Here is a 57,671-nt window from a genome sequence, read left to right as displayed (position 1 = left end):
GGCCCGGTGGAGTGCGTCGGCCACCTCGGCGTCGGTCGCGTCGGGACGGGAAATCCGGACGTTCTCGGTGATGGTGGTGTTGAAAAGGTAGACGTCCTGGAAAACCATGGAGGTCATCTCCATCAGCTTCGTGGTTGGGATGTCCCGTACGTCGACGCCACCGATGGTGATCGAGCCCCCGTCGACGTCCCAGAACCGTGCGGCCAAGCGGGTGACGGTCGACTTGCCGCAGCCCGACGGCCCGATCAATGCGGTGATCTCGTTCTCCCGGACGGTCAGCGACAAACCGGAGAACACCGGCTGGTCCGCGACATAACCGAAATGGACGTCGTTGAACCGGATCGTGGTGCCCTGCGGGACCTTCGGTTCGTCAGGTTCGGGCAGCGGCGCAGAATCGACGATCGCACCGATGGCATCCAGGCTGACGATCGACTTCTGGATTTCGGCCGCGTACAGCACCGACTGGGAGATCGGGGTCGTGAAACGGGCCGCCATCAGGCCGATGGCCAGGTAACCCGGCACGTCGAGCCGCCCACCCAGCGCCAGCACCAACCCGGTGCCCAGGACCGCGGCGAAGAACACCTGCCCCAGGATCCCGAACGCCGCCGAGGGCCGTGACTGCGCCGCCATCAATCCCTTCACCGTGGCGTGCTCGTCGTGCAGCGCTTTTTTGAGGGGTTCCCAGCTCGTTCCGTTGAGTCCCTGGGCGCGCAGCACCGGCTGCAACCGGACCTGCTCGATGATGCGGTGTGCGGTCTCGGCGCTCACCTTCGGGGTGAGCTCCTGCTCGCGGCGGATCAGTGGCATCGCCCAGCGCCACAGCCCCCACACGACCGGGGTCACGACGACCATCACCAGACCCAGGAGCCAGTCGTGGATCAGCGTGACCACGACGGCGGTGGCGGGGGTGACCAAGGAGGAGATGAGCTGCGGGAAGACGATGGAGGCCAGGTGCGAAAGGGCGTCGGTTTCGCGGGTGACCGCGGCGGAGACCCGGCCCGTGGCCCCGGAGTCGAACCAGCCCAGCGGCAGCCCGGAGACCCGCTGTCCGATCTTCGCGATCACGTTGCCGCACACGTCGTAGGCGGAGATCCTGTTGGCGGCGATCATCGTCACGGACATCGTGGCGAAGGAGACCACCCCCAGGGCGATCAGCAACCAGAACGCCCCGGTGGCGCTGGACGGATCGTCCGAGAGAAATCCGCGCAGGAACCAGATCAGTGCGCCGAAGGCCAGGCCCTGCAGCACCGCGGCGACGGTGTAGCCGAGGATCAGGGTGTAGACGGTCTGCGGGCGGTCGAGGTATTTCCGGAAACGCTCAAGCATCCCGGCCTCCTGTCATCGTGTTCTGCTGGGCGGCCCAGAGCCGGGCGTAGTGCCCGTCCCGGGAGATCAGTTCGTCGTGCGAACCACACTCCGTGATCCGGCCCTCGTCGATGACCGCGATCTGGTCGGCGGTCCGGATGGTCGACAACCGGTGGGCGATCATCACCACGGTGCGACCCTCGGCGAGCCCCGAAATGGCCCGCTGGATCTCCAGCTCGGAGTGGGCGTCGGCCTGGGCTGTGGCCTCGTCGAGGATCAGGATCCGTGGGGCGGACAGGAAAGCGCGAGCGATGCCCAGCCGCTGCTCCTCGCCGCCGGACAGGAACCCATCGCCCGTCCCCAGCATCGTGTCGTAGCCGTTGGGCAGGGCCGTGATCCGGTCGTGGACATGAGCCTTCCGGGCGGTCTCGACGACCTGCTCGCGAGTGGCCTCCGGTTTGCCGAGCGCGATGTTGTTCGCGACGGTGTCGGAGGCAATCATGGCGTCCTGGAAGACCAACGCCATGGAACCCATCAGTTGCTCATCCGTCTGCTCACGGACATCGGCGCCGCCGATCCGGATCGCGCCGGAGTCGACATCCCAGAACCGGGCGATCAGCTTCGCCAGGGTGGACTTACCACCCCCGGACGGACCGACCAGGGCGGTCACGGTGCCCGGCCGGCAGGTCAGCGTCACGCCCTTCACGACGGGATTGTCGGGTTCGTATCCGAAGGTGATGTCGTCGACCTCGATGAGCGACGGATCGGCGGTCAGCGCGGCCCGGGTGGTGGGGGTCGCGAGCTCCGGGGTGCCCAGGATCTCCAGGGTGGAGTTGGCGGCCTGTTTGGCCGCGTAGATGTGCTGGAAGATCTGGACCAGGCTGGTCAGGCCCTCCGGGATCCCCACCCACACCAGGGCGAAGGCCACCACGGTGATCGGGGTGACCCAACCCAGGTGGAAGAACCAGAAACCCAACCCGATGGTCAGGGCCAGCATCGCGGCCGGCTGCATGACGGCCGCCATGATCGCCATGCTGACCCCGGATCTGCGCATCCAGTTCATGGTCACGTCGGCGTGGTTGCGGGCCGCGGCGTCGAACCGGCCGAAGACATCCGCGGTCATGCCGAAGTTCTTCACCTCCTTGATGCCGTCGACCATCTCGACCGTCACCGCGGACAGTTCCCGCTGGGCGGCGGAGTACTCGTCGAAGGACTGCTTCATGCCCTTCGTGGCGGGCAGCGTCGACATGCCCAGCAACAGCAGCCAGGCCAGTATCAGCAGCCCCGCGAAACGGGCGTCGAGCCACAGCAGGTAACCGAACCCGGCGACGACGGTCCCGGCCGAGTTCATCATGTCGCCGGCCAGATGGGCCACCAGGGTGTGGATCTGTTCCGTGTCGCCGATGACGGCGCGGTTGATCTGCCCCGAGGAACGGTCGTTGACCCAACCCAGCGGGACGCGAGGGAGCTTGTTCACCAGCTTCAACCGCAGCTCGTTGCGGAGGTTCGCCTCGGCGATGTGGGTGGCCCCGAGGGCCCCGGTGTAGGCGATCCCGTGGATGACCATGGACACCACGGCGGCCGTGAACCAGGCCCAGTGGTGCGCGGCGGATGCGCCATTGAGAAATCCGCGCCCGATCTCGACGAGCGCGATGTAGGGGACGATTTTCAGCGCCGCCCCGATGAAAGCGACCACGCCGCCCAGGAACATCGCCGTGTGCGCGGATCTGATCAGTTCCCAGACGCTCGTCGGATTCTGTCGCGGAACGGTGGCGACCATGTTTCCTTCCTTGATGGGATTGGGAGTTCCGGTTTCCGGGGGAGAGGGAGCCCGTCCAGTTTTGGCCGGGCGTGACCCGTCAGACTATTCCGGCGCGGGAGAACTGCCTGCGGGTCAGCGCGCGACCCCAGAAGCACCCGGCGACGCAGGCCACGATGGCGATCAGGCAGTACATGACCATGGTCGCGGGATTGAGCATGTCCATCCCCACCTTCGCCACATCCAGGGTGGGGTTGTTGGCGTAGAGCTCCAGGTAGGCCTCCTTCATCCAGACGAAGGGGATGTACTCGCCCAGGGCGAAGAAGGTCACGAAGGCCGTGTAGGCCGCGGTCATGGACGCGAAGGACTTGTGGCCCATCAGCCGGTAGATCACCTCGGCGACCACGCCGCCCGCGATCGTCATGTAGCACATGACGCCGCCGGGGGCCATGGAGATCATCATCAGCCCGATGATGAGGCCCGTGATCAGGAAGATGCCGGTGCGCTGCACCTTGCCGAGCAGGACCATGAAGATCAGGCCGCCGAAGATTCCGAAGATCACCGGGAGCAGCACCATGATCAGCGGGATGGCTCCCATGGTCATGCCGCAGATGAAGAACAGCACGATGTACAAGGCGATGAAGATGCCGATGGTGACGGCGTCGCGGACCGGGGAGTTCCTGCGGTTCGGCGTGGGGGCAGCGGGCTGTGTGGATTCTGTTGACTCGCTCATCATTCCTCTTTTCTCGCGAGCTTTTCCAGGACGACCTGGTGGCCGTCGATGTGGACGGTGTGGTCGAAGGTGGACTCGATGAACTCGGCGTCATGGGTGATGACCAGCACCAGGGCGCCGTCCCCGGCCACGTCCCGCAGCAGACCGGAGATCCGCTGCATGTTCCCGGCGTCCAAGCCCGAGGTGGGTTCGTCGAGACAGATCACCCGCGCCTGTTTCATGCAGGCCAGGGCGATTCCGAGGCGCTGCTTCTGCCCGCCCGACAGGGTCAGCGGGTGACGTTCACGCAACTCCTCCAAACCGGTGCGGGCCAGCAGCTCGACGGCCCGGGCCTCGGTCGCAGGTCCCGGAGGGGAACCGATCAGCATCTCGTCCCAGACCGATTCACCCACCAGCTGGTATTCGACGTCCTGCATCACCAGGGCGCAGTCGCGGATGCGTTGGCGTCTGGTCCAGGTCCTTTCGCCCCAGCCGATCCTTCCCCGGGATTTCAGCAGCCCCAGCAGGACCTTCATCAAGGTGGTCTTGCCGACGCCGTTGGCCCCGGTGATGCCGATCACTCCGGAGGCGGGCAGCGTCAGTTCGTCGATGCGCCACAGCGGCGCGCACCGGGGATGGGCGAACTGGATGTCCCGGATCCTCGGCCCGGCCTGGTCGAAGGGATCCGGCGGCGCCGGCCGGAACTCGGTTCGGCGCAGCCGGCGAAGCCCGTGGTCGGCGAACCAGGCGTCGGGCAGCTGCCCCAGCCGGTCGCTGGTGATGTCGGCGGTGACCCGGCCGGTCTCCAGCACGATGCAACGGTCGATGACCCCGTCCAGGTAGGAGAGACGGTGGTCGGCGATGATCGTCGTCACTCCCTTTTCCTTGAGGTCGAGAATCACCCCGCGCAGCATGTCGAGGCCGTCGAGGTCGAGGTTCGCCGATGGTTCGTCGAACAGCAGCACCCGGGGGTTCAGCGCCATCGCGGATCCGATCGCCAGCTTCTGTTTCTCCCCGCCCGAGAGCCCCGCGATGCGGCGGCCCAGCAGATCGGTGATCCCGACATCCGAGGCGATCTCGCCGACCCGGCGGACGATCTCCTCGGAGGGCATGGCGAAGTTCTCGCAGCAGAAGGCCAGCTCGCTCGCCACGTCGAATGTGAAGAACTCGGAACGGGGATCCTGGAAGACGGTGCCGATTCTGGAGGCGAGGTCGCGGGATGGCAGCTGGGCCACCGGGACGCCGTCGAGGGTGATGCTCCCGGTGACGTGGGCGTCGAAGAAGTGGGGCACCAAGCCGTTCAGGCAGCGCAGCAGGGTCGTCTTGCCGCAACCCGAGTCCCCCGTGACGAGGACGCTCTGACCAGCGGGAATGACCAGGTCGATGCCGCTGAGCGCCGCGGGAAGCAGGGTTTCGTCGTCACCGAAGTAGGAGACGGTGGCCTCAGCGAACTCGATCACCATCTCACCCACACCCTCACGGCTGCGACCAGCGCGGGAGTGAGTGCCATCAGGACCCAGTCGACGGCCTCCAGACGCGGGACGGTCATGGCGGAACGACGGTGCCCGGGATCGAGGCCCTTGCACTCCGCGACCGCCGACAACTCGTCAGCGATCCGTCCCGAACGCATCAGAACCGGGACGACACCGTGTTCCAGTTCTTTCAGCGGGTGACGCAGCCAACGACGCCACCGGGCCTCCGAACCCCGCAGCCTGGACGCGGAACGGATGGTCCTGAGCTCACCCAGCAATGTGGGGACGTAGCGATAGATGACCATGACGACCACCAGAAAGGTGCCCGGCAGCCGCAGTCTTCCCAAGGCCGCCATCGCCTCACCCATCGGCACCCGGGTGAAGACCACCAAGCCCATGGCGAGCGCCGGGAAGCCGTAGACCGAGAGGGTCAGCAGGATCCCGAGCCACGGCACCAACGGCAGGTGCGCCCCAAGCAGGCACAGGTGGTGCAGGACCCGCAACGCGACGTAGCTCCCGGCCAGTTGCAGTGACAGCCGGGACGACCCGAGCAGGAACCCCAGGGCGACGGGGTACGCGGTCAGCAGGGCGGTACCGGCCGGGACCTGGACCAGGCCGGTACCGAAGGCCATCGCGGCCAGCATGACCAACCCCGCTCGGAAGTCGGGTTTGGTGGGGAAGGGCGGCATGGCACGGTTATTCCCCGTAGAAGCAGGGCAGGGGTTTGTAACCCCACCCGACGAGAGGGAATCGACCATCGACACAATTGCTTAGGCTAACCTAAATTGCATGCCGTTGGAAGCTGTTTCCAGCGGTGCATCAACACGAGATGAGGCGAGTGTGCCCAAGGCGCAGAAGGTTGATTGGCGGGTCGTGTTGGCTGCGGCCGCGGCCATGCTCGTTGAGGGGTATGACTTGGGTGTCTACGGGAACCTGCTGCCCTTCCTGCTGCGTGATGGATCCTTGGGGATGGACACCGCACTGGCCGGGGTGGCGGGTTCCGCTGTGTTCATCGGAATGCTGCTGGGTGGTCTGGCGGCCGGGTGGTTGAACTCAAGGTACGGGCAACGCAGGGTGCTGGTGTGCGGCATCTCGGTGTTCTCGGCCGCCATGTTGTGCACCGCTTCGGTACATGACTCGGTGCTCTTCACGGGGACGAGGCTGCTGGCGGGAGCTGGCCTGGGTGTGGTGATGCCGGTCTGCATGGCCATGGCGCGGTCCGCCTGCTCGTCGTCGATGTCCTCGCTGTGCATCTCCGTGGTGATGGGAGGCATCCCGGCCGGCGGTATCGCTGCGAGTCTGCTGTCTTGGCTGACCGCATCCCACGTCGGGTGGCGGCCTTTGTTCGTCGTGGGGGCTGTGATTGGGCCGGTGCTGATCCCGTTGCTCTTTTCCGTGCTCAAAAGGATCGTTGATCCGGAATGCGAGGCCATGGGCCATGAAGTGGCGCATGATGCCTCCCCGGAGCCCCACGGTGGCGTGCCGCTGCGGGAGCTGCTGGCCCCGGCGATCGCTGGCATGGCCGCCACTTTCTGTTTCCTGCTTTCCTTTTACGGATTGATGACGTGGCTCACGAAGCTGATGACCGAGATCCGCGTCCCGCTCGATGGTGCGCTTCAGCTGACTCTTGTGTTGAACACGGGGGCGGTTCTCGGTTCGTTGCTGACGGGTCTGCTGGCGACCCGGTTCGGAACTTTGACGCTGACGGTGATCTCCGGTGTGACCGGGGCGGTCTGTCTGGTGTTGCTGCCATCCGGATTGGTTGACGGGGCCGTGATGATGTTCGTCGTGGCGGTGCTGGGCATGGTCTCTCCCTCTGCCCAGAACTTGGTCAACTCCCTCGTCAGCGAAGCCGTGGCCGCCCATTGGCGGACGGGCGTGCTGGGGTTCACCCTGGGGGTCGGGCGGCTCGGTGCGGTTCTCGCCCCGGTGATCGGCTCCTATCTGCTGGTGAGCATCCCGGCCGGGGAGGGAATCGCCAGCCCGGCCGGTGCCGTCTTCGTGGCGTTCGCCGTCGCCAGCTTGGGCGGTGTGGTCGCCGCGTGCTGGCTCGGGGGTCTGGTTCGCCGCCGCGCCCGGCTGGTGGCCGGGGCATTGGCGAACCGTGGGGCCGGGAGACAGAGTGAGGCCGCGAAAAGCTAAGGTTAGGTTTACCTAAAATCTGGGGTTGGGCGAGTGGTGCCCGAGCACGTCGAATGGGAGCCTTGGGTGGACAAAACGGATCCTGTGGATCTTCTGCACGAGCTGCTGGCGGAGCTGCTGGGAGCTGAACGCGACGAGATCGCTGACATCGGCCCCGAGGAGTCGCTGTCCGACTACGGCATGGATTCGCTGCGGCTGATCGCCGTGGTGCAGCGATTGGGCAGGGCCGGGATCAAGGTCGACTACGCGACGATGGCCCACGACCAGCGACTGGGCAGCTGGGAAGCCCTCGTCGCCCGAGGACCCGAAGCGTGCGCGGTGGGCACGATCAGCACCGGTGAGGTCGAAGCGGATGCGGGTTTCACCACCGGATACCGGGAACGCGACTGGGAACCCTTGACCACACCCCGGCCGGGTTTCGTGCCCATGCCCGAGGACCGGGCGGCCCGCTACCGTGCCGACGGCCTGTGGCGCGGGCGCACCTTCGACGGCATGCTGGCGCTTTCCGTCGACGCCCACCCGGCAAAGATCGCCATCACCGACGGTCACGCATCGATCAGTTATGCCCAGCTGTGGCGCCAGATTGATGCAGCCGCCAAGAACTTCGCCGCCCGTGGGGTGCGCCCCGGCGAACATGTCATCTGCTACCTGCCCAACATCATCGAGTTCTACCCCATCTACTTGGGCCTGGTCAGGCTCGGTGCGGTTCCGTTGCTGGCCCTGCCCGGGCATCGAGAAGTGGAGCTGGCGGCCTTCGCCCGCTCCATCGAACCCCGCGCAATCGTCACGGTCGAACGCTGGCTCGGGACCGATCACGGCGGTATCGCCCGTGGCGTGGCGGCCGGCCTGTCCGGGGACATGGAGGTCGCGGTCTGGACCGACCCGGAGGTCCTGGTGACCGATGATCCGGCCATTGAGGTGGACCGTTCCTCGTGGGGAACACATCCCGAGGACGCGGCTTTCCTGCTCGTCTCCGGCGGATCGACCGGTGTTCCGAAGCTGATTGCGCGGTTCATGGATGGTTACGGTCTGACCCTGGAGCTGTCCAATCGGGTCTGCGCGATCGACGAGGAAACCGTCTACCTGGCGGCTCTCCCGGTAGCCCACAACTACGCGAACTCATCCCCCGGGGCGCTCGGAGTGCTGATGGCCGGCGGCACCGTCGTGCTCGCGGCCTCGCCGTCGCCGGACATCTGCCTGCCTTTGATCGATCGTCATCGGGTCGATGTGGTGGCCCTGGTGCCTCCGATTGCCATGCTGTGGGTCGATCACCTTGGCGGCGCCGAAGCGCCTGGGTCGCTGCGCACCGTGCTGATCGGTGGCGCCAAGCTGACGGTCTCGGCGGCCGAACGAGTGGAGAACGCCTTCCCGGGCTGCCTGCAGCAGGTGTTCGGGATGGCCGAGGGCCTGGTCTGCTACACCGACCTCGACGACACCCGGGAGATCCGGCTCACCACCCAGGGTCACCCGATGAGCGAGGCCGACGAGCTGTTGGTGCTCGACCCGGCAGGCGAGCCCGTCGCGCGTGGGGAGATCGGTGAACTGCGCACCCGCGGCCCTTACACCATCTCCGGGTACTACAGGAATCCGCAGGCCACCGCCAAAGCGGTCGACGCCAACGGCTACTACTGCACCGGTGACCTGGTGCGGATCACCGGCGATGGGGACGTGATCGTCGAGGGGCGTGCGGTCCAGACGATAAACCGTGCCGGGGAGAAGATCCTCGGTGAGGAGGTGGAGGATGTCCTGCTGCGGCTGGACGGCATCATCAATGCCGCCGTCACCGGCCAACCCGACGACCTGATGGGACAACGGATCGTCGCCTTCCTGACCATCCGCGACGGTTCGGAACTCAACATTGACGCGATCCGTCGCCACCTGCGTGACTCCGGGCTGGCCTCGTTCAAACACCCGGACAGAATCGAGATCGTCACCGAGCTCCCGGTGACCGCTGTCGGCAAGAACGACCGCGGCAAGCTGTTGAAGGGAGATGAATGATGACGCGCGACCCGATGCCCCCACCCGCCGCAAAAGCCGACGAGTACCGCGCCGACGGGACCTGGGGCGAGCGAACCATCACCGGGCTGGTTGCTGACCACGCCCTGCTGCATCCAGGGCGTCCCGCCGCGACCGACCAGCACAGGAGCCTCGACTACGGTGGGCTGTGGCGCAGGGCCCAGGAGGCCGCCGCCGGGTTCACCATCGACGGTGTCGCGGCGGGGGAGCGGGTGCTGCTGCATCTGCCGAACTCGGTTGCCTGGTTGGAATGTCTCCTCGGGCTGATTGAGGCCGGGGCGGTGCCGGTGATGTCCACCGAGTCGCTGAGAGCCTCCGAACTGACCGAACAGGCCCGGGCGGTGGGTGCCAGCCATCTGCTGACCCCCGCCGAGGTGACCTTCTCCGCCATGCGGGAAGCTGCGGTGGAAACCGTGAAGAACCTCGACGGGGTCCTGCAAATGCACGAGATCCCCATCGCCACAGGACCACGATCCGAACCCGGCATTGATGTGCAAGCCACCTCGTCGTGCAGGGCCGAGGACCCGGCACTGATCCAGATCGGTGGGCCACGCTGCCCCGACGTGTTGCCGATAGTGCGGCGTCACGAGGACTATCTGTGCTCGGTGGAACTGTCCAACACCGCCTGCGCACTCACCGCTGATGCGGTCATGTTGATCGGCATTCCCGCCTCCCACAACTACACCATGGCTTCTCCCGGGATCATGGGCGCGTTGCTGGCCGGCGCCCACGTCGTTTTCGCTCCCGACCCGACGCCGAGTACCTGCTGGCCCCTGCTGGCAGCCCACGGTTGCACACACACCCCACTGGTTCCCTCCCTGCTGGTTCCGTGGCTCGAAGCAGCAGGAGATGACCCGGCGGCCGTGGCGGGCCTGAGGGTTATCTGGGTTGGTGGGGCGCCGCTCGACCTCACGCTGGCGGCCCGGGTCGAGGCCGGGCTCGGGGTGCGGGTTCAGGAGGTCTACGGCATGGCCGAGGGGCTGGTGGCCTACTCCCCGCTGGACATGGACCGAGCCAGTGTCGCCGAGCACCGGCTGGTGCCCATGAGTGAGCGGGACGAGATCCGGATCGTTGACCCGTCCAGCGGCGTCGATGCCGCCCCGGACGGCGAGGGACGGTCCCGTGGGGAGCTGCTGTGCCGTGGCCCTTACACGGTCGCGGGATTTCTCGGTGCTCCGGAGGGGGCCCGTGGAATCTTCGATGCCGATGGCTGGTATCACAGCGGCGACATCGTGGAGCATCAGATGCCGGATGCCGGGTTCGACAAACCGCGTCTGACGGTGCTCGGAAGCTGCAAACCCCAGATCAATCGCGGCGCCGAGAAGATCTTCCCGGGGCGGGTGGAGAGCGTTCTGTTGACGCATCCCCAGGTTGTGGAGGCCAAGTTGATCGGCGTTGACGACGAGGTTCTCGGGCATGCGACCCGGGCGGTGGTCACCGTCGTCCCGGACGAGACCGGCAGATACCCGAAGACGCTCAAACTGCGTCGGTTCCTGCATGGGGCGAAACTTGCGGCCTACTACCTGCCCGACAGTTTCGAGATTCACAAGCGTCCCGCTGACGGAGAGGGGGCGTTGGGGGCGACTCGGCGCATTGACAAGGAAGTATAGGCTACCCTAACCTATTGGGCGGAAGTCGAGTGCACAATCCAAGGTGGCCGCCTGGAGGTCAGAAATGGTTCCGCGCCAGCTACCGCCGGTGGTTCCGGGAGCCGGAACACAGGTGGAGTCATCAGCACGAGCGATTTCCCGAATTACTTCCTCAAAGAGCGGGGTTTGACAATGGAGTGCAATAATCCTACGACCCAAAAGGGCATGATGACGAAAGACGTGATCATGGCCGCCGCCCTTGGAGTTTTGTGCGTCGCTGTCAGAATGGTTTTCATGATCGCTGGCGGCATCGCCCCCTTGGTTTGGCTCGGGTCCCATTTCATCGACGCGATTCTGCTCGGTCCCGTCTTCATGCTGCTCGTCGCCAAGGTGCCGAAGGGTGGCGCAGTCTTTTTGGTGTGTCTACTAACCGGTCTGGCTTTCTTCAACTCCGGATGGCCCGTGGTGGTCACGTGCATAGCTGGTGGGCTGATGTGCGAGGCGATCCTGGCCTTCGGCAACCGGACCTCCCCATCTCTGCTCACCTTGGTGATCACCTATGTGGTGTTCTGCCTGAGCTTCATCGGAGACTTCTTCCCGCTCTGGTTCCTGGGCGATCAGTTCTTGGGGCAGATGCTCTCCAGTGGGATGAGCGGGGAGTACGTGGAGACCATCAGGTCCTTCATCAATGGCCCCGCGATCACTGTCATCGTGATTTCCATAATTGTCGGAGCGCTCGTAGGAGCCTTCTTTGGTCACCGCCTCATGAGGAAACATTTCTCTGCGGCCCAAGTGGCGCCGGCAGAGTGAAGACTGCACGAACGGGACTTGATCCGCGCACAAAAATCGTGGTGCTGGTCACGGTCATCATCGTGGTATTCTCATTCCCCGGGAACCTCGTCATGGGAATCACGGTCGCGGGATGCATCTTGCTCTTCCTGATCGACGGCTTGGTGCTCCAGCTGGTTGGATTCGCGGCGGTGTATCTGTTTCTTACGGCAATCCAGTTTCTTCTGCTGCCTCGAGTCGGTGCGACGGCGGCCATGATGCTGGCCGGTTTCGTCTACTTCAAGGTGCTGATGCCAATTGCCCTACCCGCTGATCACCTGATGCGAACCACATCTGTACAGGAGGTGTTGGCGGCGGCCAAAAAAATGCGGGTGCCCGAAAAAATGCGCATCGGATTTGCGATCATCATGCGTTACCTCCCGGTGGTCGGCCAGAACTTTCGTCAGGTCAGGGACGCAATGAAGTTGCGCGATCTGCGTGGCCTTGGGGCACGCGTCGAAGCGGTCTACGTTCCCATGCTGATGAACACGGTACAAGCAGCAGAAGATCTGTCGACTGCAGCCTGCACCCGCGGCATCGAAAACCCTGGTGACAAGACATCCTTCGTGAAGGTTGGCCTGCGAACCCGCGATTTCCTGGTAATCACCAGCTGTCTGGCGCTCATCACGGCGGGTGTCCTGAAATGATCGAGTTCAAACGGGTGACGTGCCGCTACGAGGGATTCACCCGCACTGCCCTGACCGACATCGACCTACAAATCTCGTCCGGGGAGTTCGTGCTGTTCTGTGGTCCCAGCGGATCCGGCAAAACCACGGCCATCCGGCTGGTGAACGGCATAATCCCGCATCTGCAACCCGCCGAGGTTGAAGGAGAGATACTACTGGACGGCCAATCGGTTTCTGAGCAGCCGATGTGGCGTCTCGCCCAACGAGTGGGCAGCGTCTTCCAGAATCCCAAGGCCGGCTTCTTCAACTCTGACGTCGTCAGCGAGATTGTCTTCGGCATGGAGAACAGTGGGATCCCACTCGATGTGATGACTCGCAGACTCGCTGCTGTCACACAGGACTGTGGAGTTGAGAACCTGTTGGGTCGCAGCATCTTCGAGCTGTCCGGCGGTGAGGCCCAGCGAATCTCCATCGCGGCTGCCCTGGCGTTGGAGCCCGGGGTACTGGTACTCGACGAGCCGTCGTCCAACCTGGATGAAATGGGGATAGGCGCTCTGCGTGCCCTGCTTGTCCGTGCCAAATCCCTGGGTCAAACCATTATCATCGCGGAACACAGACTCTGGTATCTGGCCGACCTGGTAGACCGGGCATACTGCTTCGCCGACGGCAGGGTCGTCGAGAAATTTGACGGCCCCGGCTTGGCCTCCTTGGCCGATGACAGAAGGCAGGAACTCGGGCTGCGCAAACTGACTCGCCCCACTCCTCCCAACAGCGATTCCCGATCCGGGGGAAACGAACAGGCGTTGCTCAGCATCGACGACCTGTCCTTCCGGTACGGTCGGCGCCAAGTTTTCGATAACGTCGCTTTCCATGTGGCGGCGCAGGAAACAGGCGCCATCGTCGGTCCAAATGGATCCGGGAAGACCAGTATGGTGCGCTGCCTCACAGGTCTGGCCCGCCCCTCCAGCGGAACAATCAGCTGGCGAGGCGAATCGGTTTCAGGTCGCTGGCTGCGCAAGCACGCCTGCCTGGTCATGCAGAACGTCAATCACCAGCTGTTCGCCGAAACGGTCCGCGCCGAGGTGTCACTGGGTTCTCCGGCCACGACGGATACCATCCACGCGGTGCTGGCGGATCTTGATCTCGAGCACTTGGCCAATCGACATCCACGGACCCTTTCGGGTGGACAACGCCAGCGATTGGCCATCGCTTGTGCCTGTCTGTCCTGGCGCCCCATCGCCGTCCTCGATGAGCCCACGAGCGGACTGGACCACCACCACATGACCCAGGTCGCCAAGCTGCTGGCAGAGCAAGCAAATCAAGAACGATGCGTGGTGGTGGTGACCCACGATCCGGAGTTCATCGATGCCTTGGGAGCCCAGCAACTGATCTGGAAACCACAGTCTGATGAAAGACAGGTGGACCAGAAGGCAAAGGAGCTGTGATGAGGTACCAATCAACAGCATTTCCTGAAACACGGTTCGGGATCATCGGGGCGACCGGTGCAATCGGAGGTCGCACCGCAGAAATCCTCAGGTCGCGTGGTCATGAAGCGCTACTTGCCGGGCGCAATCCCGACACACTCATGGCGGAATCCGGTTGCTTTCGACGGGTCAACGTGCACGATCATGAAGCCATGGACAACTTCGTCGCAGAAACAGACGTGGTGATCAATTGTGCAGGGCCTTCCTGTGAAACCTCGTTTTGCGTACTGAAAACCGCAACCAAGTTCAATCGTCCGCTCATAGATGTGGGCGAAAGCCTTCTGACCATGAACCTCAGGCCTCCGATTCCGGTGATTGCTGGGGCAGGGTGCATACCTGGACTTTCCGGCGTGGCGGCAATGGCGGCCGCTGCTGCAGCAACGGCCGGTGGGCATCTGATCTCGGTATATTCGGTGCGCGATATTTTCACTCCCAGTGGTGCCAAAGATTTTCTGCGTGGCATCGACAGAAAGCCCGCGGCAGAAATTATTGCCCTCATGCGAAATCCAAAGAGCTTGGTGAATCGCCTGAACAGCTCAGGGGCGTCGGGGTTTCGAGCACTGGATTTTCCCTGTCGGATCGCTCCATATCAGAACGAGGAAACCAAGCGCCTCAGCGGCTTCCGGGGGTTTGATGATGCAGAGTGGTACAGTGCATTGGCCGGTGGAGTTGATGCCTCGATCCAGTTGATGAAGATAATCAACCACTACCACGTCGAGCCTGATGGCGCCACAGATGATTTGATCGCTTTCAGCCGTGACTCCGTTTCACGATACGGTCGCGGTGTTGATCTCCTGATCGACTTCATCTCAAGAGATGGTCGTCATGCGACAGTGAGCCTTCGCGGAACAGGACAGAGCGGTTTGTCCGCAACCATGGCGGCGGCGATGGCCGAAATAATCGCAACCACACGAGTGGCGCCCGGCATCTGGACACCTGCTCAGGTAACCGACCCCCGCCAGCTGCTGGCACGAATAAAGGAGCTCGCCCCCGCGACGCAGCTGGTCTGCGGCATGGACGAAGATATTCACCAATTCTCTTGCGAGGAGGTCGCATGACCGTCGACAAATCCCCTCGACGACTAATTTTGGATCTGGCGGAGCGCGGGATATCTCTGCGTGCTTCCGGGGACAAGCTGGCCTTCACAGCTCCTCGGGGAGTCCTCACGGAGGACCAGCGCAACGCGTTGAGGCAGGCCAAACCGGAAATCTTGGCCGAGCTGACAGCTCGAGAGAATGCAAGTATCGTTTCGGACCCGGCAAATCGCCATCTTCCTTTTCCCTTGACGGATATTCAGGCCGCTTACCTGGTTGGGAGAAATGAGGCATACGACTGGGGTGGTGTCGCCTGCCAGATATACATGGAGTTGAGCTATGGGGATCTCGACCCGAAAAGGGTGGAAGAGACGTGGCGCAGACTGATCGGTCGACATGAGATGCTGCGCTGCGTCATTGACGCCGCCGGGTCGCAGCGAATCCTGAATGATGTCGGCAAGCTGTCGATTCCATGCGGGGAGGGCCTCCGGCATCTGGAAGAACAGCGCGCCGTTCTCAGCAATCGCTTGGGAGATCCCGGGGTCTGGCCGTTGTTTGCCGTTGCGACCACCCGGTTGCCTGATAGAGCCGTGATGCATTTCTCGATGGAGTTCATCATTGCGGACTGGACCAGCATCTGGATGCTGCTCAGAGAATTCGAGGCGGAGTACTTCACTCCAGAAATCCCGCTGCCTGAAATCAGGCTGAGCTTCCGTGATTACATCGACGCCCATCAACGTATCCGTTCAACTGTAGATCGCGATCTCGACCAGCTGTACTGGAAGGGGAAACTCGATCGCTTGCCGCCGGCTCCACACTTGCCGATTCTTGCCTCTGCTCAGAGAAAGAGGCGTGGATGTTTTCGGCGATATAATTCATGTTTGCCGATGAATGAATGGAATGCCTTCCGGCGTCGTTCGCGCAAGTGGAACCTCACCCCTACTGCTGTAATATTAACTGCTTATGCAAAGGTTCTGGAGCGTTGGAATGATCGTCCGGATCTGACCCTCAACCTGACTGCTCTCAATCGTCCGGGTCTGCATCCCGAAATCGGCAACATCATGGGGGATTTCACCCAGAACGTACTGGTCGAAACCGATTTCACCAGATCACGCAGCTTCCGCGAAGAGGCCCAAGCCACCTTGAAAACCCTCTTCGACAACCTCGATCACCAGTCCTTCACCGGTGTCGAGGTGTTGCGGGACCTGGCGAATCGATTTGGCCGTGAAGCGGCATTCATGCCCTATGTCTTCACGAGTGCAATTGGATTGCAGAACAATGACCAATCCCTCAGGCTGCGCGGCCGGATAGGCGAAGGAATCAGCCAGACGCCGCAGGTTTTCATCGACTGCCAGGTCATGGACACCAATGATGAGCTGCTCATCAACTGGGATGTTCGTGAAGGAGTCTTCCAACCCGGAATCATCGAGGACTGTTTCACGGCTTTCATGGAGTTTCTTCACGAGCTTGCCGCAGGGGATGAGAGCTGGGAAAGAAAAGGGCGTCTTCCGCTCCCAGCATGGCAGCTCCGGGTGCGTGAACAGGTGAACGATACCACCTGCCCGCTGCCCCACCATCTTCTGCACGAAACGGTCATCGCCCAGGCGCGCAACTTCCCGGACAGGATGGCCATTGCCGATGGACGTGATATCACGACCTATGGAGAGCTGATGACGCAGGCGGCCGGAATAGCCGCGAGCCTCCGTGAACTAGGTATCCTGCCAGGACAACGCGTAGGGGTTGGGATGACCAAGAATGCGCTTCAGATGGCCGCTTGCCTGGCCGTCCTGTCGGTTGGGGGCTGCTATGTCCCGATGGACGCGGATGGCCCGGACAAACGAAACCGTGGAATAGTTGCCGCCACCCAGATGGCATGTGTGCTGACCACCAGTGCCGACGAAGCGCCATGGATGGCAGAAACTACCGTGGTGCACGTCGAAGGACTGCGTGGAAACCCGGATGAACTAAGTGTCGAGGGAGACGAGAAGAACATTGCCTACATAATCTTCACCTCGGGCTCCACGGGGGAGCCAAAAGGCGTGGCGATCAGCCACCGTGCGGCTGTCAACACCATCGAAGACATCAACCAACGTTTCAGCGTCACAAGTGAAGATCGGGTTTTGGGACTTTCGCGGCTGAACTTCGATCTGTCCGTCTACGACCTCTTCGGTGTCCTGTCGGCCGGTGGAGCAGTGATCCATCCAGAACCAAGAAATCTGACCAATCCGATTCACTGGGCCGAGCTGATCCAAGAGTGGGATGTCACCCTGTGGAACAGTGTCCCGGCATTGATGCAACTGCTGGTGGATTCTCTGGAGGAAAGCAACAACAAATCTCTCAATTCACTCCGGGCCGTACTGCTGTCGGGAGACTGGATTCCCCTCGCTTTGCCTGAACGCATTCAGCAGGTGATGCCCGAAGCGAACATCGTGAGTCTGGGGGGAGCAACCGAGGCGTCGATCTGGTCCATTCATTATCCTTGGGAAGGGAACGAACCCCACTGGGTGAGCATCCCCTATGGAAAGCCTTTGCTGAACCAAGGGTTCCATGTGCTGGACGATCGCCTATACGATTGCCCTGTCGGCGTTCCGGGGCAGCTGGCCATCACCGGGATCGGGCTGGCTGATGAGTACATAGGAGATCCGGCTCTCACGGCCAAGCAGTTCCCTGTTCTTCCGCAAAACGAAGAACGAGCATATCTAACAGGAGACCTGGGGCGCTACTTGCCCGACGGGAACATCGAATTCCTCGGCAGACGTGATTCGCAGGTAAAGATCAGGGGCTACCGGATCGAACTCGGTGAGATCGAAGCCGCATTCACCGCTGATCCAGAGGTGGTGGCCGCGGCGGCTTTTGTGGTTGAGCGCGCTGGAGAGAAGCAGATACAAGCAGTCCTCCAGACCTCGGTTCCTCCCGGCGACATTCTTGCCTTTGAGAGTTCTTGGATCGCGAGGCTCAGGGACACGCTACCCAGCTACATGATTCCTCGTCGGGTCGGATGGTGCCCAAGATTTCCGCTCACCAGTAACGGGAAGGTTGACCGAACCGCTCTGCCCGAAATGATCAGTCACTCTCCTGAGGATCTTTCCGGGGATCCCGAGAAGCCGCTCACCTCCACGCAGATGCTCGTCTCAGATACCTGCCGTGAGCTCTTGGAAATTGACAAGTTGGGTCTCGATGAGAGTCTCTATGACGTGGGGGCCGATTCGATGACCATGAACCGGATCGCAATCAGGCTGAGTGAGTCGCCCGGTTGTGCGAGTACTTTTGAAGACATACTAGTTGCGCTGTTGAATGATGCGACGGTGGCGGCCGTATCCAGGGTGATCGAAACCAAGAACGATGATTCGGAGGTCAGCCATGCCGACTGAGTGGGTGAACCATGCTCGCGTCACTGACGGGGCGCAGGTGAATCTTCTGTGTTTCACCTACGCCGGGGGAAGCCCAAGTCTGTTTGCTCCCTGGAAGAAGTACATCCCCGACAGTATCAATGTGTATCCGATCCTGTATCCGATGCGAGAGAAGCGCCGCCAGGAAATGCTACCCGAGGACGCCTCGGTCTTGGCGGCTCGCATTTTGAGCGAGGCCCCAGAAATCTTCGATCGTCCAGTAGTTTTCTTCGGTCACTGCACCGGCTCGATGATTGCCTATCAGACGGCACTGGGCATGCGCGGTCGTTTCAATGATCCCTTGCTCTTCATCGCATCCAGTGCCGAGTCTCCGCGCCGTACGCGAATAGCTGAAGCCATCGTCAACGGTGAGGGAGTCGCCCTGTCCGACGACGAGATCCTGAGTCGTTTGGTCGAGTGGGGAGTTATTGGCGCCGACTTTGCCGCCAATTCTAAATTCGTCGAGTACTACCTGCCAATCTACAAGGCTGATTTGACGATGCTCGCCCGATCGAAATCGGAGGAACCCGTCCCGCTTGCGTGCCCGGTCTCGGTCCTGCGAGGAGCGGATGATGCGACTGTGACCATTGAAGGGTTGAGCGACTGGCGTGAGTACACCAGTGTCGCCATTGCTCAGCACGAGTTCCCCGGTGGTCATTTCTACTACACGGATGATGTCCGACCCTTGGCAAGCTATATCACGCGATCGATAATTGATGCGGTGGGAAAGAAAGGATGATGATGCTTCAGGAGATGGCGGAGAAATATGGTTATCTGGAGTCTCCTCGTGGAGGATTCTCCTTCCCTCTCACTCCTCAGCAGAACTACTATATCGACAGAAGTTTGGCGGGAAACGGGATTCCTCAGATTACTTCTGGTACCCACATCAGAGGGCCGCTCGATGTAAATCGATTGGAACGCGCAATCGCTCGATTGATCAATCAATCGGACTGTCTTCGTATTCGGTTCAAGCGCGTTGATGGCGAGATTGTTCAACAGGTGGTGAGTTGCGTTGACTTCCAGCTGGAGGTCAGGGCTGCTTCCGGAAGCACCGGCGAGGAGCGCCTGATCGATGCGCAGCGACAGGCGATCATCGGCTTCAAACGTGAGATCGATCCCTTCAGCGAGGACCAGTTCGCTTTTTGTCTCTATCAGATCGATCGCAACGAGTTCTTGTTCACGTTCAGCATGGGACATGCCCTTTTGGATGGCATCTCCATGTTCCTTCTCCTGGATCGACTCTTCCGGTACTACAATGCCGACGACAGCGGCCCCTATATCGAAGAGCCAAGCTTCGTGAGATATGCGCAATGGCTGGCCGACTTTCGAAATTCCCCTGCGGGAAACCAGCAGATGGATTTTTGGGATCGCCGTCATGCGGAGATCCGCGACCTTCCTTTTGCGGCTCCGGGTCCAATCGCTGACGAACAGAGCGTCGGGCCGTGCGAAATCACCTTCCAGCGGGAAGTGCTGGAGACCTTCGCCCGGAAGGCGCGAACCTCGACGGCGAACCTGCTCGTAACGGCACTTCATCTTGCCATGGACAAGGTATTCGGGGTGACTGATTCCAGCTTCACCCTGGCGAGCGCGAACCGCAGCCACTCCGAGTTCTCCCAAGTGGCCGGACTTCTCGTTCGAGGAGTTCCCCATCAACTCAAAGTTTCCGAGGGGCAGACTTGCGGTGAACTGCTTTCTTTGTGCATGCGTCACACTTCCGAGCTCGTGGCCAATCAGGATCTGTGCTCAATGAATTTGACCAAGTCTGCGTTCACCTCGCACAACTTCACCCAGCAGATGACCCTGATCCCCGGGCTCGAAATGGCCCCTTGGATCCCGGAATTTCATCAGGAATACGGCCTGCTGCTCTTTGAACACTGGAACCTTCTTGACGAGGTGCGTGTCACCTTTCGCGGTGACCTGAAAATATTCAACACCGGACAGGTCAGGCAAATTGCTGAGGAGACGAGGGCGGCAATCCATTTCCTGATGGAGCACCTCGAAGAGCCGGTTTCGGGATATCTGGTGGTGAAATCCGAGGAGATGCGGCTGAACATTCCGGAGAAAGTACTTTCCGTCTGGCTTCAGGAATTGCAGCTGGAGCGGATCGAGAGCGGGGATTCCTTCTTTGACCTCGGGGGTAATTCGTTGATTGCCAGTAGGGTGGCGGATCAGCTCTCCCGTGATCTGGGAATTGAGGTGGCCATTGCGGACCTCTTTGAGTTTGACACCCTGGGGGTGTTCACCAAGATGATCATTGACAAGGTGCCAACCGATTCCTGATGGCTATTTTCTCCCATACCCCTCGGTGGTGTCATGAAACCGTAGCGACGGTGCTGGCGGGGACCCGGGTCAACCCCGTTTTCGTCTCCGGCAGCCCGTCGTCGTCTACCTCGATGATTTCCTCGGGGCGCGGGTCCGCTATGACACGACAAAGGCCCAAGCACACCTGCGGCGCCTCGGGATGGCCTTCCCCAACGTCCGCGACGGCCTGGTGGTGCGTTACCTGAACCACGGCATCAAGGCCGGCTTCCTGCTCGCGCCTACGCTATCGGCCAGAAGCGCTGACAACTTCGAGAGGGCGTAGCCGGTATGAGCATCGCAACGTTGCTGAATGAACACTCGATCGAGCTTCCCGGCTACTCGGAGGTCTCGATCGAATCGGGGAGGGCCCCCATCACGCTGTCCATCTGGGAGGCCGAGCAGGACGCGGCGCCGGCGGTAGTGTTCGTCCCGGGCACCATGACCCACCCCCTGTTCTACAGCCCCTTCCTGGATGCGGTCAGCCGGCACGGCTACCACGTGGTCGGCGTTCATCCGCTGTCCCACGGGCGCAGCCCCCGGGTCATCCGCCGGTTCACCCTCGGCGACATGATCGGAAACGTCCGGGACGCGGTGGGTTATGCCTGCGCCCGTTTTCCCGGTGCGGTCGGCCTGATGGGGTCGAGCCAGGGTGGTGTCCTCACCCTGCTGGCCGCCGGCGGCGAGCACCGAATCCGGGCCGCTTTCCCGCACAACGTCCTGTTCACACCTCTGCGTGAATCCCTGTCGGTCACACGCTTCCCCAATGCGCTCGGCGTGGCTTACCCGGTGATCCGGCGGATCATCGCCGCGGCCGGCCGGGTGCTGCCCGGGTTGCAGGTTCCGATGAGTTTCTACCTCGACGTCGACAAGATCTTCTCCGAGCAGGAATGGCGTAACGAGTTCTACCGGGATCCCCTGGGGCTCACCTCCTACCCGGTGAGTTTCCTGTCAAGCCTGTTCGCGACCGACATGTCGGTCCTCGTCGATGGCAGCATCACCTGCCCGGTGGTGGCTTTCGTGTCGACGGGTGATCCCCTGTTCACCCTCGACTACAGCCGTTTGGTCTACGAGCGGCTGGTGGCGCCCGGGAAGCGGCTGGTCGAGTTGCCCGCCGACCACCACCTGATCCTCAACGAGCGGATTGAGAACGTCACCCCGACGGTGCTGGCCGCCCTGGACGACCACCTCAGGTAGCCCGGATGCTTCCCGCATTCGGGCGCAGGGAATCCCGGCGGGTTTCCGCTGGGTGGCGTGGTTGCTGTGTGCTGGCTCGGGGCCTGGTTAGCCGGCGTGCCCGGTTGATTGCCGGGGCGATGGCGATCCGTGGACGAAAATCGGGACGAGGCCACGAAAAGCTAAGGTAAGGATTGCCTAAACCTTGGGGTTGGGTGAGTGGTGTCCGAACACGTTGAAATGGGAGTCTTGGGTGGTTGAAACGAATCCTGCGGATCTTCTGCACGAGTTGTTGGCGGAGCTGCTGGGAGCTGAACGTGTCGAGATCGCTGACACCGGCCCTGAGGAATCGCTCTCCAACTGCGGTATCGATTCGTTGCGACTGATCGCCGTGGCGCAGCGGTTGGGCAGTTGGGAACCCCTCGGTTTCCGAGGATCCGGGGTGCGTGCGTTGGACACGGTCGGCGCCGGTGAGGTCGAAGCGGGCGTGGGCTCCACCACCGGCTGTCGGGAATGTGACTGGGAGCCCTTGGTCACACGCCGCCCGGGCTTCAGGGCGAAACCGGCGCATACCCGAAGACTTTCAAACCGCGTCGTTTCCTGCACCCGGCAAAGCTTGCGGCCCAGTACCTGCCCGACAGCTTCGAGGTCCACCAAAAAACCCAGTGACGGAAAAGAGAGCTGATGGATAGAACACCACAACCGGTACTCCTTGTGGATGACGTCCACAAGGATTTCGGTCGCGGAAGCAAACGCAAAAAAGTACTGAAGGGTCTCAGCTTCGAGGTTCCCGAGCACCGGGTCGTTTCGCTGCTGGGCGCCAACGGTGCGGGCAAGACCACCTTGGTGAACATCGCATCCACCCTGATGCTGCCGACCTCGGGAACCATCGAGGTGTGCGGCACCAATGTCGTCACTCATCCGGAACAGGCACGTCGCTCGATCTCGCTGACCGGTCAGTTCGCTGCCGTTGACGGAGAGCTGACGGGTCGCGAGAACCTGGTCTTCTTCGCTCGCCTGTACGGGCTGCGGCCCAAAGCGGCCAAGGCCCGGGCCGACGAGCTGCTGGAACAGTTCCGACTCTCAACCGCCGCCACCCAACGGGCCTCCAAGTATTCAGGAGGCATGCGGCGCCGCCTCGACATCGCCGCCTCGCTGATCGTGGAACCCCGGTTGTTGTTCCTCGACGAGCCGACCACCGGACTGGATCCGCTGTCGCGGCGGGAACTCTGGGAGACCGTCGAGGACCTGCGAGACCGCGGGGTCTCCGTTCTGCTGACCACGCAATACCTCGATGAAGCCGAGCGGCTCTCCGACGACATCGTGCTGATCCGTGACGGCAGCAAGGTGATGCAGGGAGCACCCGCTGCGCTGCGGCAGCAGTTCGGAGCCCCGGTGTGCCAGATCGGTTTCGAGGCCGTTGCCGACGCCGATCGGGCTGTTGCCGACGTGTTGTCCGCGCGGCTCGGGAGGAGAACCGACGGTTTCACCCGCGAAGGGCTGACGGTCTCCTTCACCGCGCACCGCGGAGTCGATGATCTTGCCGACTCCTTGGAGGCCCTTCGCGGGGCCGGCATCCCCACCAGCACGGCGGCGCTGAATCCGCCGTCGCTGGACGACGTTTTCCTCAGTATGGCCTTCGAATCCTCCCCGGAAGAGCCTGATGAGGTCTGAAATGTCAGGTGCCGAGAAAACCGCGCTGGCGGTGCCGCCGTCCCCCAGCTTCTGGCGGGGATTCACCGGCGCGACGTGGCGAAACACCCTGCGGTTGAGCCGAAATTCGGCATCGATCGTCTCGGCCTTCGTGATTCCCGGTCTGTTCATGCTGGCCTTCTGGGCGGTCTTCGGGCATGCCGCCAGCAGTTCCGGTTTCGACTATGCACTGTTCCTGATGGCGGCCTGTATGTTCCAAGCGGTTCTGTTCACGGCAGGTGGTTCCGCACTCGCGCTGGCAGTTGACGTCGAATCCGGGCTGCTGGCGCGGATGCGGGCCATGCCCATCAATGCTGCTGTTGCCATCGGAGGGCGTTTGGCCACCGACCTGCTGCGTTCCTTGGTATCGGTGATCACCGTCGCGGTTCTCGGCCTGGTCTGTGGGGCGGAACCTGATTCCTGGGTAGGAGCGGCGGCGGCTCTCGGAGTTGCCTTGGCCATGGGTGAGGTGCTGGCGCTGCTGTTCTGCGGCATCGCACTGCGGTCGGCGCAGCCGGTGCAGGTGGCCAACCTGATCCAGACGATCGAGATGCCGTTGTTGATGCTCTCGACGGCCTTCATACCGGTGGAGACCCTTCCTGACTGGCTGGAGCCGATCGTCAAACACATGCCCTTCTCGCCGCTGATCGACACCACGCGAGCGTTCCTGACCGGTTCCGATCCGGGGGATTCCGGGTGGGAGGCGCTGGCCTGGATCGGGGGAGGCCTGGTTCTGGGCGCGTTCTGGGTGTCCAAGGCTTTCAGGAGGAGGCAGGCATGAGCGTCCAGACACGGGCACGTGGGATCAACTGGTTCGCCGCCGTATGCATTCACGCCGACCGGTTGCTCAAACACCGGCTGCGTTCCCCAGCCGCCATCGCGTCGGCAGTGGGGATGCCGGTCGTCATGATCGTGATGACCCTGGTCATCTTCGACGGCATGGTCGAGCAGTTCACCGGGAGCGGCATGAATGTCGGTGCGTTGGCGGTCATGGTGGCTTTTTCATCGTCCTTCACGGCCGCCCTGATGGGCGCCGGCGACACCGTCCGCGAACGCCACCAGGGGTTGCCAGATCGTTTGGCGACGATGCCGGGACATGTCTCGTCGGGTTACATCGGGCGGGTGGTATCGGAGGTCGTGCGGGCCGAGGTGTCAGTGGTCACGGCCATGGTGGTCGGGCTGATTGCCGGAGCTGATTTCGGCAGTGCCGTGAATTTCTGGTCGATCCTGGGGATCATGACGGTCGTCGCGATCACTGCAGGCGCCGTTGGAGTCATGCTCGGTTATGTAGCAGAGACCCCTCAGGGGGCGGTGTCCTTCGCGCCGCTCGTGATGGCCGCCATGTTCTTCAACACCGCGATGATGCCCCGTGACATGTATGCGGAGGTGTTGCGTCCCGTGGTGGATGGTTCCCCCATCACCGCCATCACCCAACTGGTATCCGACATCCGTGGGGACGGCATCGAGGCCGAGCATCTGGTGCTGTTCCTGGTCTGGTTCGGTGGCCTGCTCCTGCTGTCGATCGTCGTGCTGTCCGCCAAGGCCAGGTCGCGACGCTGATCACCGTGTGCGTTCATTGGCAAGAAACCGCCGGTTGACCGCCGAGACGGTCAACCGGCTCACGGTTTGGCTGAACCCGGAGGTTCTGTCGCTGGGAAATGATGCGATGGGGGAACGCCGGTCTTTTTCCGCCGGCCCTCACAGGACTCCGTCGGCACCCTTCAGACGCTCCACCCTGCCCTCGGCCAGACGCTCCTCCGCCCAACGGCGCAGGGAGACCTTGTCGGTCTTCTTCAGGGCCGAGACCTGCGGCAACGTGTCCACGAACTCGATGTAGGAAGGCCGGGACCACTTGGAAACATTGGCCTGGATGAAGTCCGAGACGGCCTCCTTGTCGACCGTGGCGTCCTCGTCCAGTTTCAGCCACGCGAAGACCACCTCGCCGGCGTAGGAGTCCTCCACCGGGTGGACGACGGCGTCGAGCACACCCTCGTAGCGTTGCAGCGCCTCCTCGATGGGGCGGGTCGGTACGTTGTAGCCGCGATAGAGCACCATGTCACGTTTGCGACCGGTGATCCAGATCCGGTCCCCGATCCGGCGTGCCATGTCGGTGGTGGCCATCCAGCCGTCCGGTTGCACGGTTGAGACCCAGGAACGTTCTGGGGTCCAGCGGGCCGAGTTGATGTAGTCGCCCTTGACGAAGATCTCGCCCGAGACCCCCTCGGGGACCACGTTGCCGTCGTCGTCGCGGATCTCGATGTCCTCGGGGAAGAAGAGACGACCGGCGCTGCTCAGGATTTCGGGATCACCCGAGCAGTGGTCCGCCTGGTCCAGGGCCGACAGCATTCCCGCCTCGGTCTGGCCGTAGGCCTGCAACAGTTTGTCACCACCGATGGCCTCGATGGCCTCGTTGAGATCGGTGGGGCTGATCGTCTGGCCCGCGTAGACGATCGATTTCAGCGCGGACAGGTCGGTCATCTCGAAGGACGGGTCGCGGACTATGGCGGTCATCTGGCTGGAGGGCAGGAACAGTGCGGTGATCCTGTAGCGTTCCATTTCCGACAGGATGCCCGCAGGGGTCGCGCGTCCACGATAGATACAGGGCACCAGACCCGAGGTCGCGAACATCTGTGCCATGCCACAACCCTCCAGTGACGACAGCGGCATGGTGCACAGGAATCGACCCTCCAGGCCGACGCCTCCGATGCGGTTGATGTAGTTGTAGGTCATCAACTCGGTCGAGCGGTGGGTCAGTAGCATTCCCTTCGGGGTGCCGGTGGAACCCGATGTGTAACGCAAGGTGTTCCAGTCCCCGGCCTTGTTGCGATCGGCGTGGACCAGGAGTTCTTCGGGGTCGATCTCTGCGGTCAGGTCGGTGAAGGACTCTTCCTCGACGATCGGGCAGGAGTACTCATCGGTCATCACTTCCTCGGCCATGTGCCGGGTTGCGCGATCAACGAAGAGCAGTTTTGCCCCCGACTCGTTCAGCATGTGACGCCGTGATGGGGCCGATGCGAAGGGAGCCAGCGCCGATGAGACGCGGCCGCTGAAGAACATTCCCACCAGGACGGGAATCTTGGCCAGGGTGTCGGAACCGGTGAAGGCCACCACGTCACCGCGCTGGGTTCCGTTGGCCTCCATCACGTCGATGGCTGCTTTGGCAATTGCCGCGCACTGACGGCCGGTAAGGAAATCGGTGTTGTCGATGATGGCCGGGGAATCGGCCTTCTCGGTCCATGACTTGACGATGTCGCGCATGTAGTTGAGCGTTTCGAAATCCTTGTACTTGAACATGTAGGGGTCCTTGTTGTTTGTTGGGTGGCGAGGTGCTTACTTGCCGGATGGCGAGGTGGTCGGCAGATTTTCCATTACCGCACGCAGCACTGTCGCCTGCTGGGCGGAAAGATAGAAATGGTGCCCTGGGTGGGTTATCAGATGCGTTCCTCTGGTGGTGAAACGATCCCACGCCGAGACATCCGCTAGCGTGAAATCGGGGTCCTCGGTCGCCAGATGGAGTGTGATCGGCAAGGGGAGCGGGGTGGGTTCACAGCGATGGGTTTCGGCCAGGCGCATCTCACTTCTCACCTGGTCGAGCAGAACGGCGGCGAGGTCTTCGTCCTCCAAAGGATTTTCCTCACCCGGGGACATTTTCCCAATTGAGGAGACGAGAGCCCGGTCGTCGAGAATGTGACGGGGCGCCGCGACCGGCTGGTCCGGGGCTCTGGTCGCCGAGACGTGCAGCGCCTGCGGGGGATTGTCCTCGGCAACCAGGAACTGGGTGACCCGGTGGGCCAGCAATCCTCCCATTGAATGACCGAAAAGAACGGTCCGCTCCGCCTGATCTCCGATCACGGTGACGAGGGCCTCGGCCAGTTCATCCAAGGACGATGCCCGGGCGGCGGTGAAGAGCTCCTCATGTCCCGGGTACTGAACGGCACACAACTCCACTCCCAGGTTGTCGGCAACGGGACCCCAGTTGCGAAAATAGGAGGCAGAACCGCCGGCATGGGGCAGGATGACGATGCGCACCGGGGCATGCCGTGGGCAGGTGTAGGTGTGCAGCCCCGGGCGTATCATGCGTTTTCCCTGGAAAGACGCAGGATGGTGTCCGCCAGTTTGGAAACCAAGGGCGGAGTGACACAGGAGAAGTGGTCGCCGGGTACCGCATGCTCGTGCAGTTCACCGATGGTTGCCTGACGCCAGTAGCTGACTCGCTGCTCGGCGACTCCCGGGATGTAGGAGTTGTCCTGGTCGGAGACCACCAGGTGAATATCGGTCAGCAGAGTTGGCGGGGGTGATTCTGAAGCCGCGTAGTTGTGGGAGAACAGGTCGTGCTGGGCATGGAGCAGCTCTTCGTCGACATCCTCCCCGGTGTTGCGCCGCTGGTTGCGGGCGTAGCTGGCGAGTCTCTCGGCATCGCTCATCGCGTAGAAGCCAAGCAGTCGCTCCGCGGTGGCACCGAGGGTCGGATCGGATGGGCCGATGATCGCCAGGGTTGCCGGTATGTCCAGTTGTCCGGACGCGGAGGCCGCCGTCATAACCGCCCCCAGTGACATCAGATCGGACAGCTCCAGGCCCAGGTTGGTGATCGGCATGCCAACCACCGACAGGAAGAAGATCTCTCGTAGCAGCTCGTCGGAACCAACCATCGTCAACGGGGTTGCATTGATGATCACCGGGGCGAGTGTTTCGACGCCGAGGTCGCCCAGAGCACCTGAGATGTGCCCCGCCAGGAAACCACCGATTGAATGTCCGATCACCTGTACCCGTGACGGAGACAGGTCGGCCACCAGAGGGGCCACCGTTTGGGCGAGTTCAGTGAAGGCCGTCTCTTTTGGCAGCGACAGATACCAGGCCGGGTCGGTGAGTTCCACTCCCACCACCTGGCCAGCGATTCGCAATTTCGTGGCCAGGGCCTCCAGGTATCCGGAACTGCCCAGTGCTCCCGGGGCCAGCACGCGCAGCAGCGTACCCTCACCCTCCGCCTGGGGGAGCAGCCTCACCCCGTGCTCGACGTCGGCCGGCAGTGTGACCGCGGGGCTGGCGGGGGAGTCGATGCCAGTTCCCGAGTCCTGCAGGAAGGAGTCCAGGCCGATGGGACGCGGGTCGTCCATCAGGGCGCGCAGGATCACGTCGAAACTGAACCCGGCCGCTTGTGGCAGCTGCTTCTGGACCGCGGTGACCAGCTGCGCCATCACCATCGAGTCAGCTCCGTGGGCGAACAGATTGTCGCCCGCGGCCAGCTCGGGACGGTGAAGCACCACCCGGCAGATCTCCAGGCAAAGTGAGTCCTCGTCCGCGACGACTGCGACTTCCGGTGCGGTTCCGTTGGCGAGTTCCACCAGCCCGGCCCGGTCCACCTTGCCGTTCGGCGTCAGGGGCAACTCGGACCGGACGGCGACGGTGGCGGGTATCCACCCCGGGGGTAGTTGCTCGGCCAGGACCTGCCGTACCTGCTTCACCAACTCCTCGGCGTCCAAGGTGTCGAAGACCGCCACGTGTCCGGTGATTCCCCCGCCCAGTGGCATGACGACGCATGCTCCGGCGTTGGCCAATGCCTTGTCGTCGCCGCCGAGGACGATGACCCAGGCGTTGCTGGCCAGATGGTTCAGTTCAGCGGCCACGACCTCGGGTGGGATGCCGGCTCCGACGATCACCATGTTCGACGAGTCGTGTGTGGCGATCTCCGCTCCCGGGGCCCAGCCATGGCTGATCAGCCGCATGTCGCCGACCACCTGATGGGCGGTGTCGTCGGAGAACAGGTGGTATTGAAAGTCGAAACCGTGAATCACCGGGATTACGGTTGGGGCCACCGGCTCGCCGGAGGCGAACTCGACAATGTTCAGGGTGTGGCGTTCGTGCCGTGACAGCCAGGCTGCCAGCCGATGGGTGAGAGCCGCTACCAGACGTGCGTCGTGGGTCGTGGTCCCTGGGGCTCCTTGTTTGGCTGCCGTCCGTTCCGCGACGGCCAGCGCTGAGTCGAGGTACGTCGCCAGCCCGGAACGTTCTCCGTTGTCGGTGGGGGTGACGAACAAGGCGATCTGCCGGTCCCGGGGGGTTTGGGGGTCGGGGGAGTGAGCGACCGCGACTGCCTGGGCCACACCTTCACAGCCCAGAGCCGTCGATTCGATCTCACCCAGCTCGATGCGATGACCACGCACCTTCACCTGGGTGTCGAGGCGACCCAGGAATTCGATCTCCCCCTCCGGCAACCAGCGCCCGCGGTCGCCGGTGAGGTACCAGCGGGTCCCGGCCCGTTCGACGAAACGGGCGGTGGTCGACTCCGGGTCGTTCTCGTAGCAGCGGGCCAGCGAACCACCTGCTATGACGATGTCTCCCGCCACGAGGTCGGGGCGGGAGTGCCCATCGGCGTCAACCACGTCCATTGCCTGACCGGACAACGCCACGCCGTAGGGAACCGAGGAACGGTTCTCGTCCCCCGGGGCCACGACATGGAAGTTCGACCAGATACCGGCTTCGGTGGCACCCCCCAGGGCGACGACCGTCATCGACGGGTTGTGTTCCCACAGCCGGGACCCGAGGTTGACCGGGACCCAGTCGCCGGAGACCAGGACCAGCCGCAAACCGGCCAAGGCCCCCGGGGCAGCGGCGTCGCAGACCATCGAGGCCTGGGCGGGGGCCGAGTTCCAGAGGGTGACGCCGTGGGCCGACACCAGATCGGCCCACACACTCGGGTCGGTGTAGTCCGAGGGAGCCGGGATGACCAACGAGCCGCCGAAGGCGAGAACCCCGAAGATGTCGAACACCGAGAGATCGAAACCCAGCGATGAGACCATCAGCCCACGATCCTCGTCACCGACGTTCCAGCGGTTCCGGACATCCACGATGGTGTTCAAGGCGGCACGGTGGGTCATCACGACCCCCTTCGGGTCGCCGGTGGAACCCGAGGTGAAGATCACGTAGGCATCCGCATCCGGATCATTCGCGACACGGACCTGCGCCGGATCACCGGCCTGCGGGATGGTTTCCAGGACGTCGGCATCCAGCACCACCCGGGCCCCGCAGCTGGCGATCACACGTTCCCGGCGGGCCCGTGGATGGGAGACGTCCACGGGAACGTAACAGCCACCGGCGGCCACGACGCCGAGGACAGCGGCCACTTGCCCGGCCCCGCGTGGCAGACAGATGACCACCCGGTCGCCTGTGGAAATTCCCTGTCCTGACAGCCAGGCGGCGATGTCGAGAGCGCGGTGCGCGAGTTCGGAGAAGCTGTGTTCACCATCGCCGTCAATGATCGCCACTCGCTGCGGGAAAGTGTTGGCGGTTGTGAAGAACGCGGTGTGCAGGCAGTCGTTCGGCCATTCGGTCGTCGCGGGGACGCGCCGCCGGGCTGCCAGCTGTTTCTCGGAGATGTCGATGGCGTCTGTAGCACCGTCCAACCAGTTGGTGAAACACCCGAACATGGTGGCGAGCACATCGGCGTCGATGGTGCCGTCGCGGACATCCCAGTTGACACACAGCCGTGAGTTCAGTACCGAGACCTGACAGTCGATGAACACCTGCGGGGTCTGGGTGATGCCGCCGGTGATCCGCCATGCCTGTGCGGTCTTCTCGGTGATTCGCGACGGGTCGATGGCCGCAGTGAAAACGTAGGGAAAGAACCTCTGCACCCCGCCGGTGCGGCGGTTCAGGTCACGCATCACGGAAACACCGGAATGGGTGCGGTGATCCAGCACATCGGCCAGCCCGGATGAGATCTGGCGGGTCAGGTCGTCGGTGTCCGAAATCTTGACCGGCACCAGACCCGTCGAGGTGAAATCGCCGATCAGGGAGCCGATGCGCGGGTGCGCGTCCTGCCGGTCGAGGAGGGTCGCCACCAGGGCGAACTCGCGGTTCTGCGACCAGGTGCCCAACACTTTCGCGTAACCGCTCATCGCGAGGGCCGCGGGCGAGACCCCGGCCGCCCGGGCGCGGTCGAGGAAGGCGATGGTGGCCTCCGGGCTGAGCGCGTGGGCGTACCGTGTGAACGTCGCCGGGGCATCGGCGCGTGAAGGGACCAGCGGCAGCTCCGGCGGCTCCGGGGCGGCCCCCAACCGTTCGCTCCAGAACCTGCGGTCGGCCTGGACACGGTGATCGGACTCATCCAACGAGGTGGCCATGATGTAGTCGCGGAAAGTAGGGCCGGGCTCGCCGAGATCGGTCTCGGGATGGGCGTGCAGTGCCGCGAGCTGGTCGATCAACAGGGTGATGCCGGTCCAGTCCGCCATCAGGAAGTCGACCGAGACGTGCAGGCGGTCATCGGATGCCGTGGCCCCGCGGCTGATGCCCAATCGCAGCAGCGGAGGGTTCTCCGCATCCAGCACCTCGTGGGAGAACTCCGCGATCAGCGCGGGAAGTCCCGTCGCATCCACCTCGGCGACCGGGGGGCGGGTGATCTCGGAAACCGGATGGACCTGTTGGAAACCCGCGGTGTGGAAGCTGGTGCGCAGAGCGCCGTGACGGGCGATCAACAGGTCCAGGGCCCGCTCCAACCGGACGCGATCAATCGGCCCCATGTCCACCTCCAGGTAGGCGTGGCAGGCGATTCCACCGGTCTGGTAAGTGCTGGAGCGTCCCAGCAGGTAGGCGGCCTGGATGTCGGTGAGGGCGAAGGGCTCGTACTGGTTCGCGGGGTCCTCGGTCAGGGTGTTGCCCTCCTGCAAGGTGGCGATCACGGCATCCCGGTTGGCCCGGATGGCCTCCCGGAGCTCGCCGGTCAACGTTCCGGTGGGCGCACGGAACTTCAGAGCACCTTGTTCGACCCACAGCATGATCCCGGCATTGCGGGCGGTGGCTATCAGCTGGGTCGCGGTCTCCGACATGTCTGGAACTCCTTTGATGGCATTGGTTTCGCCGAGGCGGGGCACCACCCCTGAGCATTAGGCGAGCCTAACCTAAAACTTGTATGCTTCCGGAGCTGGGCCAGAATCCCGTGTCCGGGGTGCATCGTGGACCATCACGAGGATGAGCTGGTAGGGCGACGACGAGGAATAACCGTGAATGGTGGTGCTGTGAAGTCGGAAGCTGGAGGAAACACGATTCGTGAGGCGGTACGGGCGATGCTGGCCGAACGGCTCGATGCCGATCCCGACGAGATCGAGTGGGACGACGAACTGACGATGCTCGGTGTGGATTCGATCTCCCTCATGGCGGTGCTCGAGTGGCACCTGGCACGCACCGGGGTTCGCATTCCTTTCACCGACGCCGTCTCCACCCGAACCATCGGTTCGTTGGGTGACCTGCTGGAGAGCAGCGCCGAGGACCGGCAGGGCTCGCAAGCGACGAGACCGGTGGAACTACCTGACGTGGATCCAGGCCGGCCCTTCGGGCTTTCCGTGATGTCCCAGGCATACTGGGCCGGGCAGCATCTCGACGAGGGGGCGACACCGATCGTCGCCCACTTCTACCACGAGTTCGACGGGGGCCCGGTGGACGTCGAACGCATGGAGCGGGCCTGCCGGCTGCTCTACGAACGCAACCCGATGCTGCGTGCGGTGGTGACCGCCGAGGGTACCCAGTACGTGCGAGACTTTGGGCGGTGGCGCCTTCCGGTCGAGGATCTGCGTGAACTTGACTCAGCGGCCGTCGAGGAAAGGTTGCTGGAGATCCGGGAGGAACGCGCCCAGTCGAACATGCGCCCTGAACGGGGCGAGGTTTTCGAGGTCGGGCTGGCCCTGCTGCCGGGTGCCCGCAGCCGCACCTTCGTCAAGCTCTACATGGGTGTCGCCGACGCGATGAGCTTCAAGATGGCCCTCGAACAGCTGGCGGCGAACTACCGGGATCCGGAGGCCCCATGGCATGAACCCGGCATCAGCTACGCCCAGTACGTCACGGTCACCGCCGAACCGGATGCCTCGCACGAGGCCGACCGCGCCTGGTGGGCGTCCCGCCTCGACTCGGTCAACCCGGCACCCGAGCTTCCCCCGGGCCGGCAGGACGGACGCGTCCATTCGCGTCGCCTGGCCCACCAGTTCACTCCCGAGCAGTGGCGCGACCTGCAGGAGGTGGCCGCCTCGCTGGGGGCCACCCCGACGGTGCTGGTGCTGACCGTCTTCGGTGAAACCCTGGGATCCTGGTCCACCACCAAGGATTTCGTGGTGAACATGCCGGTTTTCCGTCGCGCCGACCTGCACCCCGATGTTCCCCGCCTGGTCGGTGACTTCACCGGATCGCTGCTGGTGAACCTGTCCACAGGTGGTGCAGCGGGCCTGTCCGAGAAGGTGCGGGACAACTCCGTTCGGGTCGCGGAGGCACTGGCCCATTCCCGCTACTCCGGCGTCGAGGTGCTTCGCGACCTGAACCGTGGCACACCGGAGCGTCGCACCGCTCCGGTCGTGTTCACCTCCGCCCTGGGGATCGGTGAGCTGTTCTCCGCGGACTTCATCGAGATCTTCGGCCCACCTTCGTGGGTTGTCTCCCAGGGGCCGACGGTCCTCGTCGACTGCCAGATCTCGGTTCTCGGCGGACGGCTCTGCGTCAACTGGGATGTCCGCGAGGGTGTCGTTGACGACACCGTGGTCGATGCGATGTTCACTTCCTTCGTCGAGTCCTTGGGTGCTGTTGCGGGAGATGGAGCGAGTGCCGGTCCCGTCAGGGTCCCAGAGACCCAGCTGAAGGTGCGCGCCGCGCGCAGGGAGACCTGGCTGGCCACCGCCAGGGAACGGGGCTCTCTTCCCGCGCAGGAACGTGGTGCCGAGCTGGGCTGCCTGCATGCTGGTTTCTTCGCGACGGCTTCCACCGACCCTGATCGTGTCGCGGTGATCGATGCCACCGGTGAGCACACATTCGGCGAGATCGCATCCGCGGCCGCGGGGCTGGCCGGCTGGCTCCGCGCGAAGGGCATCGAACCGGGGGAGCGCGTCGTGGTGTGCTGCCACCGCGGGGTCGAGCAGGTCATCGCCTGCCTCGGGGTGCTCGCGGCAGGTGGTTGTTACGTCCCGGTCGACGTCAACCACCCCGAGGCCCGCCGCGGTGTCGTCGTGAACGTCTGTGACGCCCGCTGGGTGATCTGCGGGCGCGGCTCTGCCGGTGATGGCGGCTGGTGTGGTCCGGAACGCCTGGTGGATCTCGCCGACGTTCCTGTGGAGCAGGACTGGAAGCCCGAGAGCATCGCAGACGATCCCGATCACGACGCCTACGTCATCTTCACCTCCGGGTCCACCGGGGAGCCGAAGGGCGTCGTGATGACTCATCGAGGCGCCATGACCACCATCGACGATGTCGCGGCGCGGTGGGGGACAGGGGTCGGGGACCGTGGCCTGATGGTTTCCTCGCTGGGTTTCGACCTGTCGGTTTTCGACCTGTTCGGGGTGATGGGTCGCGGCGGATCCCTGGTCATCCCGCCACCCGCCACCTACGCCGACCCGGGCGTGTGGGTCGAGCTGGTCACCAGGCACGGGGTGAACCTGTGGAACTCGGCGCCGGCTCAGGCGTCGATGCTCCTCGACACCTGCGGACCGGGCGAACTCGCTGGCCTGCGTTTCGTCCTGGTTTCCGGCGACTGGGTTCCCGTTGACCTCGGGGTGCGGTTGTGGGAGCACAACCCGCGAATGACCGTCGTCGCGGGTGGCGGCGCCACCGAGGCCGGGATCTGGTCGAACTGCCACGTGCTGGCCCCCGGCGACGAGGGCGGTGCCTCCATTCCTTACGGCATCGCCCTGTCGGGCCAGGACATGGACGTCGTCGACACCCATCTGAACCCCTGCCCCGACCTGGTGGCGGGCGACATCGTCATCGCCGGTGATGCCCTGGCGAGAGGATACGAGAACGATCCCGAGCTGACCGCGAGGAAGTTCATCACCGACCCGAGGGGGCGTCGGATCTATCTGACCGGTGACCGTGGACGCTGGTTGCCGAACGGTGAGATCGAGTTCCTGGGTCGGTTGGACACCCAGGTGAAGATCCACGGGCACCGGATCGAACTGACCGATGTCGAACACGCCATCGCATCCCATCCAGAGGTGGCCAAGGCCGTCGTGGTCGCATCGGAGGGCATGGACCGGGCCATGTACGGCGCGGTCGTCCCCGTGCCCGGCGCGGATCCGGGCATCGACGAACTGGTCGCCTGGCAGGCGGACCGGATTCCGTGGCCCTGCTCCTTCCTGAGCCTCCTGGACGAATTTCCGCTGACCAGAAACGGCAAGGTGGACCGCAAGGCCCTGCTGAGTCTCCTGCTGGCGGCGCACCAGACCGACGACGAGACCACCGGAACCCGAACTGGTGACCTCGATCCCGTCGCCCGGCAGGTCGCGGACTTCTGGCAGGAACAGCTCGGGGTCCCGGTGCGCGGCGGGAACGATGACTTCTTCCTGCTCGGTGGGGATTCGCTGATCGCGTCGCGCGTGATCTCGAGGATGCGTCGGGCAGGCTGGCAGGCGAGCCTGGCGACGGTTTTCACCAACCCACGGCTCGCTGATTTCGCAGCCGGCTGCACGCCACCCACCGAGCCCGTGGTCACCGGTCCCGTGCTGACCCACGACGACGAGAACGCGTTGGAGCCCTTCGACCTGACCGAGGTGCAGCGGGCCTACCTGGTGGGTCGGGACCCCGGGCTGGTCCTGGGAGGTGTGGACTGCATCTTCTACCGCGAATACCGAGTCGAATCGGTTGATGAGAACCGGCTCGGTGAGGCCGTCGACGCCGTCGTCGCGCGGCACCCGATGTTGCGCGCCATCGTCGAGGACGAGCGCCAGCGGGTGTTGCCTCAGGTGCCGTCGTACCGGGTGATCCGCGCCGGCGGTCAGGCCGCTGAGCGGATGAGGACCGAACTGGCCGCCCGTCGATTCGAGCCCAATAGCTGGCCGCCATTCGACATCCGGGTGCTCGATCTCGACGGGGCGACTCGTGTCTGCGTCGCCACCAATTCGCTGATCCTCGACGCCGCGTCGGTGCTCAACCTCCAGCGCGAGATCGACGCGGTCCATGCCGGTGAGCAACTGCCACATCCACCGGAGATCGATTTCCGCGACTACGTCACCGGACACCTGAGCGATGCCGCGGGCCGGGCCGCCGAGCTGAGCGCCGCCCGGCGGCACTGGGCCGGCAGGGTGGAGGAACTGCCCGCTTCCCCCGCCCTGCCGCTGGCCCGTGAACCCGAGGAGATCGGGGTGCCGGTCTTCGAACGCGAGTTCATCGAGATTGACGCATCCGCCTGGTCCGCCATAACCAGGGCCTGCCGGAATCACCAGGTGACCCCCTCCGCGCTGGTGCTGGCGAGCTTCTGCGAGACCTTGCGGATCTTCAGCGGACAGGACGGCGTTTCGGTGACCGTCACGGTCTTCGACCGCCCTGCCGTCCACCCCGACATCGAACAGGTGATGGGGGATTTCACCTCACTGCTGGTTTCCGGGTATCGCGTCGCCGAGACCGAGCCGTGGGCAACCCGCGTCAGGCGGGTCTCGGAGAACCTCGCGGAGGATCTCGAACATGTTGGGCTGGGCATGGCGGCGATCTCGCGGCTGGCCCGGGACGCCGGCGGTGAAACCGGTTTCCCGGTGGTCTTCACCTCGGCCCTCGGCGTCGAGCAGAGTTTCGGCGGGGACGGCGGCCTGTTCCGTGAATGCACGGGTGGGATGTCCGCGACCGGTCAGGTCTGGCTCGACCACCAGGTCAGCGACGACGGCCACGGCGGGGTGCGGATCAACTGGGACCACGTGAAGGGCCTGTTCCCACCCGGATTCATCGCCTCGGCGATCACCCATCAGCGGCGCCTGCTCGACTTCGCGGCCACCGGTGACTGGAACCAAACCCCGGTTCCCGGGGTCACGGAGACCGAACGTGCCGCTCGCGCGAGTCACCTGAGGCCTCGTGTGGGGACCCCGCGCACCCTGCACGCCCCCTTCGTCGAGCTGGCCACGTCCCAGCCCGACGCCACCGCGATGATCGGCGCCGACGGCAGCGAATGGACACGGGGACGGCTCCTCGACGGGGCTCTGCGCGTCGCATCCTGGCTGCGCACCCGGAACATGGAGCCGCGGGAACAGGTCATGGTCTCGCTGAGCGATCCGGCCCTGCGGGTGGTCGCGATCCTCGGGGTGTTGCTCGCCGGCGGCAGCTACGTCCCGGTTGGTGTCGATCACCCGGAGGGGCGCATCACCTCGATCAGGAACCAAACCGGCCTGCGACTGGTCCTCGACGACGCCTGGGCCAGCACATGGAACCCCGGGGACAACCCCCCGCCAACCGGTTTCGATGCCGGACCGGCGGTCCCGACGGACATCGCCTACACGATCTTCACATCCGGCTCCACGGGTGAACCGAAGGGCGTCATGCTGTCGCACGCCCAAGCGGCGGCAACCATCGATGCCGTCATCGACCGCTGGAGTCCCGAAGGTGGTTGGCGCGGCATAGGGGTTTCGGCGATCGACTTCGACCTCTCCGTTTTCGACCTGTTCGGGACCTTGGGGTCGGGAGGACTGCTGGTCCTCGTCGATGACGAGCACCGCCGCGATGCCCAGCACTGGGCGGCGATGATCGCTGAACACCAGCTCAACTACTGGAACACCGTTCCCACCCTGCTGGAGATGCTGCTGGTCTCGGCCACCCCGGGTGAACTCGATTCCCTGCGCTCGGTGATCGTCTCCGGCGATCGTGTCCCGCTGAACCTCGACCAGCGCCTCAGAGACGCGGCCCCGTGGGCCACCCTGGTGGCGATGGGGGGCGCGACCGAGGCGGCGATCTGGTCCAACTGGTTCGAACCGGCCAGCGCGAGCGAGTGGCGGGATCAGGTTCCGGGGTGGGCAGGGGTGCCCTACGGTTACCCGCTGGCGGGGCAGGCGTTCGACGTGCTCACACCCGCCGGGGTTTCCTGCCCGGACTGGGTGATCGGTGAGCTCACCATCTCCGGCTGTGGTGTTGCCGAGGGATACATCGGTACGGACCAGGGCGGTTTCTTCACCACCGACGACGGGCGCCGGCTCTACCGCACCGGAGATCTTGGACGTTTCAGGCCCGGTGGTTTGCTGGAGATCCTCGGGCGCAGCGACGATCAGATCAAGGTCCGCGGCCACCGGATCACCACCGGGGAGATCGAGGTCAATGCGGAGGCCCTGACCGGGGTGGACCGTGCCGCCGCCGGTGTCGTGCAGGGCAGCGACGGGGCCGTCCTGGCCCTGGCCGCGACCCTGCACCATGCGCCGATCCAGCCCGGGCCGCTCCCGATCCCGGGCGAGGTCACGGCCCCCGGCCACGGGCCCAGCCAGGAGCAGAGACTGAGAAGAACCGCAGGTATCCTCACCGAGGTCATAGCGGGCGTTCGCGACCCCGCCGCGACGCAGGTCGTCGAACTCTGGCGGGCCTGGCTGGCACGGAATCCCGTGGCCGTGGCACCCTCCGGTCCTGACGTCACTGTCGTCGATCTGCTGACCGGAATCCTGAACCGGCACCGTCCGGTGGCCGACCTGGTGGAGAACCCGGCCACCGACGTCGCCCGGCAGATCTTCGACCAGCCCGACTCCGCTGCCGCCGTCGCGTGGTTGCTCGAACGCGCCAGAACCGTTCCTGCCACACGTGTCGGATGGTGGACCTCCACCGCCGTCGCGGCCCGGCTCGCGGAAGCACTCGACGCGGAGCTGACCGGGGACGCCCTGATACCGACCGGCGAGGTTCCCTGCTGGGTCGGGGGCGGATTCGACCTGGTACTCGCCCCGCTCAGCATGCACACCTTCCCCGACCCGGCACGTGCGTTGCGACGCGCCCGCGCGGCTCTGGCGCCCGGTGGTCTGCTGATTGCGGTGGAGATCGAATCACTGGCTCCCGAGGCCATGCTCTCGGCGGTGATTCTTTCCGACGGATTTGGCCACGACCCGGCCCGGCTCTCCGACCCCGCCAGGGGAAACTGCCACACGGTGGCCGAATGGGCTGACCTGGCGGTGCTCGTCGGCCTGGAGCTCGTCGAACACGTGATGGTCTCCGGCACACCGGTACGGGGTTTCGTCCTGCACCGCCCGGAAGATGTCGCGGACCTCGACGCCGACTGGGTCCGGGACCAGCTGTCCGAACGACTTCCCGGTCCCTTGGTTCCGCGAGTCTGCGAGATCATCGACAACCTCCCGACCACTCGCAACGGAAAGGTCGACCGGGGCGCCGCCATGGCCGCCCTCCCCACGGGGCGGAACGAACCGGACACCGTTGGGCAACCTCCGCTGCCCGGCCTTGAGGAACTGGTCGCTTCCTGCTGGCGTGACCTGCTGGGCGCCACGAAGATCTGTCGCCAGGACTCGCTGTTCGACCATGGCGGTGACTCGCTGTCGGCGGCCCGGCTGGTCAGTGAACTGGAGTTGCGCGTCGGGGTGCGACTCTCGCTGAGGCAGATCCTGGAGACCCCGTCGGTCGCCGGAATTGCGGCGGCCCTGGCGGCCGCTGGATGCTCGGAGGGAGCGGATGACATCGAGGAGGGCGAGCTGTGAAGGTCGCGGTCCTGGGGTCGTCGGGTGAAATCGGCGGCAAGGTCGTCGAGGAGCTGCTGTCCGATGGTGTCGATGTGCGGCGTGGCCTGCGGACCGGTGCAGGAGCCCCTCATTTCGACATCAGCGACCGAACCGGTGCGACCCGGCTCATCGCCTGGGCCGATGTCGTCGTTGATGCCACCCCGTCCTGGGTGTGCAACCCGGTTGTCGCGAGAGCCCTGGAACACGTTCCGGTGGTCAGCACCGGACACGTGGCGATCGCCGGTCAGGCCCTTCACGTCAGCTGCGCGGGTGCCCTGCCGGGTGTGTTGACCGGGGTTCCGCTGTTGCTTCCCCGGCGTGACCGGAAGGTGGTTTCCCGCACGATGATCTCGGCCCCCCTGTCGCGTTCGGCGGCTCGGGACATGCTCCAGGGAGCCCGCCGTGGACCGGGTGCCGCAATCCGGCGCGACGTCCGGATGCCGTTGCTCGACGCCGAGGTCGACCTGGTTGGTTATGCAGATACCGACACCGCATTGATCGACGGACGATTTGCCCGACCCGTCGAGTGGTGGAGCGCCTGGGCCGGACGCAGATTTCGCGACGCTCTGTTCTCCGCCGTGGGGATGGAACCCGACCAGGCCGCCCTGGCTCTGTCGGCAGCCGCCGGAAACGGGGTGGTTCCCGGATGCGAGGTTCTCGCCCATGCCACGGACGGCATTGATGAAGTCGGTGTTCGGGTCGCATCGATGACAACGCTGTGCGCTGTCATGGTGGTCAGCTGCGTGAAGGTCTTGGGCGGTTTGGGAACCGCAGGGATGATGGCGCTGCCCCAGCAACTGACCGCCTTGGACCTGCTGCTGCGCGCCGGAACCGCCATCGGGCAGGTCATTGAAACAGCGGGGGGCATCATCACCCGCGCCCCGGACGAAGAGGGGGAATTGTGATCGGGGTGCTGGTGGCCGGATCCACCTTCGGGGCGGTCCACGCGCATGCCGTCAGGAACACCGACGGGATGGAACTGCTCGGGCTGCTGGGGTCCGGCAGCTCCAGGACGCTGGCGCTGGCTGCCGGACACGGTGTTGCAGCGCACTCCCGGCCTTTCCCCGCCCCGGGTTCCGGGGTCGTGGCCTCGGTGGTCCTGCGGTCCACTGCCTTGGGCGGTAACGCGGTCCCGCTGGCCCTGGAGCTCTTGTCCCAGGGCTGGAACGTGCTGGTCGAGCAGCCGATCCGCGCCGACGAGATCAAACAGCTGGCGGGCCAAGCGATGCGTGCGGGGGTTGCGTTCCGGGTCGGTAATCTGTATCTCAACCTGCCGCCCGTGGCGCGCTGCCTGAGCGTGATGGAGCGACTCCGTCTCACGCACCGGGTCAAGCAGGTTCGTGTGCTGACCTCAACCCAGACCTTGTTGGTGGGGGCGGCCGTGCTGAGAAGGTTGTGCGGGCAAGCGGCTCCTAGGGTGGAGGCCAGGCAGTCGTGCAACGGCATCACCACATGTCTGGGCAGTGCCGGCGGGGTCGGCTTTTGTTTGCAGGTCCACAACGAGCACGACCCCGCTGATCGGGACAACGGTGGGCTGGGGTTGGTCAGCGCCGAGGTGATCACCGACGCCGGTGGTTTGGTTCTTGGTGATGCCGCTGGACCGTTGACCTGGGTGCCGCGAGTGAGCATGGGAAATCGTGATGTTCTCGGTATGCCCACGGCCGAGGCGTGTGATGTGCCGCGTGGTGAGTTGCTGTGTCCCCACGAACCGAGAGTGTTCGCGGAATGGATTCGTGTTGACTGGTGCCGGGCGGTCGCCGAGGACGTCAGGGCATGTGCCGCTGACGGTGCGGCCGGTGGCGTGAACCGGCAGCACGTGGGCCAAGCCGTTGCAGACGCCACGTGGTGGACCCTGCTATCCCGGGAGATCGGCCTACCCGAGACCGTCAATGGGAATGTTTCCCCTGTGGATGCGGCTTGGTTAGATGCCCTCGCAGATGATTGATACTCGGGAAAGCGCTGGTCGTCGCCGACTGCCGTCCTGACAGGTCAGGCCGGGGCGCCCTCCAGGATGGCGCGGCTGGCGGACAGCCCCAGGCGGGTGGCCCCCGCGGCGACCATCTCCTGGGCGGTGGCCCAGTCGCGGATACCACCGGAGGCCTTGACCCCGAGGCGGCCGTTGACGGTAGCCGCCATCAGCGCGACGGCGTGAGTGCTGGCGCCACCCGCAGGGTGGAAGCCCGTCGATGTCTTCACGAAATCGGCGCCCGCCTCCTCCGCGGCCCGGCAGGCGGTGATGATCTCCTCGTCGGTCAGGGCTGCGGATTCGATGATGACCTTCAACATCCCGGTGGTGGCCTCGCGCACGGCGGTGATCTCCTCGAGCACCCGGTGCGTTTCACCGGCCTTCAGGTGGCCGATGTTGATGACCATGTCGATCTCGTCGGCCCCCAACCGCGACGACTCCGCCGCCTCAGCGGCCTTCGTCGCCGGGGTGTGGTTGCCGGACGGGAACCCGCACACCGTCGCCACCTTCAACGATGCGAGGTCGTCGGTGAGCGGCAGCATCGACGGCGACACGCACACCGAGAAGGTGCCGAGCTCCTTGGCCTCCGCGATCAGCGCGGAGACCTGTGCCGGTGTGGCGTCGGTCCGAAGGAGGGTGTGGTCGATCATGCGCGCCAGTGCGTCCCGGGAAATCTCCATGTGCCGAGGGTAGCCGGTCGCGACCAAACCCGCGGACAGCCCCGCGTCCGCCACCCCGCCCGGCGGAAACGCTTGCCTTGTGGTCGTGTGCTTGCGCTGTAGCGCTGGCGTTTGACGGGAAGGCTGGCGTTCGGCAGGTGGGCTGGCGTTCGGCAGGAGGGCTGGCGTTCGGCAGGTGGGCTGGCATTTGGCGGGGGTGGTGGGGGTTCTACCGGGTTCGCTTGCCTTGCGGTCGTGTGCTTGCGCTGTAGCGCTGGCGTTCGACGGGAAGGCTGGCGTTCCCGTCGGGAAGGCAAGCGTTCGACGGGAAGGCTGGCGTTCTCCTGGGGTGAGTGGGTTCAGGTGGCCAGGGGGAGCCAGACCGTGAAGCACGTGCGACCCGGGCGGGAGGTCGCCTCCACCCGGCCGCCGAAGCTCGCTACCACCGCCTGCACGATCGACAGGCCCAGCCCCGTCGATTTCGCCTCGTTGTGGCTACGCGACGTGTCGGCCCGGGCGAAACGCTCGAAGATCCGGGGCAGCATGTCGGGTGCGATGCCGGGGCCGTCGTCGACGACCATCAGGCACGCCTGACCGTCCTTGATCCCGGCGACGGTGGTGACGGTGGTTCCCGCGGGGGTGTGGTTGCGAGCGTTGGACAGCAGGTTGACGATCACCTGGTGGAGGCGGTCGGCGTTGGCCCGCACCTCGAAACCCTCCTCGGGCAGTTCCAGGCGCCAGACGTGATCGGGCCCGGCGGCGCGCGCGTCGCTGACGGCGTTGAGCACCACCGCGACGATGTCGACGGGCTGCATCTCGACGGGGGCGTCGGCGTCGAGGCGGGCCAGCAGGAGAAGGTCCTCGACGAGTTTCGTCATGCGCTGCGACTCCGAGTCGATCCGGCCCAGCGCGAACGCCGAGTCCGCTCCGTCGCCGCGGGCCGCCAGCTCCGAGTAGCCGCGGATCGCCGCGAGGGGGTTGCGCAGCTCGTGGGAGGCGTCGGCGACGAAACGCCGCAGCTTGGTCTCGGAGGCCTGTCTGGCCTTGAGGGCCCCCTGTACATTGCCGAGCATCCGGTTGAAGGCGCCGGTCAGCTGCGCCACCTCGTGTTCGGGGGGCAGCGCCGGGTCGGGAACGGCGGGCACGTCGACCTCACCGCGGTCCAGGTCCAGCTGTGAGACCGTGGAGGCCGTCGCCGACAACGACCGCAGCGGTTTCGTCGCGGCATTGGCAACGGCGCGGGTCGCGAACGCCGACGCCACCACGGCCGCCACACCCAGGGTGACGGCCAGCAGGGTCAGGCGCACGATGGTGGTGTTGACGGTCTCCAGCGGCAGGGCCAACACCATCAGTTCGCCGTCGCGGTTGTACTGAGCGACCGCCCGGTACTGGCCCAGGTCGGGGACGTCAACGGTGTGTTTCTGGCCGTCCGTGCTGACCTTCAACAGGGTGTTGATGGCCTCCGCGGAGACGTTGTCGTACTCGCCGTGCCCGATCTTCGATGCGACGCTGACGCCGCTCGAACTGCGCAGCACGACGACGGTTCCGGGTGGTGTGCCGGGCGCCAGGATGCCTTTCGGACGGCCGTTCTGCTGGCCGGTTTCGCGCGCCTGGAGGGCTTTGGCGTTGTCCACCTGCTTGTCGAGTTGCTCGTACATGATGACGCCCGCCGCGACGATGGTGCCCGCCGAGATCAGCAGCGCCAGCACCGCCACCACGGCCGTGACGCGCCGCCGCAGCTGGGCGGAGAGGCTGGCCGGGCGCATCAGGAGCTCGCGGGTCGCAGCACGTACCCGGCCCCGCGCATGGTGTGGATCATGGGGGAGCGGCCCGCGTCGATCTTCTTGCGCAGGTAGGAGATGTAGAGCTCGACGACGTTGGCCTGGCCGCCGAAGTCGTAGTTCCACACCCGGTCCAGGATCTGGGCCTTGCTGAGCACCCTTTTGGGGTTGCGCATCAGGTAGCGCAGCAGCTCGAACTCGGTGGCGGTGAGGTTGATGCTCTCACCGGCGCGGGTGACCTCGTGGGAGTCCTCGTCGAGGATCAGGTCGCCGACGACGAGTTGGGTGTCCGGCTGCACCGTCGTCGCCCCGGAGCGTCGCAGCAACCCGCGCAGCCGCGCGATGACCTCCTCCAGGGAGAACGGTTTCGTCACGTAGTCGTCGCCTCCGGCGGTGAGCCCGGTGATGCGGTCGGCCACGCCGTCCTTGGCGGTCAGGAAGATCACGGGCACGTCGGGTTGTTCCGTGCGGATGCGGCGCATCACCTCGAGCCCGTCGAAGTCGGGCAGCATCATGTCGAGGACGATGGCGTCGGGTTTGACGGCGCGGGCCGCCTGGACGGCCTCGGTTCCGGTGGCGGCGGTGGTCACCTCCCAGCCCTCATAGCGCATGGCCATGGCCAGCAGTTCGGTCAGGCTGGGCTCGTCATCGACGGTGAGGACCCGCAGGGCGGTGCCGTCGGGGCGGGTCAGGGGGGCGGGCTGTGCGGGAGGCATGCATCTACTGTGGCAGTCCCGAGTGGGGTTTCGCCATGAACTTGCTGTGTGTTTCCTGTGGGAGCTGGATTCCCCGGGCGGGGGTGTCCCACTCATCCGGAAGCGGACGTGCGGGCTCTTCGGGCAGCGGACGTGCGGGCTCATCGGGAAGCGGGCGTGCGGGCTCGTCGGACAGCGAGTGGGCGGGGCGTTTCGGTTGTTCCTCGGCCGGTGGCGGGTCGTCCTTGGGTGTTCGGAACAGGTTGTCCAGGCCCATTCGCCCGGCGCCATGGCTCATCAGCACTAGGCCGACGACGGCCATCACCGCGTTGTACTCCCAGCCGGAGTCGTGGACGTAGAAGTTGTGCGACCTGAGGGTGAGGATGATGCCGATGTTCAGGATCATCAGGCCGAGGCCGATCACGGGGGTGGCCAACCCGAAGATCAGGAAGATGCCGCCGATCACCTCGAAACCGATCAGCAGCCACACCATGAGCCCGGGATTCGGGATGCCCGCCTGCTCCAGAATGCTGGCCTCCGCGCTGATACCTTCGTTCTGCCAGCGGTGCCAGCCATGGGTGACCATGATGAAGCCCATCACGATGCGGGTGAGCATCAGGGCGATGTCCTTGAGCACTCGGATGAAGGCCTTCATGGTTCTCCCTGCCGTTGGTCCTTCAGCCAATCGTATGACACGAGCTGGCCGTTTGGTCCGGGTGGTTGCTGGTATCATGCCCGGGCTTTCAGGGTGCCGTGGTGGCGGTTTGTCGTGCGCTTTCAGCGACATCTCCTAGAGTTGTGGACGATGCCTCGACTCGAACCGCGTTCCCGAACCACCGATCCCGCCGGCGGCTGGGGATGGGTGGGTTTCGGGTTTTCCGCCAGTGTGGTCATCGCCGCTTTCGCCTGGGTGGTGCCCCGGCCCGCAGTGACGGTCGCCGACTACCTGCTCGCCGCCCTGTTCCTGGTGCCCTGCACGGGTTTGTTGTTCGCGTGGTGGCGGATCGGGCCGCGTTTCCCGCACCCCGTCGTCGCGACGGTGCTGTGGGCGCTGCCGCTGCTGACCTGCCCGCTGCTTTTCAGCCTGGACGTGAACGCCTATCTGACGCAGGGCTGGATGGTGCTGGGCGGCCACGACCCCTATGTCATGACTCTCGGGGAACCCCGGCTGCCCGGGATCGCAGTCGGGGCGGACTGGGTGGACACCACGTCGGTCTACCCGGCGGGGTCTTTGCTGATCTTCGCGGCCGTGTACTGGACCAGCGGTGGCCTGCCGTGGCTGGGGATCCTGCTGTTCCGGTTGCTGCACCTGGGCTGCCTGCTGGTGGTGGCGTGGGTGGTGAAACGCCTCGCGCCGCGCGTCGGGATGCCGGTGAACACGGCGCTGTGGGCGGGGATCACCACCCCGCTGCTGATCCTCCAGTGGGTCGGGGGCCTGCACAACGACGCCGTGCTGGTGGCCGTGATCGCCCTGGCGGTGCTGGTGGCGACTCGCGGCGGTTGGTCCGGGCTGCTGCTGGGTGGGGCGTTGATCGGGTTGTCCCTGGCCGTGAAACAGTCGGGGGCGGCGGCGGGACTCGGTGTCGTCGCTCTGGCTTGGGCGGCCTCGCCGGGTCGTGACTGGTGGCGGCTAGCGGGCCGGGCCGCGGCGGCGGGGGCCGTGGCGGTGGCGGTGTTCGTGGGTGTTTCGTGGGGTTCCGGCCTGGGATTCGGATGGAACAACCCCACCGCCGGCAGCCCCTTGGCCGTGATGAGCGACTCGCCGCTGTCGTGGATCAGCCAGGCGTTGAAGCTCCTCGGGCAGGAGGCGTCGCTGGTTTCGGCGACGCGGATGCTCACCCTCGTCGCCGCGCTGGCGGTGCTGGCGGCCTGGGTGTGGCTGGTGGCCCGCTTCGGGCCCCGGCCCGGAGAGCCGGGACGCCCCTGGGTTGTGCTGCTCGGCGGACTGCTGGCCTTCGCGCTGCTCGGCCCCGCCCTGCAACCCTGGTACTTCACCTGGGTGGCGCCCTTCGTCGCCCTGGCGCTGCCCGACAGACGCTGGCAGCGGATCTGGTTGAGCGCGACGGTGGTGGTCGTGATGGCGGCCGCCACCCAGGGTTCCCTCGGCTCCCCGCTGCTGGGCCTGGCCACATGGTTGTTGTGGCGGCGCCTCGAGGAGAAGGATCTGGACGTCTTCGAGGAACGGACCGGAGTCTGACCTCGCCGCGACCGCGGGCCGACGCGTTTTCTTGCGGCCGGGCGCTAGGGTCGCGGACATGACCGAGCTGCGCTGGAGGCGGACTCCCAAGGCGTGGGCCGTGCGGATCCGCGGCCTCGTCAAGCGTTTCGGGCGGGTCCAGGCGGTTTCCGGACTCGATCTGGACGTCCCCCTCGGCGGTGTCCACGGGCTGCTCGGGCCGAATGGTTCCGGCAAGACCACCACGCTGCGGATGCTGCTCGGTTTGATCCGTCCCGACCGCGGTGAGATGAGCATCTTCGATCACGAGGTGCCCTACGGGCTGCCCGAGGTGATCGACAGGGTGGGCGCCATCGTCGAGAGCCCCAAGTTCGCGCCGAACATCAGCCTTCGGCGCAACCTGGAAATCCTCGCGATCTCCACCGGGGTGCCGAATCGCCGCGTCACGGAGGTGCTGCTGGAGGTCGGACTGCGGGGTCGCGAGAGGGCGGCTTTCCACACCTGCTCCCTGGGCATGAAACAGCGACTCGCGATCGCCGCGACCCTGCTGAGGGAACCCGACCTGCTGATCTTCGACGAACCCACCAACGGCCTCGACCCCGCGGGCATCCAGGAGATCCGCACCACCATGCGGGCCCTCGCCGACGCTGGTCGCACGGTGCTGGTCGCCAGTCATCTGCTGGGTGAGATCGAGCAGATCGCCGATTCAGTGTCCATCATGGGGCGGGGTCGGGTGATCGCAGCCGGGGATCTGGAGGAGTTCCTCAACGACGGTTCCGAATACGTGGCAGTGGAGATCGACGACGTCCCGGCGTCCTTCGAGGTGCTGCGGCAGGCGGGGTTCGGCGGCCAGCTGGTGGGTGGGCAGTTGCGGGTCACCCGCGACGAGGGACTCGACCCTGCCGTCGTCGCCCGGGTCCTCGGGGAGGCGGACCTGTGGCCGAGGCACCTCAGTCTGCAACGCTCCAGCCTCGAATCCGTGTTCCTGGAACTGACCGAGGACGAACGCCTCACCACCACGCAGGGGAGGGCCGTGGCGTGATGCTGGGTCTGTTGCGTGCTGAACTCCTCAGGCTGTTCAGCGACCGGAAAGTAGCGGTGGTGGCCGTCTTCGTGCTGGGGATCGGTTTCTGGGTCGGTTCCTCGCTGGTCGAGATGCTCAAGCCCTACACCGCGCTCGACTGGGAGGAGGCGCGACGGCAGTCCAACGACGCCCAGATAAACCTGGATGTCATCTGCGGGTCTGGAACCCCCGGGGTCGACTGCTCAACGCTGCCGTCGAACGTCGCGGTGGAGGGATTCCTGCGCCCCCAACTGAGCTTCGAAGAGTTCGCCATCACGACCCTCGGGACGACGACCCAGGTGGGCCTGTTCGCCGTGGTGGTGCTGATCACCGTGATGATCGGGTCCGAGTTCAACACGGGTTCCATCGGCACCCAGCTGACCTTCACCCCCCGCAGGATGCCCCTGCTGTGGGCCAAGGTCGCGGCCTCCGCGATCTGCGGGGTCTGTTTGTTGGCCTTCTGGTCGGTGGCCATAGTGGTCCTGGATGTGTTCCTCTTCCTGAACCTGCGCGGCACCGAGGGCCTGGCGGCCGGGGGAGTGCTGGCGGCGCAGATCGGACGGGCCCTGCTGGTGGGGGCGGTGATGGCGGCCATGGCGGCGCTGGTGACGATGGCGCTGGCGTCGACGGTCAAGACGTGGGTGCTGATCTCCGCGGGTCTGGTGCTCTCCCAGTTCCTCGAAACCTCCAAGAACCTCGCCCAGATCGCCGGGTTGTTGCCGACCGCCAACTTGCTCAGTCTCATCAACGGCGAATGGAGCCGCACCATCTACAACAGCGAAGGGATGCGGCAGGAACCGATCCCGCACCTCGACTACGGATACTCCCTGGGATACGCGGTCTTCTGGCTGGTGGTCTTCGGGATCTGGGCGTCGGCCAGTTTCTCGCGTCGCAACATCCTCAAATAGCCCGGGACTCCCATCCCGAAGCCGATTGAGCCGACCCGCGACGAAGGGGTGGGTCGCGTCGGAGCCGTCCGTGCCCTCCTCCACGACTCGCGGAAGAAAAACGGTTCAACATCGCCACACGACGTTGAACCGTCGAACCTCCGCGATTCGTGTAAGGAAAGCAGGGGACGAGAAGGGGGGTGATTCGTGCACGGAAAAGATGGGGGGTGGGGGCGGTGCCTCGATCCGTGTACGGGAGGGAAGGGACCCTCTTGTCGCTCGCCTCCGTCCGCGGCCCGAAGTCGGCTTGCCCACCGTTCCAGGGGACGACCGGTAGGATCGCTGCCCGTGCGATACGTCTCCACCCGTGCCACCGACCACGCCACCAAGGCCTTCAGCGACATCCTCCTGGAGGGCCTGGCGCCCGACGGCGGCCTCTACCTGCCCGTCGAATACCCGAGGGTGGATGCCGGCACCCTCGCCCGGTGGCGCGACGTGCTGCTCGACGACGGCTACGCAGCTCTCGCCTTCGAGGTGTGCTCCCTGTTCATCGACGACATCCCCGCCGACGACCTGCTGGGCATCTGCCGGCGCGCCTACGCGCCCGGGAAGTTCTTGGACCCGCAGATCGTGCCGGTCTCCGAACTCTCCGACGGGGTGCGGCTGGCGCATCTCAGCAACGGCCCGTCGGCGGCCTTCAAGGACATGGCCATGCAGCTGCTCGGCGAGCTGTTCGCCCACGAACTGGCGCGCCGCGGCGAGCGCCTGACCATTCTCGGCGCCACCTCCGGCGACACCGGCTCGGCCGCCGAGTACGCGCTGCTGGGCAGGCCCGGGATACGGGTGGTGATGCTGTCCCCCGCGGATCGCATGACCCCGTTCCAGCAGGCGCAGATGTACTCCATCGACGACCCCGGGGTGGTGAACCTGGCCGTCGAGGGTGTCTTCGACGACTGCCAGGACCTCGTCAAGGCCATCAACGCCGACGCCGACTTCAAACGCGAACACCGCATCGGCGCGGTGAACTCCATCAACTGGGCGCGCCTGATGGCGCAGGTCGTCTACTACTTCGCGGCATGGCTGCGTATCGGCAGCGACGCCCCCGTCTCGTTCGCGGTGCCCTCGGGCAACTTCGGCAACATCGCGGCCGGGCACATCGCCCGCCTCATGGGGCTGCCGATCCGGCACCTGGTGCTGGCCACCAACGAGAACGACGTCCTCGACGAGTTCTTCCGCACCGGCGTCTACCGGCCCCGCGCCGCGCAGCAGACCCACGCCACCAGTTCCCCGTCCATGGACATCTCGAAGGCGTCGAACTTCGAACGTTTCGTCGCCGACCTGCTGGGCCGCGACGGTGCGCGCGTCGCCGACCTGTTCGGCCGCGAACTGCCGGAAACCGGCAGGCTCGATCTGTCCGGCGAGGACCGCGACCGTTTCGGTTTCGTCTCGGGTTCCTCCACCCACGCCGACCGGCTGGCCGAGATCCGCGCCACATGGGAGAGCGACGGGGTGCTCATCGACCCCCACACCGCCGACGGCGTGCACGTCACCCGCCGGCTGCTGGCCTGCGGTGAGGTGACCGGACCCGTCGTGGTGCTGGAAACCGCGCTTCCTGTGAAGTTCGCCGAAACCATCACCCAGGCGACCGGGATCGTCCCGCCGCGCCCCGACCGCTTCGCCGGGATCGAGGATCTCCCCAGGCACGTGACGCGCATTCCCGCGGACGTGGACGCGGTTCGGCGGGTTATTGACGGGGCCGCCTGAAAACGGAAATCGAACCCCTTGTAGGGTAAGAAATCCGGGGGGAAATAGCATGCCGGTTCATAAGGAGCATGCCGGTTCATAGGGAGGAAACATGCTGGACTGCGCCATCATTGGGGCTGGCCTGGCGGGCCTCGTGGCTGCTCGCGACCTGCGGAACCGGGGGCTCGGTGTCGTTGTGCTCGAGGCCCGGGACCGCGTGGGGGGGCGGGTCGAGAACGGGGTCCTTGCCGACGGCCAGTATGTGGAGCTCGGTGGCCAGTGGATCGGTGCCGGACACGACGCCATCTTCGAGCTGATCGAGCGTTACGGGCTGAGGACCATTGGTATTCCGGCTCGTGGAAATCTGGTGGTGCGTGTCCACGGCAGATTGCTCGAGGTGCCGTCGGCGGAGGACGGGGAGGAACTGACCCCGTTCGAGGTCGCGGACCTCAGTCAAGGGCTGCTGAGACTGCGTCGCCTCGCCCACCGGCTGGCCGACGACCCCGCCTGGGTGGCGGCGAATGGCGCCTGGCTGCGGCAGGATCTGCGGCGCTGGATGCGCACCAACCTACGAACAGGCGGGGCCCAGGCTCGTTTCGGGGAGGTCTACGAGGCCGCTTTCGGGCCGATGATCCCGCAGGCGACCCTGCAGGAAGGTCTGCAGCAGATCAACTCGGGGCCGAGCCTGGAGACGATGATCGCGAACAACGGCGGGCTGAACCAGCAGCGCATCGACGGCGGCATGGCCGCCCTGTGCGAGGCCCTGGCCGCCGATCTCGGGGATGTGGTGCGCCTCGGGAACGCCGTCACGAAGATCACCCATGATGAAACCGCCGTCGTCACTCTCGCTTCAGGGGAGACCATAGAGGCGCGCACCGTCGTCTCGACGCTACCGCCCCGCCTGGCCGTCGCCTTGGAATACGACCCGCCCCTGCCGCAGTGGAGGCAGGATGTGGCGGAGAAGGTGACGCCGGGAAATGTGATCAAGGCTTACCTGGTTTATGAGACGCCCTTCTGGCGCGAACGAGGACTTTCAGGGCAGTCGAGCTCTGACGAGGGGGCGGTTCGCGTCACGTTTGACACGACACCGGCCGACTCGACCCGTGGGCTGTTGATGGGTTTCTTCGAGGGGAACGAGGCCGATTCGCTGGCCCGCCGTCCCCCGGAGGCCCGAAAACGCGCATTCGTTGAGTCGGCCGTCCGTGCGTTCGGGGCGGAGGCGGCCGAACCCGTCGAATACCTGGAACGGGACTGGAGCTCCGAGCAGTACACGCGGGGCTGCCACGGGGCGCACTTCGCGCCGGGGATCTGGACCTCCAACGGCCCCGTCCTGGCCGCCCCCGACGGGTGCCTCTACTGGGCCGGGGCGGAGTACTCGGCCAAGTTCAACGGCTACATGGAAGGCGCTGTCCGCTCCGGCGAGGAGGTCGCGGCCACGATCGCCGTCGCCCTCATCTGACCCCTCCGCCCCTGTGCGCGAATCGCGGAGGTTCGACGGTTCAATGTCGTCACACGACGTTGAAACGTTCTTCTTCCGCGATTCGTGCCTGGGAGGGGAGGGGGGCCGGGGCCGCGACTCGAGGGGCCGCGACGGGGGACAATCGGCGTGTATGCTCGGCCCTCGCGCCTTCCGGTAGATGGGCTTGACTTGGCATGATGCCTCACCGACCAGCACAATAGCCGATATGCGCAAGCATCATGTTGTGATAATCGGTTCTGGTTTTGGTGGTCTGTTCGCGGCGAAGGCCTTGAGGCGCGCCGATGTCGATGTGACGTTGATAGCACGCACCACCCATCATCTGTTCCAGCCGCTGCTCTACCAGGTGGCGACCGGCATTCTGTCGGAAGGCGAGATCGCCCCCGCGACCCGGGAGGTGCTGCGCAAGAACAAGAACGTGACGGTGCAGCTTGGTCTCGTCGAGGGGATCGACGTGGAGGCCCGGCAGGTGCGGTGGCGTTTCCACGGCCTCGAACAGGTCACCGACTACGACTCGCTGATCGTCGCGGCCGGTGCGGGGCAGTCGTACTTCGGCAACGACCACTTCGCCCGCTACGCGCCCGGCATGAAAACCATCGACGACGCCCTGGAGCTGCGGGCCCGGATCTTCGGGGCCTTCGAGCTGGCCGAACTCGCCCCGGAGGGGGAGGACGTCTCCAGGTTCCTGACCTTCGCGGTCGTCGGTGCGGGACCGACGGGGGTGGAGATGGCCGGGCAGATCCGGGAACTGGCCTCCAAGACCCTCGTCGGCGAGTTCCGTCGCATCGACACGCGCCAGGCGCGGGTGATCCTCGTCGAGGGCGGTCCCCTGGTGCTGCCCAGCTTCGGCGAGGACCTCGGCGGCTCGGCGCGCCGGTCGCTGGAGAAACGCGGCGTCGAGGTGTGGACCGAGACGATGGTCACCGAGGTCGACTCGCGCGGATTCACCGTCAAACGCAAGGACGGTTCCACCGAAAGGGTGGAGTCGGTGTGCAAGGTGTGGGCCGCCGGTGTCTCCGCGAACCCGCTCGGCCCGCAGCTCGCCGAACAGACCGGCGCGGAGACTGACCGGGTGGGCAGGGTCAAGGTGCTACCGGACCTGACCCTGCCGGGCCATCCCGAGGTGTTCGTTATCGGCGACCTGGCCGCCGTCGACGGGGTGCCCGGGGTGGCGCAGGGCGCGATCCAAGGTGCCAGGTATGCGGCCAACGCCATCCGTGGCCAGCTGGCCGGGAACCGCCCGGAGGCCCCGTTCAAGTACAAGGACAAGGGGTCGATGGCGACGATCTCCCGGTTCTCCGCCGTCGTCAGCGCAGGGAAGGTCAAGTTCTCGGGTTTCCTGGCCTGGGCGGCGTGGCTGGTGCTGCACCTGCTCTACATCGCGGGCTTCAAGCAGCGGATGTCGACGCTGCTGCACTGGTTCGTCAGCTTCCTCACCCGCGGCCGGGCGGAACGCGTCACGACGAACCAGCAGATGGTCGGCCGTCTTGCGCTGGAGGAACTCGGCGAGGGCACCAGCGCCCGCCTCATGTCCGGCGCGGCCGAGGCGACCGGGGAGACAAAACCGGAGGGCTCCGACGAGAAGGAGACGGCACCGGGGGGTTCCGACGAGAAGGAGACGGCGCCGGAGGATTCCGACGAGAAGGCGACGGCACCGATCGCGGGTTGAGAACCCCGACGCGCCCTCGGTCACCTCGTCCGGCAGGACGGGAGGTCGCGATCTACCCCGTCGCGGTTTGCTGGCCTTCCCTCTGATTCGCTGGCCTTGTTCACGTTTGCCTGCGCTGTGAGGCCAGCAAACACGAACAAGGCCAGCAAAACCGGGATAGGGCCAGCAAAACCGGGATAGGGCCAGCAAACCGACGGTAGGGCCAGCAAACCGACGGTAGGGCCAGCAAACCGACGGGGAGGCGGGGTCAGGCGTCGACCCGCTCCCGGAGGCGGGCGTTGGCCTTCTCGACGTCGAGGCGGGTGAGCAGGAGGAAGATGAGCGCGTTGGCGATCAGCGGGAACCACACGTACATGACGTAGAGCATCTGGATCGCCGAGTCCGGTTGCATGCTCAGTTCGCCGTTGTAACCGCTGGCGGCCAGGAGCCACCCGGCTGCGGCCGTTCCGATGCCGCCGCCGACCTTCACCCCCAGGGAGGTGCAGGAGAACATGAGTCCGTCGACGCGTTTGCCGGTGCGCAGCCAGGTGTGTTCCGAAGCCTCCGCGATCATTGCGTTGAGAGTCCCCTGCAGCGGGCTCATCCCCAGGGATGCCACCGCCGAGAGGGCCAGCATGAGCGGGATGTTGTGGAAATAGGCCGCCACCAGCACCCCGAGCCGCCCGAGGGTCGCGATGACGTAGCCGCCGAGGTTGACCCGGTACATCTCCCCGAATTTCTTCACGATGACGGGGGTCACCAGCAGGCCGACGATGAGCGGGATGTTGATGGCCCAGGCGAAGGTCCCCAGCAGGTTCTCGTCCCCCAGGATGTACTTCATGAAGTAGATGCCCATGTTGAGCATGGCCGTGAAGATCTGGGTGAGCAGGAAGACCACCAGGATGAGGAGGTAGTACTTGTTGGACAGCAGCATCTTGGCCGACTCCAGCACCGTCAGCGTGTCGTCCTTCTGTTTCGTGTCGTCGTCACCGGCCAGTTCCTCCGGGGACAGTTCCTTGACGGAGAACACCGACAAGGTGTTGACCGCCAGCCCGAGCAGCGCGTAGATGATCGCCATGGTCCGCCAGCCCGCGGCGCCGCCCCCGAACATCGCCACGCCCCCGACCGTGATGCTCTGGATGAGCAGGTTCGTCCCGAAGGCGAACATGAAACGGATGGAACCCATCTGCACCCGCTCCGAACCGTTGCGGGTGATGAGCGCGGTCAGTGAGGAATAGGCGATGTTGTTGGCCGTGTAGAACACGGCGTTGAGGAGGGTGTAGGCGATGAAGAACCAGGCGTACTTGGCGGTCTCACCCAGTTCGGTGGGGATCGCGAAGATCGCGATGATCATGCCGGCGCAGCCGACGAAACCCCACAGCATCCACGGCCGCGCCTTGCCCATCCGGGTTTTGGTGCGGTCCAGCAGCGCACCGAAGATGACGTCGGAGAAGCCGTCGAAGAGCCGGGAGAGCATCATGAGCGTGCCGACGACGCCCGCGTTGAGACCGGCGGTGTCGGTGAGGTAGATCATGACGAAGGCGGACAGGAGCACGTAGACGACGTTGCCTGCGACATCACCCGAGCCGTAGCCCACCTTGTTGTACCACTTCAGGTATTTCTTCTCGCCGGCCGCTGCCGTGCTCGTCGTGTCGGTCATGACTTCACCTCGTCGTGGGTCTCGATGTGGTCAGGGGTGGTGAGCAGAAGATGGAGTTCCATCCCCAGCTCGTGGCCGTCCACCCGGTAGCGGGACCGCAGGGCCGGTCCGCAGCTGTTGGAGCCGATGCCGGCCATGGCGGCGTCCAGGCACAGCACCGTGCTGCCCGACGGTCTCAGATCGGTGTTGCGGTGCCGTGCGGCAAGTTCCTCCTGCGTGTACCGGGAGGCGTTGAAGGAGAACGGGGTCTGCCCCACCGCGGTCAGGACCAGGCCGCCACCGGAGACGGTGACCTCGTCGCAGTCGGCGTGGCTGCCGTTCTCCTGGGGACGGATGTAGTCCTCGTGGAGGTCCGCGACGTCGGCGCTGAAGGTCCCGTGATGGCTGGCGCGGTACTTGTCCGCGTAGCTCTCGAAGGGCCCCAGGCCGTGGTAGTCGACCCGGTTCATGGACTCGGGCAGGAACAGCCGCAGCCCCAAGCGCGGCAGGCTCGGGAACCCGAGGGTGCGGCGCATCCGCAGGATCAACCCGAGGACGCCGTCGGCGGTGAGGGTCCAGATCAGCCGGCCGCGCAGGGCGGGCTGGACCGTCGGCGCCACCAGGGCGACGTCGGCGCTGATCGTCGCGCGCCCCGGTTCCTCGGCGACGTCGACGGCGTAGGCGCGGGCCGTGGCCCGGTGGTAGTGGGCGCGTTCCCATTCCAGGCGCACGTGGCGGTCGTTGTCGGTGGGGGCCCGCCAGATGTTGAGCTCGGCCGGGCGCTCCAGGACCTCCCGGCCGTTGACGCTCAGGGCGGTGGGCAGGCCGGTGCGCGTGTCGATGGTGCAGCGCAGACCCGCGGCCGCCACGTCGATTCGCGTCCCCTCCCGCGCGACCTGCACCGAACCCCGGGGGGTGGGGCGGTGCGCGAGCTCCGCGACCCGGCGGTGCCGCCCGTCGGCGTTGCGCAACGGAACCTCGTCGAAACCCAGGACGTGCCCGGCGGGCAGCAGCGGTTCGGGACGCGCGAGCCGGTGGGTGACCAGCAGGTGGCATTTCCCGGCGTGCGGAATCCGCGGTTCGCAGCGCAGCATGACGCTCGTGTGCGGTGGGACGGGATCGGTCAGGTCGATGTCCCCGCGATCCACGACGACACCGTCGCAGCGCACCTCCCACGAGACGCGGGCGTACTGCGACAGGTCCGTGTGGTCGAGGTCGTTGTGGATGGTGAGCAGACCCTCGTCCTGGTCGTACTCGACGACGCGGGCGGGTCGCTGGACGTTCTTGAGCTCGGCCAGCCCGGGGTGGGGGACCCGGTCGGGCGAGACGAGCCCGTCGACGCAGAAGTTGCCGTCGTGGATGTCCTCGCCGTGGTCACCGCCGTAGCGGAAGACCGGCCGGCCGTCGTCGCTGCTGCCGGCCGCCACCGCGTGGTCGCACCACTCCCACACGAAACCACCGCACATGCGCTCGTCGGCCCGGATGATCTCCCAGTAGTCCTCCAGATCACCGGGTCCGTTGCCCATGGCGTGGCAGTACTCCACGAGTACGAAGGGCTTGTCCGGATCGGAGTCGAGGTAGTCGCGGATCTCCTCGATACCCGGGTACATGCGGCTGTACAGGTCGATGCAGGAGTAGTCGTAACGGCGTTTGGAGTCGCGGTAGTAGGAGCTCTCGTAGTGGGTCAGGCGCGTCGGGTCGAAGCCCTTGACCCACATCAGCGCCGCCTCGAGGGTGCAGCCGTAGGAACACTCGTTGCCCGCGGACCAGGAAATGATGCTGGGACGGTTCTTCTCCCGGTGGACACACAGTTTCATCCGGTCGACGGTGGCCTCGGTCCAGGCGGGGTTGTCGGCGATGGGTTCGTTCCAGTGCTCCACCTGGTTCTCCCAGGACGGGTCGGCCAGGAAGCGGGTCTGGGTGCCGTGGCTCTCGTTGTCGGCCTCGGACATGACGTAGAAGCCGTACTCGTCGCACAGCTGGTAGAA

At 65.1% G+C, this 57,671-nt stretch carries 38 protein-coding genes (1 of these 38 running past the window's edge); 24 read left to right on the top strand and 14 right to left on the bottom strand.

Features of this window, described 5'->3' with window-relative positions:
- The 5 genes from ACO6D6_RS07955 to ACO6D6_RS07935 form a co-directional block, all read right to left on the bottom strand.
- Positions 1-1,326, bottom strand: partial view of an ABC transporter ATP-binding protein gene (locus ACO6D6_RS07955; protein ID WP_484784714.1) — the 5' portion only. 414 nt of this gene lie to the left of the window's left edge; 1,326 of the gene's 1,740 nt are visible here — the first part of the coding sequence; it begins with the start codon at positions 1,324-1,326; the stop codon falls past the left edge of the window.
- The gene (locus ACO6D6_RS07950) at positions 1,319-3,085 is read right to left on the bottom strand and encodes an ABC transporter ATP-binding protein (RefSeq protein WP_484784712.1); all 1,767 of its coding nucleotides are present in this window, start codon (positions 3,083-3,085) and stop codon (positions 1,319-1,321) included. The genes ACO6D6_RS07955 and ACO6D6_RS07950 overlap by 8 nt, the downstream gene beginning before the upstream one ends.
- Positions 3,086-3,164: 79 nt before the next feature.
- The gene (locus tag ACO6D6_RS07945) at positions 3,165-3,797 is read right to left on the bottom strand and encodes an MptD family putative ECF transporter S component (RefSeq protein WP_484784710.1); all 633 of its coding nucleotides are present in this window, start codon (positions 3,795-3,797) and stop codon (positions 3,165-3,167) included.
- Entirely contained in the window at positions 3,797-5,239 is a 1,443-nt protein-coding gene (locus tag ACO6D6_RS07940; RefSeq protein ID WP_484784708.1) for an ABC transporter ATP-binding protein, read from the bottom strand. The genes ACO6D6_RS07945 and ACO6D6_RS07940 overlap by 1 nt, the downstream gene beginning before the upstream one ends.
- Positions 5,233-5,937 (bottom strand): energy-coupling factor transporter transmembrane component T family protein, encoded by a 705-nt coding sequence (locus tag ACO6D6_RS07935; RefSeq protein WP_484784706.1) that lies wholly within the window; start codon positions 5,935-5,937, stop codon positions 5,233-5,235. The genes ACO6D6_RS07940 and ACO6D6_RS07935 overlap by 7 nt, the downstream gene beginning before the upstream one ends.
- Positions 5,938-6,088: 151 nt before the next feature.
- Here ACO6D6_RS07935 and ACO6D6_RS07930 point away from each other — a divergent pair, with 151 nt between their 5' ends.
- From ACO6D6_RS07930 to ACO6D6_RS07860, 15 genes are all read left to right on the top strand, one after another.
- Positions 6,089-7,390: an MFS transporter gene (locus ACO6D6_RS07930; RefSeq protein ID WP_484784704.1), complete on the top strand. Its 1,302-nt coding sequence runs from the start codon at positions 6,089-6,091 to the stop codon at positions 7,388-7,390.
- 66 nt (positions 7,391-7,456) lie between these two features.
- Entirely contained in the window at positions 7,457-9,388 is a 1,932-nt protein-coding gene (locus tag ACO6D6_RS07925; RefSeq protein WP_484784702.1) for a (2,3-dihydroxybenzoyl)adenylate synthase, read from the top strand.
- On the top strand, positions 9,385-11,016 hold the full coding sequence (locus tag ACO6D6_RS07920) for an AMP-binding protein (RefSeq protein WP_484784701.1): 1,632 nt from the start codon (positions 9,385-9,387) through the stop codon (positions 11,014-11,016). Before ACO6D6_RS07925 ends, ACO6D6_RS07920 begins: the two co-directional genes overlap by 4 nt.
- A gap of 171 nt (positions 11,017-11,187) precedes the next feature.
- Positions 11,188-11,805, top strand: coding sequence for an MptD family putative ECF transporter S component (locus tag ACO6D6_RS07915; RefSeq protein WP_484784819.1), 618 nt, complete (start codon positions 11,188-11,190; stop codon positions 11,803-11,805).
- Positions 11,802-12,470, top strand: a complete 669-nt coding sequence (locus ACO6D6_RS07910) for an energy-coupling factor transporter transmembrane component T family protein (protein ID WP_484784699.1) — start codon at positions 11,802-11,804, stop codon at positions 12,468-12,470. Before ACO6D6_RS07915 ends, ACO6D6_RS07910 begins: the two co-directional genes overlap by 4 nt.
- Positions 12,467-13,894 carry an ABC transporter ATP-binding protein gene (locus ACO6D6_RS07905; protein WP_484784697.1) on the top strand — a complete coding sequence of 476 codons (1,428 nt, stop codon included), beginning with the start codon at positions 12,467-12,469 and terminating at the stop codon, positions 13,892-13,894. Before ACO6D6_RS07910 ends, ACO6D6_RS07905 begins: the two co-directional genes overlap by 4 nt.
- Positions 13,894-14,991 carry an NAD-dependent epimerase/dehydratase family protein gene (locus tag ACO6D6_RS07900; RefSeq protein WP_484784695.1) on the top strand — a complete coding sequence of 366 codons (1,098 nt, stop codon included), beginning with the start codon at positions 13,894-13,896 and terminating at the stop codon, positions 14,989-14,991. The genes ACO6D6_RS07905 and ACO6D6_RS07900 overlap by 1 nt, the downstream gene beginning before the upstream one ends.
- Positions 14,988-18,338: a non-ribosomal peptide synthetase gene (locus tag ACO6D6_RS07895; protein WP_484784693.1), complete on the top strand. Its 3,351-nt coding sequence runs from the start codon at positions 14,988-14,990 to the stop codon at positions 18,336-18,338. The genes ACO6D6_RS07900 and ACO6D6_RS07895 overlap by 4 nt, the downstream gene beginning before the upstream one ends.
- Positions 18,328-19,095 carry a thioesterase II family protein gene (locus ACO6D6_RS07890; RefSeq protein WP_484784691.1) on the top strand — a complete coding sequence of 256 codons (768 nt, stop codon included), beginning with the start codon at positions 18,328-18,330 and terminating at the stop codon, positions 19,093-19,095. The genes ACO6D6_RS07895 and ACO6D6_RS07890 overlap by 11 nt, the downstream gene beginning before the upstream one ends.
- A complete protein-coding gene (locus ACO6D6_RS07885; RefSeq protein WP_484784689.1) occupies positions 19,092-20,636 on the top strand; it encodes a condensation domain-containing protein in 1,545 nt (514 codons plus the stop codon). Before ACO6D6_RS07890 ends, ACO6D6_RS07885 begins: the two co-directional genes overlap by 4 nt.
- A 309-nt stretch (positions 20,637-20,945) precedes the next feature.
- Positions 20,946-21,851: an alpha/beta hydrolase gene (locus ACO6D6_RS07880; protein WP_484784688.1), complete on the top strand. Its 906-nt coding sequence runs from the start codon at positions 20,946-20,948 to the stop codon at positions 21,849-21,851.
- Positions 21,852-22,083: 232 nt separating this feature from the next.
- A complete protein-coding gene (locus ACO6D6_RS07875; RefSeq protein ID WP_484784686.1) occupies positions 22,084-22,515 on the top strand; it encodes a phosphopantetheine-binding protein in 432 nt (143 codons plus the stop codon).
- Complete coding sequence (locus ACO6D6_RS07870; RefSeq protein WP_484784684.1) at positions 22,515-23,504, top strand: ABC transporter ATP-binding protein; 990 nt, start codon at positions 22,515-22,517, stop codon at positions 23,502-23,504. Before ACO6D6_RS07875 ends, ACO6D6_RS07870 begins: the two co-directional genes overlap by 1 nt.
- Position 23,505: 1 nt before the next feature.
- Positions 23,506-24,303 (top strand): ABC transporter permease, encoded by a 798-nt coding sequence (locus tag ACO6D6_RS07865; RefSeq protein WP_484784683.1) that lies wholly within the window; start codon positions 23,506-23,508, stop codon positions 24,301-24,303.
- The gene (locus ACO6D6_RS07860) at positions 24,300-25,082 is read left to right on the top strand and encodes an ABC transporter permease (RefSeq protein ID WP_484784681.1); all 783 of its coding nucleotides are present in this window, start codon (positions 24,300-24,302) and stop codon (positions 25,080-25,082) included. The genes ACO6D6_RS07865 and ACO6D6_RS07860 overlap by 4 nt, the downstream gene beginning before the upstream one ends.
- Before the next feature lie 138 nt (positions 25,083-25,220).
- On the opposite strand, the gene ACO6D6_RS07855 is transcribed toward ACO6D6_RS07860, so the two are convergent.
- From ACO6D6_RS07855 to ACO6D6_RS07845, 3 genes are read right to left on the bottom strand one after another with little or no spacing between them, the layout of a single operon-like run.
- Positions 25,221-26,816, bottom strand: a complete 1,596-nt coding sequence (locus tag ACO6D6_RS07855) for a class I adenylate-forming enzyme family protein (RefSeq protein WP_484784680.1) — start codon at positions 26,814-26,816, stop codon at positions 25,221-25,223.
- A 36-nt stretch (positions 26,817-26,852) separates the two neighbouring features.
- Positions 26,853-27,599, bottom strand: a complete 747-nt coding sequence (locus ACO6D6_RS07850; protein WP_484784679.1) for a thioesterase II family protein — start codon at positions 27,597-27,599, stop codon at positions 26,853-26,855.
- Complete coding sequence (locus tag ACO6D6_RS07845) at positions 27,596-32,344, bottom strand: amino acid adenylation domain-containing protein (RefSeq protein WP_484784678.1); 4,749 nt, start codon at positions 32,342-32,344, stop codon at positions 27,596-27,598. Before ACO6D6_RS07845 ends, ACO6D6_RS07850 begins: the two co-directional genes overlap by 4 nt.
- A 174-nt stretch (positions 32,345-32,518) precedes the next feature.
- Here ACO6D6_RS07845 and ACO6D6_RS07840 point away from each other — a divergent pair, with 174 nt between their 5' ends.
- From ACO6D6_RS07840 to ACO6D6_RS07830, 3 genes are read left to right on the top strand one after another with little or no spacing between them, the layout of a single operon-like run.
- On the top strand, positions 32,519-39,928 hold the full coding sequence (locus ACO6D6_RS07840) for an amino acid adenylation domain-containing protein (protein ID WP_484784677.1): 7,410 nt from the start codon (positions 32,519-32,521) through the stop codon (positions 39,926-39,928).
- On the top strand, positions 39,925-40,854 hold the full coding sequence (locus tag ACO6D6_RS07835; RefSeq protein ID WP_484784676.1) for an SDR family oxidoreductase: 930 nt from the start codon (positions 39,925-39,927) through the stop codon (positions 40,852-40,854). Before ACO6D6_RS07840 ends, ACO6D6_RS07835 begins: the two co-directional genes overlap by 4 nt.
- Positions 40,851-41,894, top strand: coding sequence for a Gfo/Idh/MocA family oxidoreductase (locus tag ACO6D6_RS07830; protein WP_484784675.1), 1,044 nt, complete (start codon positions 40,851-40,853; stop codon positions 41,892-41,894). The genes ACO6D6_RS07835 and ACO6D6_RS07830 overlap by 4 nt, the downstream gene beginning before the upstream one ends.
- Before the next feature lie 44 nt (positions 41,895-41,938).
- On the opposite strand, the gene deoC is transcribed toward ACO6D6_RS07830, so the two are convergent.
- From deoC to ACO6D6_RS07810, 4 genes are all read right to left on the bottom strand, one after another.
- Positions 41,939-42,595 (bottom strand): deoxyribose-phosphate aldolase, encoded by a 657-nt coding sequence (gene deoC, locus ACO6D6_RS07825; protein ID WP_484784673.1) that lies wholly within the window; start codon positions 42,593-42,595, stop codon positions 41,939-41,941.
- 338 nt (positions 42,596-42,933) lie between these two features.
- A complete protein-coding gene (locus ACO6D6_RS07820) occupies positions 42,934-44,340 on the bottom strand; it encodes a sensor histidine kinase (RefSeq protein WP_484784671.1) in 1,407 nt (468 codons plus the stop codon).
- Positions 44,340-45,071: a response regulator transcription factor gene (locus tag ACO6D6_RS07815; protein ID WP_484784669.1), complete on the bottom strand. Its 732-nt coding sequence runs from the start codon at positions 45,069-45,071 to the stop codon at positions 44,340-44,342. The genes ACO6D6_RS07820 and ACO6D6_RS07815 overlap by 1 nt, the downstream gene beginning before the upstream one ends.
- A gap of 4 nt (positions 45,072-45,075) precedes the next feature.
- Positions 45,076-45,705, bottom strand: coding sequence for a DoxX family protein (locus ACO6D6_RS07810; protein ID WP_484784668.1), 630 nt, complete (start codon positions 45,703-45,705; stop codon positions 45,076-45,078).
- 150 nt (positions 45,706-45,855) lie between these two features.
- On the opposite strand from ACO6D6_RS07810, the gene mptB reads away from it, so the two are divergent.
- The 6 genes from mptB (at position 45,856) to ACO6D6_RS07780 (ending at position 54,065) form a co-directional block, all read left to right on the top strand.
- The gene (mptB, locus tag ACO6D6_RS07805) at positions 45,856-47,247 is read left to right on the top strand and encodes a polyprenol phosphomannose-dependent alpha 1,6 mannosyltransferase MptB (protein WP_484784667.1); all 1,392 of its coding nucleotides are present in this window, start codon (positions 45,856-45,858) and stop codon (positions 47,245-47,247) included.
- A gap of 58 nt (positions 47,248-47,305) precedes the next feature.
- Positions 47,306-48,268: an ABC transporter ATP-binding protein gene (locus tag ACO6D6_RS07800; RefSeq protein WP_484784665.1), complete on the top strand. Its 963-nt coding sequence runs from the start codon at positions 47,306-47,308 to the stop codon at positions 48,266-48,268.
- Positions 48,265-49,197 (top strand): hypothetical protein, encoded by a 933-nt coding sequence (locus ACO6D6_RS07795; protein WP_484784663.1) that lies wholly within the window; start codon positions 48,265-48,267, stop codon positions 49,195-49,197. Before ACO6D6_RS07800 ends, ACO6D6_RS07795 begins: the two co-directional genes overlap by 4 nt.
- 327 nt (positions 49,198-49,524) lie before the next feature.
- On the top strand, positions 49,525-50,940 hold the full coding sequence (thrC, locus tag ACO6D6_RS07790) for a threonine synthase (RefSeq protein ID WP_484784662.1): 1,416 nt from the start codon (positions 49,525-49,527) through the stop codon (positions 50,938-50,940).
- A gap of 91 nt (positions 50,941-51,031) precedes the next feature.
- Positions 51,032-52,378: a flavin monoamine oxidase family protein gene (locus tag ACO6D6_RS07785; RefSeq protein WP_484784660.1), complete on the top strand. Its 1,347-nt coding sequence runs from the start codon at positions 51,032-51,034 to the stop codon at positions 52,376-52,378.
- 226 nt (positions 52,379-52,604) lie between these two features.
- A complete protein-coding gene (locus ACO6D6_RS07780) occupies positions 52,605-54,065 on the top strand; it encodes an NAD(P)/FAD-dependent oxidoreductase (RefSeq protein WP_484784659.1) in 1,461 nt (486 codons plus the stop codon).
- Between the two features lie 247 nt (positions 54,066-54,312).
- Here ACO6D6_RS07780 and ACO6D6_RS07775 read toward each other — a convergent pair whose 3' ends face one another.
- Entirely contained in the window at positions 54,313-55,704 is a 1,392-nt protein-coding gene (locus tag ACO6D6_RS07775; protein WP_484784658.1) for an MFS transporter, read from the bottom strand.
- Positions 55,701-57,671, bottom strand: a 1,971-nt coding sequence (locus ACO6D6_RS07770; RefSeq protein WP_484784656.1) for a glycoside hydrolase family 2 TIM barrel-domain containing protein, incomplete at its 5' end; no start/stop codon positions are given. The genes ACO6D6_RS07775 and ACO6D6_RS07770, both read right to left, overlap by 4 nt.

Source organism: Arachnia sp. (assembly GCF_057238465.1).
This window is presented reverse-complemented; position numbering and strand designations above follow the sequence as displayed.

Excerpts from the sequence above, each read along its gene's own strand:
- ACO6D6_RS07855 (WP_484784680.1), bottom strand. The coding sequence starts at position 26,816 with ATGTTCAAGTACAAGGATTTCGAAACGCTCAACTACATGCGCGACATC.
- ACO6D6_RS07850 (WP_484784679.1), bottom strand. The coding sequence starts at position 27,599 with ATGATACGCCCGGGGCTGCACACCTACACCTGCCCACGGCATGCCCCG.
- ACO6D6_RS07775 (WP_484784658.1), bottom strand. The coding sequence starts at position 55,704 with ATGACCGACACGACGAGCACGGCAGCGGCCGGCGAGAAGAAATACCTG.
- ACO6D6_RS07880 (WP_484784688.1), top strand. The coding sequence starts at position 20,946 with ATGAGCATCGCAACGTTGCTGAATGAACACTCGATCGAGCTTCCCGGC.
- ACO6D6_RS07935 (WP_484784706.1), bottom strand. The coding sequence starts at position 5,937 with ATGCCGCCCTTCCCCACCAAACCCGACTTCCGAGCGGGGTTGGTCATG.
- ACO6D6_RS07780 (WP_484784659.1), top strand. The coding sequence starts at position 52,605 with ATGCGCAAGCATCATGTTGTGATAATCGGTTCTGGTTTTGGTGGTCTG.
- ACO6D6_RS07940 (WP_484784708.1), bottom strand. The coding sequence starts at position 5,239 with ATGGTGATCGAGTTCGCTGAGGCCACCGTCTCCTACTTCGGTGACGAC.
- ACO6D6_RS07870 (WP_484784684.1), top strand. The coding sequence starts at position 22,515 with ATGGATAGAACACCACAACCGGTACTCCTTGTGGATGACGTCCACAAG.
- ACO6D6_RS07815 (WP_484784669.1), bottom strand. The coding sequence starts at position 45,071 with ATGCCTCCCGCACAGCCCGCCCCCCTGACCCGCCCCGACGGCACCGCC.
- ACO6D6_RS07865 (WP_484784683.1), top strand. The coding sequence starts at position 23,506 with ATGTCAGGTGCCGAGAAAACCGCGCTGGCGGTGCCGCCGTCCCCCAGC.
- ACO6D6_RS07800 (WP_484784665.1), top strand. The coding sequence starts at position 47,306 with ATGACCGAGCTGCGCTGGAGGCGGACTCCCAAGGCGTGGGCCGTGCGG.
- ACO6D6_RS07950 (WP_484784712.1), bottom strand. The coding sequence starts at position 3,085 with ATGGTCGCCACCGTTCCGCGACAGAATCCGACGAGCGTCTGGGAACTG.
- deoC (WP_484784673.1), bottom strand. The coding sequence starts at position 42,595 with ATGGAGATTTCCCGGGACGCACTGGCGCGCATGATCGACCACACCCTC.
- ACO6D6_RS07890 (WP_484784691.1), top strand. The coding sequence starts at position 18,328 with ATGCCGACTGAGTGGGTGAACCATGCTCGCGTCACTGACGGGGCGCAG.
- ACO6D6_RS07915 (WP_484784819.1), top strand. The coding sequence starts at position 11,188 with ATGGAGTGCAATAATCCTACGACCCAAAAGGGCATGATGACGAAAGAC.
- ACO6D6_RS07810 (WP_484784668.1), bottom strand. The coding sequence starts at position 45,705 with ATGAAGGCCTTCATCCGAGTGCTCAAGGACATCGCCCTGATGCTCACC.
- ACO6D6_RS07820 (WP_484784671.1), bottom strand. The coding sequence starts at position 44,340 with ATGCGCCCGGCCAGCCTCTCCGCCCAGCTGCGGCGGCGCGTCACGGCC.
- ACO6D6_RS07945 (WP_484784710.1), bottom strand. The coding sequence starts at position 3,797 with ATGAGCGAGTCAACAGAATCCACACAGCCCGCTGCCCCCACGCCGAAC.
- ACO6D6_RS07845 (WP_484784678.1), bottom strand. The coding sequence starts at position 32,344 with ATGTCGGAGACCGCGACCCAGCTGATAGCCACCGCCCGCAATGCCGGG.
- ACO6D6_RS07860 (WP_484784681.1), top strand. The coding sequence starts at position 24,300 with ATGAGCGTCCAGACACGGGCACGTGGGATCAACTGGTTCGCCGCCGTA.
- ACO6D6_RS07900 (WP_484784695.1), top strand. The coding sequence starts at position 13,894 with ATGAGGTACCAATCAACAGCATTTCCTGAAACACGGTTCGGGATCATC.
- ACO6D6_RS07885 (WP_484784689.1), top strand. The coding sequence starts at position 19,092 with ATGATGATGCTTCAGGAGATGGCGGAGAAATATGGTTATCTGGAGTCT.
- mptB (WP_484784667.1), top strand. The coding sequence starts at position 45,856 with ATGCCTCGACTCGAACCGCGTTCCCGAACCACCGATCCCGCCGGCGGC.
- ACO6D6_RS07785 (WP_484784660.1), top strand. The coding sequence starts at position 51,032 with ATGCTGGACTGCGCCATCATTGGGGCTGGCCTGGCGGGCCTCGTGGCT.
- ACO6D6_RS07920 (WP_484784701.1), top strand. The coding sequence starts at position 9,385 with ATGATGACGCGCGACCCGATGCCCCCACCCGCCGCAAAAGCCGACGAG.
- ACO6D6_RS07905 (WP_484784697.1), top strand. The coding sequence starts at position 12,467 with ATGATCGAGTTCAAACGGGTGACGTGCCGCTACGAGGGATTCACCCGC.
- ACO6D6_RS07895 (WP_484784693.1), top strand. The coding sequence starts at position 14,988 with ATGACCGTCGACAAATCCCCTCGACGACTAATTTTGGATCTGGCGGAG.